Origin of the sequence: Acetobacter oeni, from assembly GCF_011516825.1 — a bacterium.
Lineage (GTDB): Bacteria > Pseudomonadota > Alphaproteobacteria > Acetobacterales > Acetobacteraceae > Acetobacter > Acetobacter oeni.
Window position 1 is genome coordinate 1 of the sequence record NZ_WOTA01000023.1, and the last position, 57671, is coordinate 57671.

The following is a 57671-nucleotide window of genomic DNA, read 5'->3' on the forward strand; positions in this document are numbered from 1 at the left end:
GGTCTCGGAGCGAAGCTCGTCCGCGACCTGCTTCAGCTGGTCGGTCGACAGATTCCGTAAATCAGACGGGTAGTCTACCCGGTCCAGTAACGGAAAACGTCCCCGAGAGGGAATACCCTGCTGCATCGTTCCACCAGGTGTTGATGAAACCGCCTTGCCATGAGCCATTGATGTTCACATCCGTCTGGTTTCGCCCGAAAGACGTGCAGAACCGGGAATTCAGGTTATGCGGCGTCGGAATTTGTGCAGAACCAGGCAGCGAAAGAAGGCCTTCTGCTTATTCCTTAATAGGCGAATAAAAAAACAGGTCAGAAACCGGCTGTCCTGTTGGTCGTCTTTTCTCTGTTCTGACAAGCGCAGTTTTTCGATTGGCCTGTTTGTGTGTTATTAATGCAACATATCCTGAATCAGGTCTTGAGTGTCTGAAGGGGGTTATCCTATAGCCGACGCATTCAGCGATCGTGGTGCCGTATATTCGCACGCTGGCCATGTGTTGCCCGCAGGCCTGAGCCACGAGACGGTTTCTATTCTTTATCACGGACATGGCCATATATATGTCCGCAACATGACAGGCAGTCGGCGGTTATGCCGGTTTAGGAGCAGAGCGTAATGGCGGTACCTTTGATGCAGGCCGTCCGGGTCGGCGCATATGTCGTCAAGCAGCATATTACCGGACGGAAACGTTATCCACTTGTGCTCATGCTCGAGCCATTGTTTCGGTGTAATCTTGCCTGTGCGGGCTGTGGCAAGATTGATTATCCTGCGGCGATCCTCAATCAGCGTCTGAGTTTGCAGGAATGTCTGGACGCGGATGCGGAAGCCGGCGCGCCGGTGATCGCCATTGCCGGCGGTGAGCCTCTTCTTCACAAGGAGATGCCCCAGATCGCCCGTGAGCTGATTGCCCGCAGGAAATACGTTTATCTATGCACGAACGCTCTTCTTCTCGAAAAGAAGATGGACGATTACGAGCCGAGTCCTTTCTTTTCCTGGGATGTGCATCTCGACGGCGACAAGGACATGCACGACGCGTCCGTCTGTCAGGACGGCGTTTATGAGCGTGCTGTTGCCGCGATCAAAAAGGCGAAAGCGCGGGGATTCCGGATTTCGATCAACTGCACCCTGTTTGACGGCGCCGATCCGAAGCGTGTCGCTTCGTTCTTCGACGAAGTCATGGCGATGGGCGTTGATGGCATCATGACCGCGCCGGGCTATGCCTACGAGCGCGCTCCGGATCAGGAGCACTTCCTGAACCGCCAGAAAACCAAACAGCTTTTCCGTGATATTTTCCGTCTCGGGAAAGGGCACAAGTGGCGCTTTACGCAGTCGCCGCTGTTCCTGAACTTCCTGGCCGGCAACGAGACCTATCACTGCACGCCATGGGGCAAGCCGCTGCGCAATGTCTTTGGCTGGCAGCGTCCGTGCTATCTGCTTGGCGAAGGCTATGCGAAGTCCTTCGATGAGCTGATGAGCGACACGAAGTGGGACGATTACGGCACGGGTAACTACGAAAAATGCGCTGACTGCATGGTTCACTCGGGTTACGAGTCGACGGCGGTTATGGATGCTGTCCGTCGTCCCTGGCACATCGCGAAAGTGGCGATGTTCGGTCCTGAGACCGAGAAGCCGATGGCACCCGAAATCTCCCTCGCGAATCAGCGGCCGGCTCAGTACATCTATGCCGAGCAGGTTGAGGAGCAGATGAAGGAGATCTCGACGCGGAAGAAGCCGGCGAGAATGCCGCGTGTCACGAAGGTCGTCAGTTCATCGGCTGACCAGAATGCGGCGGTTCCGGCGGATGCGGCTGACTGATTTGCGCCGGCTTCGGTAATCCGGCGATACTGCGATAGAGAAGGGGCGGAACCTGCCGGTTCGGCCCCTTTTTTTGTACATTTTCGGGTGTCATGACTCTTTCGATTTTCATTATTCTTCTTCTCGTTGTTCTCAACGGCATCTTCGCAATGGGCGAACTGGCACTTATTTCGGTAAAGCGCCCCCGACTCGTGATTCTGCATGGGCAGGGTGTGCGGGGAGCGGATCGTGCCCTGAAGCTGGCGGATGATCCGCAGAGTTTTCTGCCGACTGTTCAGGTGGGGATGACGCTTGTCTCGATTCTTGAGGGCACTTTTGGCGGCATAAAAATCGAAGCCGCGCTGACGCCGTGGCTGGAGCAGTTTCCTGCTCTGAAGCCGTTTGCTGCCGATATTTCGATGATTGTCGTGGTGGTGGCGATCACCAGTGTGATGCTTGTTCTCGGGGAGCTGGTGCCGAAGCAGCTTGCTTTGCAGTATCCGGAGCGGATTGCGGCGCGGCTGGCGCTGCCGCTGGATCTGCTGGCGACCATTGTGCGGCCGGTTGTGTGGCTGCTCCGGCAGTCTTCCAATCTGATGCTGCGTCTGATGGGTGTGGCGCCGGCTGACAAGCAGATGCTGACAGAGGAGGAGTTGCGGGCCGTTCTGATGGAAGGCGCGCAGACGGGCGTTCTGGAGCATGAGGAACGCACCATGATCGAGCGTCTTCTGCGTCTGGCTGATCGTCCGGTGCGCGCCATCATGACGCCGCGTAATGAGATCAGCTGGATCGAGCGGCATGCCGGGCGGGATATGCTGGTCTCCACTTTGCGCTCGACGACCTATTCGCGGCTTGTCGTTTGTGAGGGGGGTGTCGACAACCCTGTCGGGGTGATTCTGGCGCGCGATATGCTGGACCGGCTTCTCGACGGGATGCCGGTTTCGATAGAGGCGGGTCTTCGTCAGCCTGTTGTTGTGCCGGACACCATTTCCGCGCTCGATATGCTTGAGCGGATGCGGTCTATACCACTTGGTATTGCTCTGGTGGTTGACGAATACGGTTCATTCGAGGGGATCGTCACGGCGTCCGATCTCTTCGAGGCGATTGTCGGTGAGGTGAACGAGCATGGCCAGCATACTGTTCTTGCGGCGAAGGCGGGTGATGTTGTCATTCTGGAAGGCGCGGAGCCGGCTGACGAAGTGAAGGATCGTCTGAGTCTCGGCGAATTGCCGGGCGAAGGGGATTATCACACGCTTGGCGGGTTGATTCTCGCTCTGTTGCGGCGTGTGCCGGCGGTTGGGGACAAGGTGGTCTTTTCCGGCTGGCTGTTCGAGGTGCTGGAAATGGATGGCCGGCGTGTCACGCGGGTTCGGGCAAGCCGGCAGGCCCTGGCTGAGAACTGAGGGTCTGTTTTTTCTCTGGGCTTTGCCCTGAAGCTCACGAGAGGCCGTGGGCCTGAATCGGGGTGCAGGGGTCTGCGGTCCCTGCCGGGTTCCGGGCAGAGCCTGGCTGATGCTTGCCTGCAAAAAAAAATCATATCCTCTGCGGCCAGAGGAATGGGGACCGGAACCGGGGCTGGTTATTCCGCCGCTGCCCGCAAGCCCGCTCCTCCGGCGAGGGGGCAGAGTGGCAGGGCGCCGAGCAGGAAGGCGAGGAGCAGTTCGAGGTCGGGGGCGAATGCGAGGCCGGTTCGCGCTGAATCGACGGCGGCGGCGCCGAAGATCAGGGCGGGCGTGACGAGGGGCAGAACGAGGAGCGGCAACAGGACGCCGCCGCGTCTGGCGCCGAGTACGATGGACGCGGCCATGCCGCCGACGAGGGAGAGAACGAGCGTTCCGGGGATGAGGCCGGCCATCAGGATCGGCAGCGCGGCGCCTGGCAGGCCCAGCATCATGGCCATGGGGATGGCGGCGACGAGGAGCGGGAGGCCGGTTGTGAGCCAGTGTGCCACCATCTTGGCGAGGGCGACCAGGGAGGGGGGCAGGCCGAGCAGCAGGAGCTGGTCGAGCGAGCCGTCCTCCAGTTCGGAGCCGAACAGGCGGTCGAGCGGGAGCAGGGCGGCGAGCAGGGCGCAGACCCAGATGACGCCGGGGGCCATGCGGCGCAGCAGTTCGGGCGACGGGCCGAGGGCCAGTGGAAACAGTGCGGCGGCGAGGATGAAGAACAGCACCGATCCGAGCGTGTCGGCGCCGTGACGCAGGGCCAGGCGCAGGTCCCGCGCCACGATCGCCGCGAACAGGCTGCCGGTGTTCATGGCTGGTCCTCCCATAAGGCCTGGTTTCCGGTCGGGGCGCCTGGCAGGGCGAGCTGACGCGGGTTATCCAGTGGCAGCGGCACATGGGTGGTGGCGATGACTATGCCGCCCGCCTGGCGGTGGCGTGTCAGCGCGGTTCCGAGTCTGCCGACCGAGTGTATGTCCAGGCCGAGGCTTGGTTCATCCAGCAGCCAGAGCGGTGCCCGGGCCATGATGATCCGGGTCAGGGCGGCACGGCGTTTCTGTCCGGCTGACAGGAGCCGGACGGGGACATCCGCGAGATGGGTCAGATCGAAATCCGCGAGGGCGTCTTCCGGCGATTCGCCACGGGAGAAGAGGGCGAGATTCTCGGACAGGGTCAGGCCGGGTTTGAGTGCGTCCTGATGGCCGAGATAGGCAATATGCGCGGCGTGCATGGTCCGGTCGGCGAGGATGTCGGTGCCGTTCCAGAGCAGGTGTCCGGCATCCGGGCGGCGTAATCCGGCCAGGACGCGGAGCAGTGTGGATTTGCCGGCGCCGTTCGGGCCGGTGAGCAGGACGGCGTCTCCGGCGGCGAGGCTGACGGAGATATTGTCCAGAACGAGTCGTTCGCCCCGGAACACGGAGAGGCTTTCTGCGTTCAGGACCGGAGTGTTGTGTGACGCGGCCAAAACCGGAGTGATCCCTTAATTGTGACCGCAAACAACCCGGCTCAGGCGTGTGCTCGCGTTCTCGTGGTCGCCGGTGCGCTTGTGCCCGGACCCTTCGCCGGTATGTTCTAGCGCCGATCAGAGATCAAGCCGGCGACCGGGGCCTGTCCCGGGCAAAGGCGCGCATCGCAGACCGCGATGTGACGTTGCCGGTATCGACATGCCAGCGGGATGCTGTTGTCGCGGAGGAAGTTTACATGAAAGCGGTTGGGCACGATTCGTTAAAAACCGGGCGCGAGCTCAAGGTTGACGGCAAGACCTACCATTATTTCTCGATTCCTGAGGCTGAGAAGACCATTGGCGACGTGAGCCGCCTGCCGGTCAGCCTTAAAGTGCTGCTTGAAAATATTCTGCGGTTCGAGGACGGGCGTTCTTACACTCAGGACGATGCGCGGAAGATCGCGGCGTGGCTGCCCAAGGGCAGCAGCACGAAAGAAGTGCCGTTCAAGCCTTCCCGCATTCTGATGCAGGATTTCACCGGTGTTCCCGGGGTCGTCGATCTCGCCGCGATGCGCGATGGAATCGTCGAGCTGAAGGGGAACCCGGACAAGGTGAACCCGCTGGTGCCGGTCAACCTGGTGATCGATCACTCGGTCATGGTCGATGTGTATGGCACCAAGGACGCGCTGCAGGAAAACATCACCATTGAATTCGACCGTAACGGCGAGCGCTATGCGTTTCTTCGCTGGGGTCAGGAAGCCTTCAAGAACTTCTCGGTTGTTCCGCCTGACACCGGCATCTGCCATCAGGTGAATCTCGAGCACATCGCTCAGGTGGCCTGGACGGCGGAAGTCGCCGGCAAGGAATATGTTTATCCGGACACGCTGTTCGGCACCGATTCCCACACCACGATGGTCAACGGGCTGGGCGTGCTGGGCTGGGGTGTTGGCGGCATTGAGGCTGAGGCGGCCATGCTGGGTCAGCCGATTGCCATGCTGATCCCGGACGTGATCGGCTTCCGTCTGACGGGCAAGCTGCCTGAGGGTGCGACCGCGACCGATCTGGTTCTGACGGTGACGCAGATGCTTCGCAAGAAGGGTGTTGTCGGGAAGTTCGTTGAGTTCTTCGGCCCGGCTCTCGACCATCTTCCGGTTGCCGATCGCGCGACGATTGCCAACATGGCGCCGGAATATGGCGCGACCTGCGGCTTCTTCCCGGTCGATAAGCTGACGCTTGATTATCTGCATGAGACCGGTCGTGACGCGCATCGCCTGAAGCTGGTTGAGGAATACTACAAGGCTCAGGGGATGTTCCGCACCTCCGAGACGGCCGAGCCTGTGTTTACCTCTGTTCTGGAACTCGACCTGGGGACGGTTGTTCCTTCGATTTCCGGTCCGAAGCGGCCTCAGGATCGTGTGGTTCTGACGGATGCGACGACAGCTTTCGAAAAAGAGCTGGTTTCCGGTCTGGGTGTTGCAGCGAACGACATCGATAAAAAAGCGAAGGTCGCTGGCACGAACTACGAGATCGGCCATGGTGACGTGGTGATCGCGGCGATTACGTCCTGCACCAACACTTCCAACCCGGCTGTTCTGATCGCTGCCGGTCTGGTGGCGCGTAAGGCGCGGGCGCTTGGTCTGAAGCCGAAGCCATGGGTGAAGACGTCGCTGGCGCCTGGATCGCAGGTTGTCACGGACTATCTGAACCGCGCGGATCTCACTCAGGATCTGGATGCGCTGGGCTTCAACACCGTTGGGTATGGCTGCACGACCTGCATTGGTAACTCCGGTCCGCTGGCTGACGACATTGTTGACGCGATCGAGAACAACAAGCTGGTGGCGGTTTCGGTGCTTTCGGGCAACCGTAACTTCGAGGGACGTATTTCCCCGAACGTGCGTGCCAACTATCTCGCCAGCCCGCCGCTTGTCGTCGCGTATTCGCTGCTTGGCACGATGCGCAAGGACATCACGAAGGAGCCGCTCGGCACGTCCAGGGACGGCAAGCCGGTTTACCTGAAGGATATCTGGCCGACGAACAAAGAGATTGCCGCGCTCATGGGCTCGTCGATCAACCGCGAAGAGTTCATCAAGCGCTACAAGGACGTGTCGAAGGGCACGAAGGAGTGGCAGGAGCTTAAGGTTGCGACAGGTTCCGAGACCTACAAGTGGGATCCGAAATCGACCTACGTGCAGGACCCTCCGTACTTCAAGCACATGCCGGTTGATCCCGGTAAGGGCGGCGGCAATATCTCCGGCGCGCGCATTCTCGCTGTGCTTGGCGACAACATCACGACCGATCACATCTCTCCGGCCGGTGCGATCAAGAAGGACTCGCCTGCCGGCAAGTATCTGATGGAGCATGGGGTTCAGCCGAAGGACTTCAACTCCTACGGGTCACGTCGTGGTAACGACCGGATCATGGTGCGTGGCACGTTTGCCAACATCCGCATCAAGAACGAGATGCTTCCGGGCACAGAGGGCGGGCTTTCAAAGCATTTCCCCGATGGCAAGGAAGGCTTCATCTACGATGTGGCCATGGAATATAAGAAAGAGCACGTGCCTCTGGCCGTCTTTGGCGGCAAGGAATACGGCATGGGTTCGTCCCGTGACTGGGCGGCTAAGGGCACTCTGCTGCTCGGCGTGAAAGCCGTGATCGCGGAGAGTTTCGAGCGTATTCATCGGTCCAACCTGGTGGGCATGGGCGTTCTGCCGCTGCTCTTCAAGGAAGGCACGACACGCAAGACACTCGGCCTGAAGGGTGATGAAGTCATCGACATCAAGGGGCTTGAGAAGATCACCCCGCGTATGGACGTGACGATGGTCATTCACCGTCCTGATGGAAAGACCGAGGAAGTGCCTCTGCTCTGCCGCATCGATACTCTGGACGAGGTCGAATATTACCGGCATGGTGGTATTCTTCATTATGTCCTTCGTGGGATGCTTAAGGCTGCCTGAGACACATCCGTCATACGACGATCGTGAAATTGCCGGCCCGGTGGAAACCGGGCCGGCTTTTTGCGTTGAGACGGTTCTGCGTGCGGAATCGATCTGTAAATCCTTCGATTCACATAAGGTTCTTCGCAATGTCTCGCTGACGGTTGAGCGGGGAGAGCTTGTGTCGATTATCGGTCCTTCGGGATGCGGAAAATCGACTTTTCTGCGCTGTCTTAATTTCCTGGAAATTCCGGACAGCGGGACGGTAACGATTGCGGATGACAGCATTCGCCGCAACGAGGGTCCGTGGCGTTCCTCCGACGAGGCGCAGGCGCATCAGCTTCGCGCTCATGTCGGGATGGTTTTTCAGTCTTTCAATCTGTTTCCGCATCGCACGGTGCTGGACAATGTGATGCTGGCGCCGCGTGTGGTGAAGCATGTCGCGCCGTCCGTGATTGAATCCGAGGCGAGAGAACTGCTGGCCAAGGTCGGGCTGGAGGCGGCGGCCCTGCGCTATCCGGCGACGCTTTCGGGCGGGCAGCAGCAGCGCGCGGCGATTGCGCGGGCTCTGGCCATGCGGCCGGATGTGATGTTGTACGACGAGCCGACTTCGGCGCTCGATCCGCGAGTGGCGGAAGAGGTGCTTGAGGTCATGCGGGCGCTCGACCGGGAGGGGATGACGCAGATTGTCGTGACGCACGACATGCGGTTTGCGCGGGCGGCTTCCGACCGGATTGTCTTTATGGAAAGCGGCGAGATCATCGAAATCGCCGATCCCGATGAGATGTATCTGAATCCGAAGGATTCCCGGACACGGGAATTTCTGGGAGCGTCGCTGTGAGAAAGCCGGTCTGGCGGGCCGTGCTGCTGGCCGCGTTTGCGCTTTTTATTTTCGGTGCGGCGGCGCGGGCGGACGAGCCGCTGCGGTGGGCGGCTGACGGCACGGCGAATGTCCCGTTTACGTTTCATGATCCGGCCGAAGAGAGCCACATGGTCGGATTTGAATATGACATCATGCAGGAGATCGGGCGGCGGCTGGGGCGCGAGGTGCAGTTCACCCAGAATGACTGGGATGGTCTGATACCGGGTCTTCAGCGTGGTTTTTACGACATGGTTGCCGACGGGATCGAGATGACCCCGGAGCATGTCGAGGCGCTGGATTTCAGCCGGCCTTATTACATGACGACGGAGCGGATTGTCGTCCGGCGGGATCAGGCCGGACTCGATTCGTTCGAGCGGCTTGGCGGTCATACGGTCGGCACGATCAAAGACACGCTTGCCGAGCGGATGCTGCGGACGCGGCCGGACGTGACGCTGCGGTCCTATGACGAGGAGTCCAACGCGTTTTCGGACCTTCGGAACAGCCGGCTGGATGCTGTGCTGCTGGATGGTCCGATTGCGCTTTATTATGGCGAGGCCGACCCTGATTTCCGGATTGTCGGGCCGCCGATCGGTCATCTGGCGTATGGCATTGCCTTCCGGAAGGGGGCGAATCAGGAGCTGCGTCACCGGGTTGACGAGGCGCTTCAGGCGATGATCGCGGATGGCGCTCTGCACCGGATTCTGGCGCGCTGGAATCTCTGGACGCCGGAGATGGCGGACTGGACCGGCGATCGTTCCGTTCCGAACATCGTGCCGACCGAGTGGGAGCACTATCTTGCGTCTACGGCGCCGGCGCGTGGGTGGACCGCGAGATTTTACCGGTATGTGAGTTTTTTGCCGCTGATCGGGCGTGGTGCGCTGCTGACGCTCATGGTATCGGGCTGTGCCATGGTTCTGGCCGTGGGCATGGGGCTGGCTCTGGCTCTGACGCGTCGATACGGGCCGTCCTGGCTCGCGGCGCTGGCCACGCTGTATGTTGAGATCGTGCGCGGGACACCGTTGCTGATTCAGATTCTGTTTATTTTCTACGGTCTTCCGAGTATCGGCATCCGGCTTTCGCCTTTTGTGGCGGGGGTTATCGGGCTTGGCATGAATTATGCGGCTTATGAGGCGGAGAATTATCGGGCCGGGCTGCAATCCGTGGCCCGGGGGCAGATGGAAGCGGCCACCGCGCTGAACATGACCCATTTGCAGGCGCTGCGGTATGTTGTTGTGCCGCAGGCGTTTCGCGTGGTTGTTCCTGTCATGACCAATGATTTTATATCGCTGCTCAAGGATTCTTCGCTTGTCAGTATCATCACGCTGACGGAGCTGAGCCAGACTTATGTGCGGCTGTCATCCACATATTTCGATTATTTCGGGCCGGGTCTGATGGTCGGGGCGGCTTATCTGCTGCTGGGACTGCCTTTTGTCAGGCTTGCGAAGCTGGCTGAGAGACGGCTGGCGGTGAGTGAGCGTCGCGGGGGGCGTCACTGAGCTGAACCTGGTTCAGGGTGTGGGAGGCCAATGCGTTTTTGGTATGGCGGACTCCATTTCCGTCATATTGTGCATAAATAAACTGTTCGTCATCATTGCTCCATACTCCTCTCATGGCGGCACCTGATGGATCTCCTTTCTGCCCTGCATAGTTTCGTTCGCGTGGCGGCGACGGGCTCGTTTTCCGCGGTATCGCGTGAAACGGGGGCGAGCCAGCCGACGATTTCGCGGCATATTGCGCTGCTTGAGGCGCATTACGGGACGACGCTGTTCGCGCGGACCACACGCAGCCTGATGATGACGGAGGACGGGCGCAGTCTTCTTCCTCATGCCTATGAGGTTCTGGAGATCCTTGAGACGGCGGAGACTGTTCTCGGGCGTCGTCGGGCGTCTGTTTCGGGTCTTGTTCGTCTTGGGGTCACAACGGCTTTCGGGCTGTATCTGACGTCACGCATCAACGATCTGCTGAAGCGGCATCCCGATCTGTCTGTCGAGCTGATCATGCGGGATGGGTTTGGCGATCTGGTTGAGGAAGGGCTCGATCTGGCGATCCGGGTCGGGGAAATCGCGGAGGGTTCGCTGATTGCCCGCAAGCTGGGGGCCGTGCATCGCTCGCTGGTGATGTCCGCGAAGTGCTTCACCCCCGGGGGGCCTCTGGAGCATCCGCGGGATCTCGCTGATCAGCCCTGTGTTGTTTATACGTATGGTGGTGGTCGGCAGGACTGGCATTTTTACGGTAATGGCGAGGAAAGCGTTGTTGCGCCGGCGACTGTTTTCCGGGCCAACAGCAGCGAAGCGGCGCTTTATGCGGTGCAGGCGGGGGTCGGGATCGGTCTGTTGCCGGAGTTTCAGGTGCGGGACCTGGTTGCCTCGGGTGAGCTGATCCATATTTTCCCGAACTGGCGTGTTTCGCCGATGCCGCTTTATGCGGTTCACACCGGCCCCAGGACGCTGCCTTTGCGGACGCGGACTGTCCTCGATTTCCTTGTGGAAATTTCGTCGGGGATTCTCAGGTCGGAATAGGCGGCCGGGTTGCGGCCGGATCTGCGGGATCAGGCTGCGGGATCAGGCTGAAAGCACGCGGTGAATGGCGTCTGTGAGGCGTCTGAGTTCATCGTTTGTAATGGTGAAAGCCGGTGTCAGGTAGACGATATTCCGGAATGGTCTGATCCATGCGCCTTCCGCGATGAAGCGTGTGCGCAGGGTGGCGGGATCGTCGATCTTCTCCATTTCGACCACGCCTGTTGCGCCCATCACCCGCACGTCCCGCACGCCGGGAAGTTTGCGACAGGGTTCGAGCTGTTCGCGCAGGGCGGTTTCCAGGGCTGCGACCTGTTCGAGGCGAGGCTCGTTTTCGAAAAGATCCAGTGATGCGTTCGCGCAGGCGCAGGCGAACGGGTTGGCCATGAAGGTCGGACCGTGCATGAGCGCGTGTTCGGGGTTGTCGGACAGAAACGTTTCATAGATGTGGCGCCGCGCGACGGTTGCGGCGAGGGCGACGGTGCCACCGGTCAGGGCTTTTGAGAGGGTGATGATATCAGGCACGATGTCCGCCTGATCGCAGGCGAACATGGAGCCGGTTCGTCCGAAGCCGGTGAAGATTTCGTCCAGGATCAGGAGGAGGCCGTATTTGTCGGCGGCGCGTCGCAGGGTGCGCAGGACATCCGGCGAGTGGAAGAGCATGCCGCCCGCGCCCTGTATGAGCGGTTCGACGACGATGGCGGTGATTGTGTCCGCGTGGGTGGCGAGGAAGGCTTCGAATGCCGCTATGGAAGACGCATCCCGGGGCAGATCGACCACATATTGCGATGGCATGACGCCGGCGAAAAGATGGTGCATGCCTTCTTCCGGGTCGCAGATTGCCATCGTGGCGAGGGTGTCGCCGTGATAACCGCCTTTGAAAGAGAGCAGTCTGGTGCGTCCGGTTTCGCCCCGGTTGATCCGATATTGAATCGCCATTTTGAGTGCGACCTCGACGGCGACGGAACCGGAATCCGTATAGAAGACGTGATCGAGATCGCCGGGCAGGAGGGCTGTCAGGCGGGAGGCGAGACGCAGGGCGGGTTCGTGGACCATGCCGCCGAACATGACATGCGGCATGCGGGCCAGCTGCTGTTCCGCGCAGGCGCGGATGTGCGGGTGGTTGTAGCCGTGGCAGGCGGTCCACCAGGCGGCGACGCCGTCGGTCAGCGTGCGTCCGTCTTCCAGTTCGATCTGGCTGCCCTGCGTTGAACAGGCTGCCAGCGGGGGAGGGGCTATTTTCATCTGGCTGTAGGGGAGCCAGATATGCGGGAGGCCGGATGTGTACCAGTCAGGATCGGGCAAGGTGTGATTCCGTTACAGAAGAAACAGGTCTCTGAGTCCGCACTGACAGGGTCCGGATGGTCTGACGGGGTGGTTCTGAATAATCAGGTGGGTCTTCGTTTATTATACAATGTGTGGCTGTGTTCCTGAAGGCGGGCTGAGTTTTTTTGGCGGTTATGGTGGTTTTGGCGGGGGTATTTTTTCTCAGGGTGTTGCCCTGAAACCCATCAGAGGCCGGGGGCTTTTGGGAACCGGTCTGTTTATCGACTGACCGGGATGCGGCGGTGATTGACCCGCGTGTCTGGCTACGGCACCACGAGGATGCGATGACACGGTTTGATCCTCTTTTCCGGCAGGCGCTCGCGGATCTCGATGCTGAAAGCAGGCGTCGGCGCCTGCGTGCCTTTGTCCCTGCTGGTCCGGCTCTGCTGGAGCGGGCTGACAGACAGCGTCTGATCGACTTTTCTTCAAATGACTATCTGGGTCTTTCCTGTCATCCCGCGCTGATTGAACGGGCTGCCGAATGGGCGGGTCGTTTTGGCGCGGGGTCCGGCGCGTCCCGTCTGGTGACCGGCACGCGTCCGCTGCATGAGCGGGTGGAAGCGAAATTCGCCGCTCTGAAAGGCTGCGAGGCGGCGCTTTTGTTTGCCAGTGGCTGGCAGGCGAATGCGTCGCTGGTGCCGGCGCTGGCGCGGTTGTCCATGGAGCAGGCAGGGGCGATGCCGCTGGTTTTCACGGACCGGCTGAACCATGCCAGTCTGCATCAGGGCTGCGCGGCGGCCGGTGTCCGTCAGATCCGGTTTCGGCACAATGACCTGGGGCATCTTGAGGCGCTTCTTGAGAGTCGGGCCGATGAGCCCGGGTTACGGGTAATTCTGACCGAAAGCGTGTTCAGCATGGATGGTGACCGGGCCGATATTCCCGCGCTCGCGGCTCTTGCGGAACGATATGAGGCCTTTCTTTGTCTGGATGAAGCGCATGCGACAGGTGTGCTTGGGGCTGGCGGGGCCGGGCTGGCGGGTGGGGCGCCCTGGGGTGTTCATCTGGTGATGGGGACGTTCAGCAAGGCGCTGGGGGGCATGGGAGCCTGCATTGCGGGGTCCCGGGCGCTTTGTGACTGGCTGCTCAATACGGCGTCCGGGTTCGTCTTTTCGACGTCCCTGCCGCCTTCGGTGCTGGGGGCGGCGGATGCGGCGCTTGATCTGTTGCCGGAGCTCGGGGCCGAACGGGAGCGAGTGGCGCGGCATGGGGAAAGGTTGCGGACCCTGCTGGCCGAAGCGGGGTTCAGCACCGGCGCGTCATCGACCCAGATTGTTCCGGTCATGATCGGCGGCGCGGAAGAAGCCATGGAGGCGGCGAGGAAACTGGAAGCCGAAGGGTTTCTCACGGCGGCGATCCGTCCGCCGACGGTGCCCAGGGGGGAGAGTCGCCTGCGGGTGACGCTTTCGGCGGCACATGATGAGGAAATGGTTGAACATCTTGTCGATGCGATCATCCGGCAGTGCGGGCCGGGCTGATGCGCGTTCTTCTTATTCATGGCTGGGGATTTGACCGGCGGTTCTGGGAACCGGTGGCGGCACGGCTCCGGTATGAGACCTGCGTTCCTGATGTTGGGTTTTCCGATGGGGCCGCCCGGGGTGTGTTGCCGGACGAGTTTGTGGTGGCGGTGGGTCATTCTCTGGGGCTGCTGTGGTTGCTGGCGCACGGGGTGCTGCCTGCGTCGGCGCTGATCCTGGGGATAAACGGTTTTACCCGTTTTGCCCGTGCGGCTGATTTCCCGGATGGCGTGGCGCCTCGTATTCTGGAGCGCATGGAGGCTGGTCTGGGGCGGGATGCGGGCGCGGTGGTCCGGCAGTTTCATGTTAATTGCGGTCTGAGCGGCGGGCCGGATGAAACGGCGGGGTTGCCGGTGCCGGAGAGTTTGCGACGCGGGCTGCATTTGCTGCGGCATGGCGATGCGCGGGCGCTTCGGGACAGGGTGGCCGGGGTGCTGGCCAGCCGGGACGATGCGATCGTACCGCCTGCGCTGACGGAGGCGTGCTTTTCCGCTGATCGGATAAGCTGGTCGCGGTCGGGGGGGCATCTTTTGCCGCTGACGGAGCCTGATCTGTGTGTGCGGTTTATCTGCGACGCCATGGAGAGACATCGTCATGCGGTCTGATGGCGGACGGAGTGAGCGGTGGCGGATCGGTGAGCGGTTTGATGCGGCGGCTGACTATGATGGGGCGGCTTCAGTTCAGCGGCTGACGGCTGGTCGGCTGATGCGGCATATCGAGCTGGCATTCGGCGGGAAGAAGCCGGGGCGCATTCTGGAGTTCGGCTGCGGGACGGGGGCTCTGACGCTGCTTCTGCGCGAGAGATGGCCGGAAGCGGAGATTATTGCGACTGATATTGCGCCTGCGATGCTGGGTCGCGCCGAGGGTCGGTGCGGGGCTGGCGTTACTTTTGCTCTCATGGATATGGCCGAACCGGACGCTGCTGACGCTGTGCGGGGTATGTTCGATCTGGTTTGCGGCAATCTCGTTCTGCAATGGGCGGCGGACAGGGAAAAGGTTCTTGACGGGCTCGCCGGTTTTCTGGCGGCGGATGGTTTTCTGGCTGTTTCGACGCTGACGGAAGGAAGTTTTGCCGAGTGGCGGCAGGCGCATGAAGCTGTCGGAGCGGAGGCTGGTATCCGCCGGTATCCGGCTTTTCGCGTGCTTGAGGCCGGGTGGCCGGAGGGCGCGGATGAAGGGGGCCTTGCGCGTTGTGCGTCCGGGCGCTGGGTGGCTGAAACGGTTCTGGAGCAGACGGGTGGCGGGCTGAATTTTTTAAGAGGGTTGCAGCGGATTGGCGCGACGGCGCCTCGCGCGGGCAGCAGGCCGCTGGCGCCGGGGGGGCTGCGTCGCGTTCTGTGTCGGTTCGATACCGACGGGGCGGCGATGACGTGGGAAATTGCTTACGGTCTGTTTCGGATGCCGCCCAGGGCCGGGGTCTTTGTGACGGGGACGGATACCGGCGTGGGCAAGACTTTTGTTTCGGCCTGTCTGGTCAGGGCGTGGGAGGCTTTGTACTGGAAACCGCTTCAGACGGGGCTGTGTGAAGAAGACGGGGATACGCCGGAAATCATGCGTCTGACCGGCGCCGGTCCGGGGCGCATCCTGCCACCCGGGGATACGTTTCTGGCGCCGTTATCTCCGGAGGACGCGGCGAGGAAGGAAGGCAGGCGGGTCGATCTTGCACGTCTGGCGCTGCCGGAGGATGACCGGTTCAGGCCGCTTGTGGTGGAGGGGGCCGGGGGTCTTATGGTGCCTGTGACGGAGGCTGACGCGGCGTGCGGAACGCCGGGTGTGATGATGATTGATCTCATGGCCCGTTTCGGGCTGCCTGTTGTGCTTGTGGCGCGCAGCGGGCTGGGCACGCTCAATCATACATTGCTCAGTCTTGGCGCATTAAGAACCCGGGGGATCGCCGTCCTGGGGGTTGTGCTGAACGGACCACTCAACCCGGACAACCGGGCGGCGATCGAGGCGCATGGAAAAGTGCGCGTGCTGGCTGAGTTGCCGTTTGTGGAAAAGGTGACACCGGAAGCGGTGGAGCGGCTTTCGCGTTGTTTTGCCGGGAGGAGAGACTGAAACCGGCGTGGTCTGGTTTTTGCGGTGCGCGTCGTCCTTCTGTCTGCTGCCGGGACAGATGAGGAAACGGGTTCAGGGTGATGATCCGCGAACGGGACATTCAGCCGGATGGTTATCGGCTGCCCTGACGACGGGGCTTCGGGGAATGTGGTGCGGGGCTTTGTCGGGATAACGGGGGGACGGGCAGGACTGCCAGTTTGAGGCCGAGTTCTGCTTCGATTTTGCGCATCGTTTTGCGTTCCGTGGCCGCGCACAGCGTGGCGGCCCAGCCGGGCCGGCCAGCCCGACCTGTGCGGCCGATTCTGTGCAGATAGGTGTCTGGCTGTGTGGGGGGCGCCATGTTGATCACCTGACCGACCTGGCCGATATCGAGGCCTCGGGCGGCAATATCGGTTGCGACCAGGATGGCGGCTGTCCCGGTTTCGAAATCGTGGATGGCGGCGTTTCGGGTTGGCTGCGTGAGGCGCCCGTGCAGGACGACGGCGCTGAGTCTGCGTTTCCGCAGGTGATGTGTGAGCGTGTCGGCTTCTTCGCGAGTGGCGACGAAGATGATCGCGCTGCGGTCGGGGTGTCGTCTGAGCAGGGCCTCGGCGGCCGCCTGTTTTTCTCCCTGTTCGACAAAGAGGATGGCCTGCCGGACGGAGGGCCTGGTGCCTCCGGCAGGTTCGATATGCTGTGGCTTGTGTAAGAAATCCTGCGCGGCTGAGGCGCTTCCGTCTGACAGCGTCGCTGATGCCAGGATGGTCTGACGTTGCTGAGGCAGCAGGGCGTGAATGGCCTGCATTTCGTCCCGGAATTCGGCGGTCATCAGCCGGTCTCCCTCATCCAGGACGAGATGACGGCATGAGGCGAGGTCGATGCGCTCGGCGCGCAGGAGGTCGAGCAGGCGACCGGGTGTGGCAACGATGATCCGGGTGTCGGCGGGGGGCATGCCGTCCTCGGGGTCTGTTTCCGGTTTTTGTGGTTTGCGTCGTGACCGGGTGTCTGCCTGCACTTCATGGGCGCCCCCGTAGACGGCAAAGGGATTCAGGGAGGGAGTGGGCGCGAGATGGCGGCCCATTTCCGCGACCTGCCGGGCCAGTTCCCGTGTTGGCACGATAATGAGGGCTGTCGTATTTTTTTTCCGGCTTACCATTTCCAGAACGGGCAGCAGGTAGCACGCTGTTTTTCCTGTTCCGGTGGGAGCGATGACCCGGGCATCCTGGCCTGACAGGAGGGCTGTTATGGCGACGTTCTGAATGGGGGTCGGGGTCACAAGGCCGGCTTTTGCCGCGCGATCGGCGAGTTTAGCGCTTAGTCCCAGATCGACGAACGGGGAGGGTTTCTGGTTGCCGGACCGGTCGGGAGGTGAAGAAACAGATCCGGGGGACATGCGGCAATTCCTGAACAGAGCGGTGGAAAACTGATGTGACTTTGAGCAAAAGTCGGTCATCTGGATGAACACTGCCGACGCATATGCCAAAACACGGGCGCGGACGCCACGTTTTGTGACGTCCGCTCTGTCTGTGAACCCCGATGTTTTCACAGACGCCTGGTGTTCACCATTCCGGTCTGTCTGGTTTGACTCCTCCGATGAGGGGCGGAGATGCCAGATCAGGCTGTGTCTTACATCTGCTTCCGGTTAAACAATGTTTTTACCGGTAAAAGTCAAAGCTCCTGATTTTCTCAGCCTGAGACATGCGTCAGGCGACTTTGGCCTGATAATGTAGTGGTTCTGCCCGCAGCATTGATTGTCTCCGTGTCTCGATTGCTCTCCAGCTGATCGGATGTCCGACGGCCAGCGGCTCAAGTCCTGCCTGCTCGCGGGCAGTACTGCATGTTCTGAAATGAATATTGTGCTGCATTTTTTGCGATCTGCGATGAATAAAGCTCCGACTTACTCCCAGAATTTTTGCAGCATTTCGGAGAGTCATCTTCTTTTTATCAAGAAGAAAGACAAGTTTTTCGTCCAGGTCAGGTGACCAAGTCAGGGCGCGAGGCATAAATACTCTCTCTTGTTTGCCGTGAATGGGTGAACGGCCTCATTATTCCGATACCTGCTGAAAAGCGAAGCTGAGAATTAACGATTCATTAACGTGACCTCATGTGTTGCAATAATTTTGAGTGGAAAAAAATTTTTTGTATTTGTTATTAAAGAACAGGAATGGCATTCGACATTTCGATAATTGAAAATTTATTATGGAATAAGAAGATTTATTTTATGATATTATGTATATAAAATGACGCTATATAATTAAAAAAAAGACGGACGCAGAGTCTTTCGTAACACGTTTAAATTCTATGTATTGTGCTATTACCTTGAAAAATCAGACTTAATTTTGGGTTTGGCCGAGATGTCCCGATGCTCGGGCGGTTACCTGGAGAAGGTTCCGACATGAATTGAAAAACGTTGTATTATAAAGGCTTCAGTGCGGGTATTACTTCATTATGTGAGGTTTTACCTGATGCGTGTCTGGGTATGGAGTTCGGGTTCCGCGGTCGTTTCAATGCGGGGCGCACGGGAGAATCCGGAACTCTGTGTTTTTTATGCGGCGGCCTGCGAACGGCTGAGATGCCTCAGCCCGCCTGTCCCGCGACGCAGGCCAGCATGATGCCGAGTCCGATATTCCGGTTCGCCCGGAACTGCGCGAGGCAAAGGGCGGGGTCTCCGGGATTGACCGAGGCCGCCTGTTTCAGGAGGATTCCGACGCAAAGCAATGCGACGGGATAAAACCACGGCCCGGTATGAGCGAGCGCCCCGGCGCCGAGCAGAGCGCAGCCGGCCGCGCCGTAGCATAATCCTGTGAAGGCCCGGGCCTGCCCGGCCATGAGGCGTGAGGTGGATTTCACGCCGATGCGGGCATCGTCGTCCATATCCTGGAACCCGTAGATCGTATCGAAGCCGAGCTGCCAGAGGATCGTCGCGAGATAGAGGGCGGCCTGGGCCAGGTCGCAGCGGTCCGTGACTGCCGCGTAACCCATCGGGGCTCCGAAGCCGAAGGTGAATCCCATGACCAGTTGCGGCCACCAGGTGTACCGTTTGGCGAGCGGGTAGAGGCCGACAAGGATCAGGGAGGAGGCGCCAAGCAGTTGTGTGAGCGGGTTCAGCTGAAGCAGGATCAGGAGGCCGGCGAAGAGAAGGGCGACGAGAAAAAAGGCGGCGTGGCGCATACGCAGGGCGCCCGATGCGAGGGGTCTGCCGGCTGTGCGGGCGACCTGCCGGTCTATGTCGCGGTCCCACATATCGTTGACGACGCATCCGGCGGATCGCATCACGATGCTGCCGATCCCGAAGAGGGCCAGAAGGCGCAGACGTTCGCCGGGCGGGATGGCGCCGCCTGCGTCTGGCAGGAGGATTCCCCAGGCGCCGGGAAGGAAGAGGAGCCAGGTGCCGACGGGCCGGTCCAGGCGGGCAAGAAGAGCGTACGGGCGTATTGATGGCGGGAGACGGGCGATCCATCCCGTGGTGCGAATGTCGGTATGGGGGGTGACAGGGCTCGGCACCGCGCTCTCTCCGGCTTGTAGTATAGAAGATGCGGATCGGTTGACGATTCGTATCGGCAGGCTTGACCGGCGGGCTGATCCCGCCGAAATGCGACCGATTGATGGGGACTGGATCTGTCGTGGTCAATGGGCGACGGATTTCGGGCGCAATGAAAGCTGTGGGCGGGGGGATAAAGCTGATGTCGACACTGCACACGCTGCCGCGTCTGTTTGTCTCTCCCGGGGGGGTGGAAGACCGGTCATGCGTTCTGGAGGCCGGGGCAGTCTGTCCGATGTCTCCGGAGCAGGCGCGGTATCTGGGGACGGTCATGCGGCGCAAAGAGGGCGACGAGGTTCGTCTTTTCAATGAGCGCGATGGAGAGTGGCTGGCCCGGATTGCCGGTCTGCGCCGCGATCAGGGTGCGTTCTCGCCTGAGCGGAGGCTGCGTTCTCCCGAGACGGAAGAGGGGCCGGTGCTGGCCTTTGCGCTGCTCAAACGGGATGCGACGGATCTGGTCATCCGTATGGGAACGGAGCTGGGTGTCCGGCGGTTTATTCCGCTCATTACGGAACGGACTGTCGGGCAGCGTGTGAATGGCAGTCGTCTCGAATCGATTGCGACCGAGGCGGCGGAGCAGTGCGAGCGACTGAGCGTGCCGGACATTGCGGAGCCTGTCCGGTTTATGGAGTTCCTGGGGGCGTGGCCGGAGAACAATCGTCTGTTTGCCGCTGTTGAAAGACTTTGTGAGCGGGAATCTGCCGATAAAATCACACAGAAAAGCAAAGATGTGTTTTCTGAAGCCTGCATCGGGGACGGGATTCTCATCGGTCCTGAAGGCGGGTTCGGTGCCGCGGAACTTGACGCCATGCTTGCCCGCCCCTTTGTTACGCCCATAACACTGGGCAACAGGATTCTGCGTGCCGGAACGGCTGTTGCCGCTGCGCTCGCTCTGTTCGATTCCCGGATCCGAAACGCCTGAGGCGCGGTGGCCGGTCGGAGTGGGCATTTCCACCCCGACCGGCCATTGTTTGCCCTGACTGGAAGCTGTTGCGCCGATGTCAAATCCCGCTGACGAGGATGTTCGCCCCGTTGTGTCCACAAAGGAGCTCGTGGACGTACTGGCGGCGGGCTGCAAACCCCGGGACGCCTGGCGGATCGGCACGGAGCATGAAAAGTTTGGGTTCGTTCGTCCTGAGTCGGCCCGGCCCGGGCGTCCGGCTTTTTCCGCGCCGGCCTATGCGCCTGACGGCATTGAAGCGCTGCTTCTGGCGATGGAGGCGCAGGGCGACTGGACGGCTATTTTCGACGGCAAACCGATTATTGGCCTGAAAGGGCAGGGCGACAACCAGGGTGGGGCGATCTCCCTGGAGCCCGCGGGTCAGTTCGAGTTGTCGGGCGCGCCTCTGGCGACGCTTCATGAGACGGCCGATGAATTTTCGCGGCATTTCAGGGCGTTGCGCGGGCCGGCCAGGAAGCTTGGGCTGGGCTTTGCGCCGCTTGGATTTCATCCGCTGGCCACGCGCGCGGAGCTGCCGTGGATGCCGAAAAGTCGCTATGCGATTATGCGGAACTACATGCCGAAAGTCGGTTCGCTCGGGCTTGATATGATGCAGCGGACCTGCACGGTGCAGGTCAATCTCGATTTTGCGTCTGAAACGGACATGGCGCGGAAGATGAAGGTTTCGCTGGCGTTGCAGCCGGTCGCGACGGCGTTGTTTGCCAATTCTCCTTTTTATGAGGGCAGGCCGAATGGCTGGCTGTCCAATCGCGCGCGGATATGGACCGATACGGACAACGCCCGGTCAGGGATGCCTGAGATCTGCTTCCGGGATGATTTCGGTTTCGCGTCCTATGTCGAATGGGCGCTTGATGTTCCGATGTATTTTATCGTGCGCGATGGAAAGTTGATTGATGTGGCCGGGCGTTCGTTCCGGGCCTGGCTGGCTGGCGAGCGGCAGGACGGTCTTGACGGGTTTACGCCGACGATCGGAGATTTCGAGGACCATCTGACGACCGTGTTTCCGGATGTGAGGCTTAAGACGTTCCTCGAAATGCGTGGGGCGGATGCGGGTTCACCGGAGATGATGCTGGCGCAGTCGGCGCTGTGGACCGGGCTTTTGTACGATGATGCCGCCCTGTCCGCCGCTGAGGCTCTGGTGCGTGAGCATGATTATGAAAGTTACCGGACGTTGCGGGGCGATGTTCCCGCACGGGGGCTTGAAACGCCGTTTGGCGCGGGGACGGTACGGGACGTGGCAGCGCGTATGGTAGCGATCGCTGCCGATGGTTTGCGTGGCAGGGATCTGCGTGATGCTGACGGGCGCGATGAGACGGTCTGTCTCGCGCCTCTTTTTGCCATTGCCGCCGGGGGGGCGACCCAGGCTGAACACTGGCTTGCCCGATATGAGGGGCCGTGGGCCGGGGATACATCGCGGATTCTGTCTGAAGCGGAAGTCTGAGCGGCGTGAGACTTCCGCCATCGCCGGCTTCTGACCGCGATGACGGTCGTGCCGGCATTGTTTATGCGGTCCGGCCGGATGTTTTCGCAGAATGTCTGTAAATCCGGCTTTCCCGGAAGAGGGCGACGGGCGCGAGGCTCCTCCCGTCCGGTTGCGGCTGATGGAGACATCCGATCTCCATATGTTTGTTTATGCGTGGGATTATTACCGGGCGTGTGAAGATAACACGGTAGGGCTTGCCCGCGTTGCCAGTCTGATCCGCGCGGCTCGCGCGGAATCGGAGAACAGTCTGCTTTTTGACAATGGCGATATTGTTCAGGGGAATCCTCTGGGCGACTATATTGCGCTTCCGGGGCATCTGAAAGCAGAGGATGGCCACCGGATGTTCCGGGCCATGAACCGGCTGGGCTATGACGCCGCCACGCTGGGCAACCATGAGTTTAATTACGGCCTGTCCTTTCTTGAAGAGGCGTTGCGGAGCGCTGATTTTCCGTTCGTCTGCGCGAATGCTGAATATGTCGACGGAACGCCTCTGGTGCCGCGGGAGATCGTTCTTGAGCGGGAGGTAACGGATAAAGCCGGGCAGGTTCATCAACTCAGAATTGGCGTTATTGGCTTTTTGCCGCCGCAGATTGTCATCTGGGATGCAATGCATCTGGCGGGGCGGGTGACGACGACTGACATTGTTGAAGCCGCGCGGCGGTATGTGCCGGCGTTACGCGCGCGCTGTGATGTGCTGGTCGCTCTCTGTCATTCCGGGATCTCGTCGGCGCCGCGTCAGGGCGGAGATGAGAACGCGGCGTTATATCTGGCGGAGGAGCCAGGCATTGATGTGGTGTTTGCGGGTCATGCCCATCGTGTCTTTCCGGGGCCGGATTATGACGGGCTGGCCGGTGTCGATGCGCAGGCCGGCAGGCTGGCGGGCAAGCCTGCGGTCATGCCGGGGTTCTGGGGCAGCCATCTCGGCGTGATTGACCTCGAATTACGGATCGGAGTTTCCGGCTGGTATGTGGCGGACTCTCAGTGTGAGGTCCGGCCCGTTTATAAGCGTGAGTCGGGTGCGGTCGTTCCGCTTGCGCGGGATGATGCGTTGATTGTCGAGACGGCCTTGTCCGAGCATGAGGCGACGATTGCCTGGATGGCGCGGCAGGCTGGTGAAACAGAGCTGCCACTGAATACATACTTTACTTTCCTGCAGCCGGACCCGTGCCTGGCTCTGATCAATGCCGCGCAGCTCTGGTATGTACGACCGCTTCTGGCGGGGACGGATGCCGGGTCCCTGCCGCTGCTGTCGGCGGCCACGCCGTTTAAGGCGGGCGGGCTGTCTTCGGATGCGTTCGTCGATATTCCCGCCGGACCCCTGACGATGAGGGATCTGGCGAACATATATACTTTCACGAATACCATCTGTGTTCTGCGCTGTAGCGGCGCCGAGGTGAAGGAATGGCTTGAAAAATCGGCGGTGGTTTTCAATCGGATCGTGCCTGGTGTGACAGTGCCGCAGAGGCTGCTTGCATCCGATGTGCCGGCTTATAATTTTGATGTCATCGCCGGTGTGACCTATGCGATCGATGTCACGCAGCCGGCCCGTTATACAGCCGCGGGTATGCTGGTTTGTCCCGACGCGCACAGGATCAGGGATCTCCGTTTCGACGGCGTGCCTGTTGATCCGGATCAGTCGTTTGCGATGGTTACGAATAATTACCGGGCAGGCGGGGGCGGGCATTTTGCCGGCACGGGCAGTGACCATGTCGTGCTCACCGGGCCTGATGGAAACCGGGATGCGGTTATCCGTTATGTGACGCATCAGGGAAGCATCAGTCCTTCGCTCGAAACGGTATGGCGCTTTGCCTGCCCGTCTGAACCTGTCACGGTCTTTGTTGAACTGCCGCCAGCGGCGGCGGTGCTGGCCGGCCGGAATGAGATGTTACAGCGGGAGGACGGAGGGGAAGACGGATTCGACCGTTACACTTTTGTCCTTTCGTAAAGTGCTGTTTGATCCGGTTAAATAAAATTTCCCCTCGTATCATAAAAAAACCGTTATTCTGGTTTCTGATCTGTGTTTGTGAAGGAAATTGCCGGTTCCCGGTGTCGGGCCGCTGATCAGAAAAGGGGATGTTCCATGTGGGTATCCAGTCTGAAAATTCGGGACCGGAAGCGGTTATCTGTTACTTGTGCCAGTCGGTAGCAGGGTTGCATATGGTCAGATGGTGCAATCTCCATCTGGCAACATTCAGCCGGAAGTGCCGGATTATTCCCGTGAAGGCTCCGATTGCGATGATTATTCCACCGCGATTGTTTCCTCTTATGCCCTGAAAGCAGTCTTCGCGCTCGGTCTGACCGGTGTTTTTCTGTCCCGGCAAATTCTTTCGGGCAGTCTGGTCGCTCCGTTCTGGTGGTGGGGGACTGCCGTTTTCTGTGTTGTTCTGGCGACGATATGTGTCCGTTCCACGAAAATCCGGCGCAGGGATGGTTATCTGATTGCTGTTGTGTGCGGCATGGCCTTTCTGCAGCGCTGCACGTTCGCGCAGGCTCATGTCGGTGCGGAGGCTGAACTCTGTTATATTTCAGGCTGGATGATGGTGCTGGCTTTGCTTTGCCGGACATCGCTCAGTTTTCGTTTTTCGTTTTTTTTGCTGCTACTGACAGCGATCGGACCGGAATGGCTGCATCCTGAAGGCGGAATGCGGGTCGCGCTGTTGCTGACGGGGATGCTGTCTGTCGCTGCTTTTGTGCTGCGGAGCGCATTACAGAAAAAAACCGGGGCGCTTTACGATAAAATCCGTTATCTTCAGGTTCTGTCTTCAACGGACGAACTGACCGGCATCATGAATCGCCGTGCGTTTCCGGAGCGTGTGGAAATGTTCCGGCGGGAGGTGGATGCGCCTTTACGCTATCTTCTGTTACTTGATCTCGATAATTTCAAGCAGGTGAATGACCGTCACGGGCATCAGGCCGGGGACAGGGTGCTGACGGCGGTTGCCGCTGCGATTCTCGCGGTGCCGGGTGTTGTTGCGCTGGGGCGTCTTGGCGGGGAAGAGTTTGGTGCGGTGCTGGAAGTCGGGCGGGATGTCATCGGTTGCCGGGCGAATGCCGTTCTTGAGGCTGTTGCAGCCTGTTCGTGGGAGGGACAACTGGTCTCCGCGAGCGCGGGGGGTGTTAAGCTGGCCATGGGCCGCACTGTGGAGCTGAGTCTCGCCTGTGCCGACGCTGCGATGTATCGTTCGAAAATGAGCGGCAAGGGCAGATTTACACTCTTTTCGCCTGAGACGACTGTGGTTTTCAGGGCGGAGGACGGGACCAGCCAGACGCCGGATAAACCTGTTCTGGCATAAGGCGCTTTCTCCGGTTTCGGCCTCCGGTTTCGGCGGTCCGCAACGGGCGTATGCTTGACGACAGCGATTTCCACCCGCATTGCTGCCTGCATTATGCGTGTTGCCGCCATTCTTCTCGCCGCCGGACAGGGCAGCCGTTATGCGGCTTCCACCGGCCATACGATCGCCAAGCAGTTTGTGACGCTTGCCGGACGTCCTGTCATTCGCCATGCAGCGGAGGCCTTGCTGCCTCATATTGCGCTGTTGCAGCCGGTTGGCGATCCGGGTCTCCTGCGGGAAGCGCTGGACGGACTGGCCACGCTGCCGCCGGTTGAAGGCGGAGCGGAGCGGCAGGATAGTGTGCGTGCTGGTCTTGAAGCGCTGGATGCTCTTCCTGAAGATCAGAAACCTGACCTTGTGCTGGTTCACGACGGGGCGCGTCCGTATGTTCCGGGGCGGCTGATCGAGGATGTGGTTGCGGCTCTGGCGTTGCATCCGGGCGCCATTCCGGCGGTGCCGGTGGCCGATACGCTCAAGCGTGGCGAGAATGGTGTTATTACGGGAACGGTGTCACGGGACAGGCTGTTTCGCGCGCAGACGCCTCAGGGCTTCCGTTTTGCCCTGCTGCGTGATCTGCATCGGTCCGCAGCGGCGCAGAGCGGTTCCACAGCGACTGATGATGCGCTTCTGCTTGAGAGCTCGGGCTTCAGCGTGGCGCTTGTTCCTGGTTCCGAAGACAATATCAAGCTGACTTATGAGGAGGATCTGGTGCGCCTGGAACGCCTGATTGGCCCGACCCTGCTGCCCCGCACCGGCTTCGGCTATGATGTTCATGCTTTTGCTGAAAATCGCCCGTTGATTATCTGTGGCATTACGATCCCTCACACGCGGGGACTGGCGGGTCATTCCGATGCCGATGTTGGCATCCATGCGCTGTGTGACGCCATTTACGGTGCGCTGGCGGAAGGGGATATCGGGCGTCATTTTCCGCCGAACCAGAACGAATGGAAAGATGCGGACAGTGCCCGCTTTCTTGTTCATGCGGGTGAGCTTGTTCGGAGCAAGGGCGGGATGCTGGTGAATGCCGATATCACGCTGATCTGTGAGCGCCCGAAAATCGGCCCTCATGCGACGGCCATGCGTGAAAGACTGGCTTCTCTGCTCCAGGTCGATATCGGCCGGATCTCGGTGAAGGCCACGACGTCCGAACGTCTTGGCTTTACCGGTCGTGAAGAAGGCATAGCCTGTGCCGCGACGGCTACGGTTCTGGTTCCGTAGTATTCGGGCCGTGGTATTTTTATCCGGTTTCGAGGGGTGACCGGTGGCTTTCCCGTCTGTTCCGGGAAAGCTGATCTGTCCGGCCGGTCGGGAAGAGTCCGGTGTCTGTCAGAATGATGAGCAGCCCCGGACAACATTGAGTCCGACGGCCTGCTGGGCGAATTTTTGCATATATCCGGTCCGGATCGAGGTGATTTTCTCCGCAAGGTCGGGTGTCCCTTCCGTCACGATCCACACCAGTCGCGATGGCTCTGTTCCGATCCGTCCGGTGGTTCGGTCCTGCCACTGGCCCAGACTGTTCTGCACGGTCAGGCCGGCGGGGAAGCGCGGGGTAATCACGTCGCGCAGAAAAGAGCGCCATTCGGACTCTGTGATGACTCCGCCGTTCGGGCGGGTCATGCCGAACATCAGGGTCAGCTGAATACTGGCGGTGGCATGCAGTTTGTCGCAGATGTCCGGCGGGGCTGCGGCATCGGAGAGCACGGGAGCCGGTGTGGCCGGCCTGTTATCCGCGGCCGGTGCCTGGCAGGCGACCGGGAGCAGCGCGAGCAGCGCGACGGTGTATCTTTGCATTCTTCTCACTTTGCGTGCGCCGGGGGCAGGTGGCCCTGAAGGCCCTGTCTGAGTGCTTCGGCGTCGGGCGAATCAGCCGGGATCAGTCCTTCTCTGAGGAACAGGTCGATCAGCACGAGATTGACGTTGAATTTGAACTCATTCGTGTCGCGCACCAGTCGGAAGACTTCGGCGATGGGGAGGATGAGAAATTCCTCGACTTCACCATCTGCCGGTTCCGGGGTGAAGCTGTCGGGCAGGACGAGATCGTAGCAGATCAGGAGGTCACGTCGGAGACCTTCCGGACGATCGAGCGTGTAGCGGATCGTGCCTGTCTGGCGGGCCTGTTGCATCATATCGGCCGGCAGGCTGGCTTCTTCGGCGGCTTCCTTGCGTATGGCGGCATCCGGGGTTAGTCCGGCGGACACGCCGCCCGCGACGAGATGATCGAGTTTGCCCGGATCGAGGCGTTTGTTTTTTGCGCGGCGTCCGACCCAGAGATGCAGGCCGTCCTCTTTGCGGACGAGTCCGTTGAGATGGACGCCGACGGCGAGAAGCCCGAAGAGGGGCAGGGCACCGCGATCGATGCGCGCGACCGGAGCGGCGCCTTCGGCGGGGATGACGTCGAACAGTTCATGATGAGAGCGATACAGACCGTCTTCGGCAAGACGCTGCCCCAGAGCTTCCAGTTGTGCGGGGTCGGCCAGTGAGAAGCCCTTGCCGTCGGCCAGGCCCGCTTTTTCGAGAACGGGGGCGATGCGGGGGTCGATAAAGCCCGCGAGTTGTCCGGCAAGTCTGAAGGGGGCGCGTGTTTCGAGAGGGCGGGCTGTGTTGCATGCGATAATGTGGCGCATGAAACCGCTGTCTTTTCTGCTCATTACTACTGTCCCAGGCCGCGTGAGAGAGCGGGGTTTTGTCGCAAAAAGTGCCGCGACGATCTTCTGAAGCAGCGGGCACGGGTGACCGGAGGCCTGATGCTGCTGCATTTTTCCTACGGGGAGACCCGGACGCTGACAATGCCGGGCGGGTAAGTCTCCGGTTTTGTGAGGGGTTGCAAAAAGGGGGGAAGCTGCCACATCGGGCGGATGAGTCCTCCATCGAATACGTCGCCCCGCCCGGCTAAGCCCGCCGGACTCACTCTTTCGCGTCTGCTGCCTTATCTGTGGCCCCGTAACGATCCGGGGCTGCGCTTTCGTGTCGTTCTTGTGCTGGCGCTTATGGTGCTGGCCAAGGTTGTGACGATCAGCGTTCCGTGGCTGTACAGTCGGATTATCGATCATCTCTCGCATCCGGCTTCCGTGGCGACGGTGCCGGTGCTGCTGATTGTCGGCTACGGTCTTGTCCGGATTCTGTCTTCCGCGTTCAACGAGCTTCGGGATGCCGTGTTTGCTCCGGTGCGATTTCGGGTAGCGCGCGATGCGGCGATGCGCAGTTTTATGCATATGCATCAGCTGTCGCTGCGCTTTCACATGGATCGCCGGACGGGTGGTGTGACGCGCGCTATTGAGCGAGGCACGGAGGCTGTGGAAACGCTGCTCCGGATGAGTCTGATCATCTTTCCGACTCTGCTTGAAGCTTTCATGGTGATCGGCCTGATATGGGTGATGTTCGACTGGCGTTATGCCGGGCTGATTCTGCTGGCCGTCATCGCTTATGTCGGATTTACTTTTGCATTTACATCCTGGCGGATTGGTATTCGTCGCCGGATGAATGACATTAACAGTGAGGCGACGGGGAAAGCGCTCGACAGTCTGCTGAACTATGAGACGGTCAAATACTTTGGCAATGAGAGCCATGAAGCCACGCGCTATGGCGATGCCCAGACACGCTATGCGGATGCGGCCACGCAGACCCAGTATACGCTCGGACTGCTGAATTTCGGGCAGGCGGCGATCATCGGGACTGCTCTGATGGTCATCATGCTGATGGCAGGTTCTGATGTTGCGGGCGGGCGGCTGAGCGTGGGGCAGTTCGTGCTGGTGAACACGTATCTGCTTCAGCTTTATGCGCCGCTGAATTTTCTGGGTTCTATTTACTCATCCATTCGCAATGCGCTGGTCGATCTGGAGCATATGTTCGGGTTGCTGGAGGAAACGGTCGAGGTTGCCGATCCTGCTGCTCCGCTGCCGATTGCCGCGCGGCTGCATGATGCGCCGCCGGTGAGTATTGAGTTCCGGGATGTTCATTTCGGTTACCGGCGCGATCGCGAGATCCTGCACGGGGTGAGTTTTCAGACCCGGCCCGGTCATCTGGTGGCCATTGTCGGATCGACCGGGGCGGGGAAATCGACCATCAGCCGGCTGTTGTTCCGGTTTTATGATGTCTGGTCGGGTCATGTGATGATCGACGGGCATGATGTCCGGGATTATCGTCAGGACGATTTGCGGGCGGCTATTGGCGTGGTGCCGCAGGATACCGTTCTGTTCAATGATACAATCGGTTACAATATTGCTTACGGGCATCTGGATGCGACACCGGACGATATTGAGCGTGCGGCCCGGCTGGCCCGGATACATGATTTTATCATATCGCTGCCGGAGGGGTATAACACGCGTGTAGGTGAGCGGGGGCTGAAGCTTTCGGGGGGTGAGAAACAGCGTGTTGCGATTGCCCGGACGATCCTGAAGGATCCGAGGCTGCTGATTCTGGATGAGGCGACGAGTGCGCTCGATACGCACACGGAGCGCGAGATTCAGTCGGCTTTGAGGGCTGTTTCCGCTGAACGTACCACGGTCGTGATCGCGCACCGTCTTTCCACGGTGGTCGATGCGGACGAAATACTGGTACTGGCCGATGGTCTTGTGCGGGAGCGAGGCCGGCATGCTGAGCTTATCGCGCAGGGCGGTCTCTATGCCGCCATGTGGGCGGCGCAGGACACGGGAACCGATCCGCAGCAGGAAGCGGGCAGGGAAGAGGAGACGTTTCTCGTCTGAGCTGCGGAGTTGCAAACAGGGCGTGCGGTATGGAGCCGGCGCTGTCAGGAGATAGACGGTTATGACTGAGAACAAGGCAGGCGAAGGACAGGCTCCGGTTTCCGGGGCCGGGACCGAGCAGGTTTCGGAAGAGTTGACCAAATGCGCGATGGTGGTGGAGCACGCCATCGAGCATCTTCTGGAAGAGAATCACGCACCTCTTGCCGTGGCGTCCGCGCTGCTGGGCGGGTCGCTTGGTCTTCTGGCGCGCACGATGGATCGCGATACGATTCTGAAGATTCTGGACAGTGCTGTTCAGAGCGTCCGGTCCGGTGAATTGCAGCAGGCCGAGACGGCGCGTCGTGGCGGCAGTGCCTGACACCCGTCCGGACAGGTGCTGCGGGGCGAATGACGGTATGAGGAAGGGGGCGCCGGCACATTCATGCCGGGGAGCCGCCATAGTTTGCTTGACTGCGGGAGCGGCCTCCGTCATAAGCCGCGCCTGATTATGAAGGATGAACGCCGGGCATTGCCTCGGCCCCTGTTCTTTTCTGACCGAGGAAATAACCATGTCCCGCCGTTGCGAGATCACTGGCAAAGGTGTCCTGACGGGCAACAACGTCAGCCACGCCAATAACAAGAGCCGCCGTCGTTTTCTGCCGAATCTGCAGGAAGTCTCTGTCCTTTCCGAGATTCTGGGCGCGTCCGTGCCGATGCGGGTAAGCACCCGCGGGCTGCGTACGATTGAGCACAACGGTGGTCTTGATTCTTTTCTGCTCGATACGCCGAATCGTAACCTGACGGTCGAGGCTCTGGTTATCAAGCGTCGTATTAAGCGTGCGCAGGCAAAGAAGCAGGCTGCCGTCGCCGCCTGATCTTTTTGTGAAGATAATGTCTCAGAGCGGGCATTCTCTTCGCTTTTTTACCGCCCCCATTTGCAGGGCTGTGTAAAGGCAGTTTTGCGATAGTCCGACCCCGGATCGGGGCGGATATATCCCGAGACAGGGGCGCGGGGAGAGTTCTCTCCTGTCGCGCCCCGTATGCTTTTTGCTCTGTCTGTTTTCTGGCCCAGCCGTTTCCCGGAGAATTCCCGTGTCCGCCCAGTCCGAACTCTCGAAAATCCGCAATATCGGGATCACCGCGCATATCGACGCGGGCAAGACCACAACCACTGAGCGCATTCTGTATTATACGGGTGTGTCGCATAAGATCGGCGAGGTCCACGAGGGAAACACGACGACCGATTACATGGCGCAGGAGCGCGAGCGTGGCATTACGATCACCTCCGCGGCTGTGACCTGCGAGTGGAAAGATCATCGTATCAACATCATTGATACGCCAGGCCACATTGACTTCAACATTGAAGTGAACCGTTCGCTGCGCGTGCTTGACGGTGCGATCTTCATTATTGAAGGCGTTGCCGGCGTGCAGCCTCAGTCAGAGACCAACTGGCGCCTGGCTGATCGCTACAATGTTCCGCGCATCATCTTTATCAACAAGCTGGATCGCACGGGCGCGGATTTTTACCGTGCCTTCGATACGCTGAAAGAGAAGCTGGATATTGTCGCAATTCCGCTTCAGCTTCCGATCGGTGCCGAGGAGAATTTCCTGGGTGTTGTCGATCTGGTTGAGATGAAGGCAATTATCTGGGAAGGCGGCGAGCTCGGCGCTAAATTTCATGACGAGGAAATTCCGGCTGATCTGAAAGAGAAAGCGGCCGAGGCTCGTCAGGATCTGCTCGATACGGCTCTTGCTGTCGATAATGACGCGATGGAAGAGTATTTCGAGAAGGGTGACGTTTCGGTTGAAACTCTGAAGAAGTGCATCAAGAAGGGTGCGCTGACCGGTGAGTTCCGTCCGGTTCTTTGTGGTACGGCCTTCAAGAACAAGGGTGTGCAGCCGCTGCTGGACGCGGTGATCGACTATCTGCCGGCTCCGGACGATGTTGAGGGTATCCGTTGTGCGCCGCCGGAAGACGCCGACGATGATCTCGACGAGAAAAAACTGCCGATTATTCCGGTTGACCCGAATGGCAAGTTTGCCGGCCTCGCGTTCAAGATCATCAACGACAAGTACGGAACGCTGACGTTCGTGCGTGTTTATCGCGGTGTTCTGAAGACGGGCGACACTGTTCTGAACACGACGAAAGGCCACAAAGAGCGTATCGGGCGCATCTATCAGATGCATGCTGATAAGCGCGAGGAGCTTTCTGAGGTTCACGCCGGTGATATCGCGGCCTTTGTTGGTCTGAAGGACAGCCAGACGGGTGACACGCTGGCTGATCCGGCTGATCCTGTCGTTCTGGAGCGTATGAGCTTCCCGATTCCGGTTATCGATCTCTCGGTTGAGCCTAAGACCAAGGACGGCGTCGAGAAGATGACGCTGGCTCTGCAGAAGCTGGCCGGTGAAGATCCTTCGCTGCGCCTGAAGACTGATCAGGAGACGGGACAGACCATTCTTTCCGGAATGGGCGAGCTTCATCTTGATATCATCATTGACCGTCTGCGCCGTGAATATGGTGTGGATGCCAATGTCGGCGCGCCGCAGGTGGCTTATCGTGAGACGATCAGCAAGCCTCATACCGAGACCTATACGCACAAAAAGCAGTCGGGTGGTTCCGGGCAGTTCGCCGAAGTGAAAATCGAGTTCGCGCCACAGGAGCGGAACGAAGGTATTGCCTTTGAAAACAAGGTTGTGGGTGGTTCCGTTCCCAAGGAATACATCCCGGCCGTTGAAAAAGGTATCCGGGTTCAGTCCACCAGTGGCGTGCTTGCGGGTTTCCCCACCGTCGATTTCAAGTTCACTCTGCTTGACGGCAAGTATCATGACGTTGACTCGTCGGCTCTGGCATTCGAAATCGCCGCCAAGGCCTGCTTTCGTGAAGGCATGAAGCTGGCTGGTCCGGTCATTCTTGAGCCGATCATGGACGTTGAGGTCACAACGCCGAATGATCATGTCGGTGATGTGGTTGGTGATCTGAACCGTCGTCGTGGTATGATTCAGAGTCAGGAGACAGCGGGTTCGACGGTTATGGTCCGCGCTCAGGTGCCGCTGAAGGAAATGTTCGGATATATTTCGCATCTCCGTTCGATGACAAAAGGTCGTGCGTCGTTCACGATGCAGTTCCATCATTACGATCCGGTGCCGCGCAATGTCGCGGAAGAGATCATGGCGAAATCTGCCTGATTTCCACGTCCGTGTTCAGAAAAAGCCGGCCCCGCAAGGGCCGGCTTTTTTGTTTTGAGGGAGACTGTTTATTTCCCGTTGATGGCAATGGTTCTGCGGACGGGGGATGGTTCTGACAGTCGATGAAAGCAGAGCATTCGAGATGGTCATTGGGAGAAGCGGGTAAAATTTCTGTTACTCGCTTTAAGCGATCCGGATGCGTGTGCAGGAGGGAAGAGTCCCCGCGACCTGAGTAATGCCAGGATATATGCGGTCTTCAGGCATCGCCTGAGCACATGATGCGGTCAGGAGTGAGGCCGGAGTGTCTACATAATGAGATATTGCATCGGCCGGACTGAAGCCCTTCGTTCAGGCGTACGTCTGAGCACACACGTTATTTATTTAGTAGCAGATTCTAAAAAATCCCGGTTACTTTGTGTTGGATTTCGCCGGATGAGTAGATCCACCAGTTTTCCAGCGTCATAGAAAAAATAATTAATTGCATCATTATTGAGACATATATGCCCGTTTCGGTATTGCGTCGCAATATGTTTGCAACGTATCGTCATACTACAACTTGGGGTTGCTGGGATGACGAAAATCGATGTTTTGTTACCGGTGTATAATTGCGAAAAATACATTACTTCAGCACTGAAGAGCATTCAGGATCAGACAATCCGTGACATCAGAATTATTGTTGTTGATGATGGATCGGCTGATAATACCGGGCCTCTTGTTCTTGCTGAGTCGCAGAGCGATGCGCGTATTGTTTATCACCGGCAGGATAATGCCGGAATTGTCGTGGCTCTGAATAACGGGCTTGCGTTGTGTGATGCGCCGTTCATTGCACGGATGGATGGCGACGATATTTCCTGTCCGGATCGGTTCGCGAAAGAGCTGGCTTATCTGGAAGCGAACCCGGACTGTGTGGCGGTGAGCGGTCGGGCGCGGCACATCGACCAGAACAGTTCTCCGCTCGGGACAATATCAACCCGCAAAGAATCCCGGAATGCCGATCCCTGCGCAATCCCGGCCGTTGAGCCTTATCTGCTTCACCCCATGCTTATGGCCCGCCGTGAAGCGTTGATTCAGGTCGGTGGGTACAGGGATGTTTACCAGTCTGAGGATTCCGATCTGTACTGGCGCCTCTCGGATATCGGAAGTCTCTATGTGCTGCCGGAAGTCGTTGGTGATTATCGCATTCACACGGATTCCGTTTCGTCTTCCTCTGTCGTCAATGGTCGTCAGCAGGCCATCTGGTCGCAGCTCGCGGCGCTCTCGGAGCAACGCCGCCGCAAAAAAGAAAATGACCTCCGGTTTACAAAGGACTTCGCGAACGACGTCAAAACCCGGCGGGGACTGGCGCAAGCAGTTGCCGTTGCATCTCGCGGCTTATCTCAATCGGAAACAGCATGGTTCGGTTGCGCTGTGTCCGCAAAGCTGCTCGAACTCTCTTACTATCGTCCTTATGAGCCGGACACGCAGGATATTGCGTTTATTCGGCATGCGATTGCATCTGATCCGGACCTGAAATCCCGCAAGAGCTACGGTGTCATTCGCGAGGCTGTTCTGTCCTGTGCTGTCCGGCTCGTCGGAGCGGGCCGCTATAAAGACGCCGTGACACTGACTGGCACGAACAATATTCCAAAACTGATCGGGCGCTCTGTTTTCAGACATATTTTGCCTAAAGGGCTGGCAGAAAAAATTAAACAGCTTGTAAAAGCAAAGAAACACATTCTCTGAAAAAGTCGCTTCGCTGCTTATCGGTGAGATTTACTTCAACACTCTTTTCGCAAGGTGTCTTCGGAAAGCCAGGCGTGAGATCATCCTGGTAACTCCGGATATATCAGAGCAGGAAACCCAACTTATTATCTGGCGTGTGCAGACAGATCGTACGCTGAAACAAAAATTCTTTGAGCCAGTTGATCTCAGGAGATGAGCGAGGAGGACATTTCGCTGAGTCTCCGGAGTTCCGGTTTCTTTGCATGAAAAAGCAATCCATCGCTTTCCGGAGGATCGACGCGGCGTGGATGCGGTCCTGATCCGCCGTCGCATTCGGGCTTCCGATATACCAGGCAAATGACAAACTTCCTGCGTTCGACACAGATGTTGTGTTTGTCGCCGGTGGCGTAACGTCGGTTGCCGGATAAATCCTGCCAGTGCCATCAACTCACACTTCGCGCTGTGACGGAGACCAGTGGAAATATCCTTCCCGTCATCAATGGCGGTGATATTCCTGAAGACGTTATTGCTGAACGTGTCCGGATAAAATGCGGTGCGTATCCAACGTTACGAACATTTTGTTCGCATTGTGCGGCATGAGAAATGGCGGATTTTTGCGGATTGTGGTGCCGGGTGAGGGATTTGAACCCCCGACCTTCGGTTTACAAAACCGCTGCACTACCACTGTGCTAACCCGGCGGATATGCCTGAAAAAGCATATACGGACCTGCTAATGATCCGCCCGTGTTTTGCCTGCCCTCAGGAGGCTGGTCAAGATCAATCTTCCCGGTGTTGCCGATCTCAAATTCAGCCATCGTATTGTCTGCGACCTGATGGCGAGCGCCGGGCGTGCAAAAAAACTGACCGAGCCGGCGGATACGGGAAACTCTCCCTCGACGAAGAGCGGTAAGAGTGTTTCGCCCCGAAAAAAGAGTCATCCGCTTGTCCGGCTGATTCTGATCCTTGTTCTGGTCCTCGTGATCATCGGGGGCGTGGTTTACTGGTTTCTGCATCGGTTTGAAGTCGAGACAGGCGATGCGTTTACGCGGGGACGTGCGATTACCATTGTGCCTCATGTTTCCGGATATGTGACCGAACTGCTGGTGGACGATAACCAGTTCATAAAGGCCGGTCAGTTGCTGGCGCGGATTGATCCCCGGGACTGGCAGGCGAATCGTGATAAGGCGGCAGCCGCGGAGAATCAGGCGGAAGCTTCCGTTGCTGCCAATCAGATGATGCTTCAGGTCGCTGAGAAGAACTTCCCTGGTCGTCTCCTTGCCGCTCAGGGGCAGCTTGCCGCCGCGAAAGCGCAGGAGTTTCGCGCGGAGGCGGATTATAAGCGACAACATTCCGTTATGCGCGCAGCGACTTCGCAGCAGGATATTGATTATTCCCGGGCCTCGCTTGATGCGGCGCGTGCTCAGGTGACGGAAGCTCAGGCGCAGGTGGAGATTGCCGCGCCGGTTGTTCCGAATGTTTCTAACGCGAAGGCCATGGTTTCCGGTCAGAAGGCGCAGCTTGCCAGCACTAAGGCGGCTCTGGCTCTGGCGGATCTCAATCTGCAGTGGACAGAAATTCGCACTCCGCATGATGGGTGGATTTCTCAGAGTAATGTTGAGGCCGGGCATTATGTTTCTACCGGGCAGAGTCTGTTTTCGATCGTTGAGCCCGAGGTGTGGGTGATAGCGAATTATAAAGAGACGCAGATTACCAGTATGCGACCGGGGCCGCTCGTCGATATTGAGGTCTATGCTTATCCGGCCCATGAACTGCATGGTCATATTTCTGATACCGATTGTTGGCCGGCTGATGACTGTCATCTCCGTACGGATGGTCATTGCGACAGGTTTTACTCTCATGGGGCTGGCATTATTCTGGTCGGCGCACCTGGTGCCTTATCTCGACTCTTGTGTTTTTCTGCATGAGTCAGACGGCCTGCGTGGCTTTCCTGTTCGTTCCGCTTTCGACGGCTGCCTGTTCGACGCTTTCAAGAGATATGAATGCCGATGCCCCGGCTCTCTTTTCGATGGTCCGGAATTTTCTCGGGTCGCTGAGTATTTCCGGAGAGGCGGCAGGCTCATCAGTCGGATATGGTTCACTGGATGACGCCGTTTCATCAGCCGTATAATGATGACTATCTTGCCCGGGGGCGGCAGTTTGCGCTTGATCATAATCAGGCGCAGGCGGCTGATGCGCTGGCGCAGCGCCATCTGCTCGTTGATTTTAGCCAGCAGGTGGCTATGCTGGCTTGCAATGAAGCGTTCATGATTTTCGGGATTGCGGCTCTTTGTGTCGTGCCTTTCTGTTTTCTTCTTTCGCCGATCAAGGGTGACGGGAAGGTTGCGGTCGCCCACTGATAAGGTCTGAGTATGCACGCTCCTTCCTCTCCTTTTCCCTCGTTGCCGAATGCGGAGCGGCCCCGGTTTGCGAGCACGGGACCATCCGGGCACCGCGGAAGGATGAGGGAGCGGGTTCTGTCTCTGGGCGCGCCAGCCCTGGCTGATTATGAACTCATTGAGATGCTGCTGTTTCTGGGCATTACGAGATGCGACACAAAGCCGCTTGCAAAGTCACTGATCAATCGGTTTGGCTCTTTCGCCGGGGTTCTTAATGCGCCGGCTGAGGTTCTTCGGTCCGAGCGTCTTAATGATGAGACGATAACGGCACTGAAATTACCGGTTCTGGTGGCGCAGCGACTGGCGGAAGCAGATGCGCGGACGCGGCCACTGCTGAGCAACTGGGATGCTCTTCTGACTTATTTTGATACTGCGCTGCATGGCGCGGTTCCGGGTCAGTTGCGGATTCTTTTTCTTGATAATCGTAACCGGCTTATTGGTGACGAGGCTGTGTCACCTGAGAACGGAGTGACGGCGAAGGGGGGTGGCCCCGGCGGTGAAGCGGCGGGCATTCTGCGTCGCGCTCTGGCGCTGCATGCGACGGCGCTGATCGGGATACGGATCTGTGGCGGTGGTCATGCACTCCGAAAGTCGGCCGCTTCCGATGAGGCGCTCGCCCTGGAGCTTGTTCGCGCCGGTGCTCTGCTGTCGATCGCCGTGCACGACATGATAGCGCTTCAGGGTGGTGAGTGGGTCAGCCTGAAGCAGCTTGGAAAGTTCTGACCGGGCCGGTGTGAGTCTTACGGTTTTGCATGCATGGTGTCGGTCAGGACACCCATTTGTGGTCGTTCGGTGCCATCTTTTTTCGGCTCGAGCGTGTACATATATTCTCCCCAGATCGGACCGCCGGACCAGTAGGTCCACCCGAACCAGTTAGCAGGGCGGGAATAGAGATAGGTCATGGCGCGTCGCAGATCAGCAAGACATTGCGGGCTGCGTCCGGCGCCGAATTCGCCGAGCAGGCCTTTTGCATGATGAGCTTCCAGCCAGTCGGTGAACGGCGCGAGGCGTCCTTCGACCTGATCTTCCGGCACACAGTCGGGGGAGGTGCCGGATGAATCACGATCGAAATACTGGTGGGCCTCGAAAATCAGAGCATTTCGCGGATCGTGCAGGCGTGCCAGCGCGTCACCATTGACCTGTGGGAAATTATGCGCGCCGTCCCAGCCGATACCGGAGACTGAGATCCGGTTTCTGGCGCCTGTTTTGCGGATGACGTCGATGGCCTGTTGCTGCAGTTGCGCCCATTCATCGGCGGATTTCTGCTGTGGTTCATTCATCAGGCCGAAGATTACAGATGGCGAGGAGCCGAACTGATGTGCCAGCCTGCTCCACAGATCGATAAAGGCCGCGGGGGGGACAGCGTCGGACCCGATAAGCTGGCCGCGATATTTTCCGTAATTATGGATATCGATGATGGTCATGCCGCCGGCTGCTTTCGCGGCCGCGACAAAATCCTTTACGTGTCCGAGATAGGCCTGATCGAGTTCGCCGGACAGTTCGGGTTGCAGGCGTTCCCATGACAGAGGAAGCCGGTAGAGCTTCATGCCCTTAGCTTTATAATAATCGAGTTCCTGCTGTCTGGGGAACACATAGTCCCAGCCGAACCGGCCGGGAAGTTTACCTGATGCAAAACCCGGTCCGGCCAGGTTGACTCCGGGTAAAACGGCAGCTCCGGCCGGTGACGCCATGACGGGCAGCGCCAGGACCAGGGTTGCGATTGCAGCAAGAGGATTAATGTTACCAGGCATGAGTATCTTCGCTGACATGGAGTGCGGGAAAAGGATTATCTCATCGTTGTTCCTGACGGAACCGATCGTCTGTCGGGAGCGGGTTTGGAGTCAACCGGTGATGTGCTGTTCCTGGAATATCCGCATGCACATTCCTGCAGGGATGCGGATATAACGCGGGATATGCCGGATTGTTTCTGCTCTCCCCCATTGATCGCACAGGCAGGAACCGCGATGATCGTCGTACTTTGCCTTAGCAGGCGACAGGCTGCTATCCGTGTGAGGCGGCCATAAGGGAAAAGCTCTCAGCATATGCCTAATTTTCTTGTTTTGTCGGTGCATGATTTCCGTTCCCGCCGGAAGGCAAGCGTGCATTTTATCGCGGCGGAACTGGCAAAAAGAGGGGCCGTGCGGTTTTTTTCGACCGGTCTCAGCCGCTTGTCGGAGCACCGGGGAGATACACGCGCTGATCTTGGCGCGCATGCCAACCGTGTTGAGGTGGCGGATGGCGTCGAATGTTATCTCCAGCGCGGCTTGTGGCATCCTTTCATACTGAGGAAGCCGGCGCTTCGCCCGCTGGAAGAAGCGATGTTCCGGTTCTATCGCAAGAGGATGCCGTCCGTCCTGCGCCGGTGGATCCGTGAAGCGGATGTCGTGTTTATCGAATCGGGCATGGCGGCTATTTATATTGCTGATGTCCGCCGGCTTAATCCGCGCGCCCGTATTGTCTATCTTGCATCCGACGATCTGTCCGTTGTGGGTGCGGCCGGGACGATCATACGGGATTTTGCCCGTAACTTCGATAAAATCGACCTTGTCCGTCTGCCTTCACGATTGCTGCTTGAGGGGATGCCGCACGGGCGCAACGCTATTTTTGCGCCGCACGGGGTTGACCGGTCTCTGATGGACAGGCCGCGTGCGTCGCCGTTTGGTGACCGGCAGGCCTGTGTATCCGTTGGTTCGATGCTGTTCGATGCGTCGTTCTTCAATCTGGCGGCGCCACGGTTTCCCGACCTTGAATTTCACGTCATTGGCGCCGGGCGGGCGGCGGAAGCACTCGATACGCGCCCGAATATTATCGTGCATGACGAGATGCCTTTTGCGGATACCCTGGCCTATGTGCAGAATGCCGCATTCGGGGTCGCGCCCTATCGGGATGCGAACACTCCGCGTTATCTTCTCGATACATCGCTGAAACTCAAACAGTTTGCGTTTTTCGGTAAGCCGGCAGTTTGCCCGGAGTTTGCTCTGGACGGCACGGTCGGGCGGTTTGGTTATCGGCCTGGCGACGGGAAATCTGTCGAGGCGGCGATCAGGGCGGCGCTTGACTGTCGGGAAGCAATTTCGATCGATCTGCCGGAATGGAGCGAGATTGTGGACAGGCTCCTGACACCGGAGCGTTTTCCGGAGTTTCGTCTCGCGCCCAGGACGGAGGGCAACACTGTCGCGGTATATCGCACGGAAATTCTGCCGCTTTCCGAGACTTTTGTCCGTGATCAGGCACTGGCGCTACGTCGCTGGCATCCTGTGCTCATCGGAGAGCGGGAGATCGGAAAGCTGCCGCTGTACGGGCTTGAAGTGCATGCGTGCAGCAAGGGGCCGGTTTCTTTTTTTCAGAAAGTTCGTGGGGCCATTAACAGGAGACTCGATCTGCCGTCGCCGGGCATTATGCGGATTGCCTGTTCCGTTGCTCCCCGTCTGATCCATGCTCATTTTGGTTTCGATGGTGTTGACGCGTGGCCGATTGCCCGAAGGCTTGGCGTGCCGCTGCTGGTGACGCTTCACGGATCGGATGTCACCACACGCATGGACTGGTTCGCGGCCGGGCAGGCCGGACGACGCTGGAAGCGCTATCCGACGAAACTGCTGAAACTGGCCCGGCAGAAAAATGTGAGTTTTGTGGCTGTTTCCGGGCCGATCAGGGATGCCGCCATTCGTATCGGTCTTCCTGCGAGCCGGATTTCGATCTGTCATATCGGGATCGATGTCAGCCGGTTTCAGCCATCGGAGCCGTCGCCCGGGCAGCGTGCGCCCATGATTCTCTTTGTCGGTCGTCTGGTCGAGAAGAAGGGAGCGGTGTTCCTTCTCGAGGCTTTCGAGCGTGTCAGGAAAGCGGTTCCCGGTGCCAGGCTGGTGATCGCGGGAGACGGGCCTGAGCGGGCGGAGCTTGAGCGCCGTTCCGGTCAGGCTGATGACGTTACATATATTGGCGCGGCCAGCCGCGATACAATTCAGGCGCTCATGAGCGAGACACGTGTTTTCTGTCTGCCCAGCATTGTTGCCAGAAGCGGCGATATGGAGGGGCTGCCCATAGTCCTTCTGGAAGCGCAGGCAAGCGGCGTGCCTGTGGTGACCTCCGCGAGTGGAGGTACGACGGAAGGGATAATTGACGGAGAGACCGGATTTGCCTTTGCGGAGAAGGATGTGGATGCGCTTGCCCGCAGCCTTATTGCGATTTTAGAGGATGATGCTCTGGCGGACCGGTTTGGTACCGCCGCGCGAAAGTATGTTGAACGCGCTCATGACATACGTCTGTGTACAAATCGGCTTGAAACTGTTTACGATCATGTGATTGGTCAATGAAACGGTTACTCCGGGGCTGTTTCGCTGGTGGCCTGTGCAGTATCCGGATGGGGGACTGATTTCAGGTCCGAAAGTTTGCAGGTGGCGGAAACGGACGTGGTGAAAGACTGTCCGCGCATCACATTCGGATGAGAGAACTTGCAATGCAGGCATTTTATCTCTCATAGTCTCAGGAACGTTCTCAGGGCGGGGTGCAATTCCCCACCGGCGGTAGATCGGTCGTCATGTCCGAAAGCCCGCGAGCGGCCTTCCTGAACGGGAAGGCTTAGCTGATCCGGTGTAATTCCGGAGCCGACGGTATAGTCCGGATGGAAGAGAACACTGGTATGGCCCGGATTCTGCGTAGCGGAGAATCTGTAACTGTATCCTGTGGCTTGCCCTGAATCGACGTGTTTTTGTGTCGAGGTGATGGGCAACTTCATGGCTGAAAGCTCTCATGACAGTCCGGTTGGCAAGGCATTTCGTGCCGCGATAGACGAGGCGTGCCGTTTTGTCGGTGCGACGGCGCCTAATCCGTCGGTCGGCTGTGCTTTGCTTGATGAAAGCGGACATATTCTGGCTGTGGCGGCGCATCATCGCGCGGGTCAGCTGCATGCCGAGGCTCTTGCGTTGCGGCAATGCTCCGGACGGGGGCTGACCCATCGTATTCATTCGGCGGTTGTGACGCTTGAGCCCTGTAATCACACCGGCCGGACACCGCCCTGTACTGAAGCTTTACTTGCGACGCCGGTTAAATCGGTCTGGATCGGGTGTGCGGACCCTGACCCGAATGTGGCCGGCGGGGGCGCGGAGCGTCTGAAAGCGGCGGGACGCGACGTTTTCCGGATAAGTGAATTCGCAGATGTGGTACCGGACGCGCAGAGGATCGCGAAAGACTGTCGGGCGCTGATCGCTCCGTTTCGGATGCGGTGTCGTGAAGGAAAAGCGTGGATCACCGTCAAGCAGGCGGTGGATGGGCGTGGTTCCATGATTCCTCCTGTCGGGCAGAAGACATTTACGTCGGTGGCCTCGCTTGAGCTGGCGCATCGGCTTCGGCGCGGGACGGACGCGATTATCACCGGCACGGGCACAATCCGGGCTGATTTGCCAGGGTTCGATGTGCGGCATGTGGAGGATCATCCGGCACGGCGGCGGTTGCTGATGATCTGCGGGCGGAGCGGCGATCTTCCGGAAAGCTGGCTTGAGAAAGCGGCGCTTCGTTTTGACGTGATGTGGTGCGCGTCCGTTGAGGAAGCGCCTCGTCTGCTGGCGGAGAAGGGGGCGTTGTGGGCTCTGGTCGAGGCGGGGCCGTCTCTTGTGCGGGCGATGGATGAGCGGGAATTATGGGATGACTGGCTTCGTATTGAGGTGCTGCCCGAAGGAGGCGAGCGCGTGAGTGTGCGGGAGCGGCATGCGGTGAGTCCGTTATCGCTGATTCCGGGGATCGGTCATGAACCGGCGCGACCTGCGCTGAGCAGTCATCTCGTTGAGCGGGTGTGAGAAGAGATATGTTTTCGGGAATTATTGAAAGTCTTGGTGAGGTGGCTTCCGTTGAGGCCGGGAACGCGTCGTGTGTTCTTGAAGTGGATACGGGCATGACGGATGTGGTGCCTGGCGAGAGCATTGCTGTGAACGGGGTCTGTCTCACCGCGACCGATATTGGTGAAAACGGGCGTATTCGCTTTTTTGTCAGTTCGGAAACGCTGGATAGGACGGCTCTGGGGCGTCTGGGGCGCGCGGGGCGGATCAATCTTGAGCGCGCGGTGACGCCGCAGACGCGGCTGTCGGGTCATATGGTGCAGGGGCATGTAGATGGCATTGCGCGGCTTGTGTCTGTCGAGGACGTTGGCGATGCTAGAAAAGTTGTCTTTTCCGTGCCGGCCGCGCTGCGGCGCTACATGGTTGAGAAAGGGTCCGTCACGCTGGACGGGATCAGCCTGACGCTCAATGAGGTCGGGTCTCCGGTCATGGACCCGACAGGGGCAGAGCGTTTTGAAATCGAGGTGATGATTATCCCGCACACATGGGATCATACGACCCTTGGCACACTGGTGCCGGGCGATCCGGTGAATGTCGAAGTCGACGTCATAGCAAAATATGTGGAGAGCGTATGTCAGTATCGGTGAAAGACGCGGTGCCTGCTGCGCTTGCGCGCGCGGTTGACGCAATCCGGGCTGGCCGGATGGTGATTATGGTCGACGACGAAGATCGTGAAAATGAAGGCGATCTTGTTATGGCTGCGGAATTCATGACGCCTGAGGCCATGAATTTCATGGTGACTCATGGTCGTGGTCTGGTGTGTCTGCCACTGACTTCCGATCGGATCGGTCAGCTGGGGCTGCCGATGATGACGAAGGTCAATACGGCGCCCCGGAGTACGGCTTTTACCGTTTCGATCGAGGCGAAGGAGGGCGTGACGACGGGCATTTCAGCGTATGACCGGGCTCAGACAGTACTTGCCGCGGTGAAGCCGGATGCGACGCCGTCCGATCTTGTTTCGCCGGGACATATTTTCCCGCTGCGTGCGGCGCCAGGTGGGGTGCTTGAGCGGAATGGTCATACAGAAGGTTCGATTGATCTTGCGTTGCTTGCGGGGTGTCGGCCTGCGGCTGTGATCTGCGAGATTCTGAGTTCTGACGGGACGATGGCCCGGCGTCCTGAACTGGAAGCGTTTGGCGAGGAGCATGGCTTGCCGGTTATCTCGATTGCCGCGTTGTCCGGGTGGATCAGCCGGCATGGCACGCACGCTGTTGTCCCGACGGATATTGATTCTTCGTCGGAGTTGCCTCCGGTTCTGCTGGATGCCGTGAACGGCGCGCAGGCGGCGGTTACGGCGGAAGTCGCTGAGGCTGCGTTGCCGACCGGGTTTGGAGGTGACGACCTCGTTATTCACGCTTTCCGGGATGGCGATGGTGTCGAGCATGTGGCGCTGGTTAAGGGAAATCCGGCGGCGGAGGGGGCTGTTCCTCTTGTCCGGCTGCATTCGGAGTGTCTGACGGGAGATGCGCTCGGGTCGTTGCGGTGTGACTGTGGTTCACAGCTTCAGACGGCGTTGCGGAAAATCGGTCAGGCTGAGACCGGCGTGCTGATTTATCTGCGGGGACATGAGGGGCGCGGGATTGGTCTTGGCAACAAGATACGCGCCTATGCTCTTCAGGATCAGGGGCTTGATACGATTGATGCCAATCACAGGCTGGGTTTCGCGACGGATGCGCGGGACTGGTCATCCGCGGCATCGATTCTGCGGGATCTCGGGATCAGCAGGCTGGATCTCATGACGAACAATCCTGAGAAAGTTCGCGCGCTCGGAGAGCGGGGCTTTACTGTGCGTCAGCGCATTGGTTTGGATATTCCCTCAAATCCGTTCAATCGGGCTTATCTGGATGCCAAGCGGCGGCGGATGGGTCATTCATTGCGGGCGGATTCCGTGCGCGCGGCTGAGTAGAGAGATCGTTTTTTTGTAATAGTTCTGCTTATGCTATCGGTTTTTTTTTGAAAGGATGACTATGAGTACCCGTTCTCCGGCTTCCGTGCCTGATCTGCGTCTCTCGCCTGCGCCTCGTCTCGCGCTGGTCGTCAGCCGGTTTAATGAGGACATTACAGGCGGCCTGCGTCAGGGTTCGGTCGAATGGCTGTCCGAGCATGGTATCCGCATCGCTGAAGACGATGTTTTCCCTGCGCCTGGAGCATTTGAACTTCCTTTGCTGGCACAGACGCTTGCGCGCAGTGGTCGCTATGAAGGCGTGATCTGTCTGGGGTGTGTCATTAAAGGCGATACGGCGCATTTCGAGTTTATCAGCCTTGGCGCAACCATTGGCATTATGCAGGCGTCTCTGGAGACGGAGACTCCGGTTGCGTTTGGCATACTGACGACCTACACGGAGTCGCAGGCTGTTGAGCGCTCACGGAGCGATGCGCACAACAAGGGGCGGGAAGCGGCGGCTGCGTGCGTTGAATCGATCGCGCTGCTTCGTCGGATTAAGGGCTGAGCTGCGTCTGACCGGGATCTTTCCATTTTCTCTTTTTTGCCGTTTTGCTGAACGCAATGGACCGTTGATTATTCGGATGCGATAATCCCGGGCAGGGAGTGTGATGCGGCATGAAACGACTGACCGTCCTTGCAGCCTGCTTCGGCATCGGTCTGACTATATGGATGCTGGCCCGGTTCGGGTTTGGCTCGATTCTTGCGCTGATTACCGCCGGTGGCTGGGGCATTCTGTTCGCGGTTCTGTTTCATAGTCTGCAGGTTTTTCTGTCGGCCTGTTCCTGGTGGATAATCGGGGGCAGGTGCGGGCTCAATGGCGCCGTTTTGTATCTGTGGGATTATGTCATTCTTCGCTGCGTGCGGGAGGGGGTGAATAACCTTCTTCCCGTTGCTCAGGTGGGTGGTGAGGTGGTCTCGGCGCGTCTTCTTGGACATCGTGGTCTTGGGATGCGGCGGGCCGCCGCGGCGACGATCTGTGATCTGACGGTTGAATTGCTGAGCCAGGTTGCTTTTACGATTGTCGGGCTGGTGTTGTTACTCTGTCTTGTCCGGCGTTCTGCGACCACGGATGATCTTGTGGAAAGCGGTGCTGGTGTTCTGATGATCGGCATAGCGATTTTTGGCAGCCAGTGGTTTGGAGCGATTTCTCTCTTTGAGAAGCTTCTGGTGAAAATAGCCGGACATCTGGGCTGGACCGGTGTGGATGGTATTCGTGGGCTGCATGAGGAGATCATGTCGCTTTATAAAAAATCCTCACGGACGATGGTGGCCTGGGTGGCGCAGTTCGCGGGCTGGTCGATCGGTGCGTTTGAAGTCTGCATTATTCTGCACTTTCTCGGGCATGATCGTTCGGTTGCGACGGGGTATGTGATTGAAAGTGTCGGGCAGATTGCAAAATCGGCGGCTTTTGCCGTGCCTGGAGGGCTGGGGGTTTCAGAGGGGGGATATGTTCTGGTCGGGAGTCTGTTTGGATTGCCGCCGACGGTTTCCATCGCGCTGTCTCTGATCAAGCGGCTCAGAGAAATTGCCTGGGGTGTGCCTTCGCTTTTTATGTGGCAGTGGCTTGAAACGCGGTGGCGCCGGGAGTCTGAAGCGGCGCCTGTATCGGGTGTGCATCAGCAGTAAGAGCGCGTAAGGCTGATCAGAATATCTCCTGTTCCGATGAAAGAACAATTATGGTGCGGCATTATGAGACGCTGACGGTTGAAAGCGTCAGAGTATTTCTGGAGCAGCATGATACTCTGGTAAATCGTCTGGGCAGCCGGTCGGAGACGTGGACAGTTCGGGAGGTCAGCGACGGCAACCTGAATCTCGTCTTTCTCGTGCAGGGACCGGAGGGTTCGGTATGCGTGAAGCAGTCGTTGCCGCATGTCCGGGTCGATCCGCAATGGCGGATGCCACTGGACCGGACGGCTTTTGAAGCGGAATGGCTCCGCCGGGTGGAACTGACCGCGCCGGGATGTGTGCCGGTGTTTCTGTTGTTTGATCCGGTCATGTTTGTTCTGGTCATGGAATGTCTTGAGGGTTTTGTGACGTTTCGTCAGGCGCTGGGCGAGGGGGCGGATGCTGTCGGTCCCTCGCGAATGATCGGCGGATTTGTCGCCCGGACGGCGTTCTTCTCATCTCTTCCGGGCAGGACGCTGGAAGAGATCATGCCGAATGTTTCGTTTTTTGCGAATAATACCACGTTGATGCGGATTACGTTCGATCTTGTTCTGTCGGACCCTTTTTATTCTCATCACCGGAACCACTGGTTGAAAGAACTGGATCAGGAGGTTGCTGTACTTCAGAGCGACGAGGCGATCGCGCGGGCCATGATCCGGTTGCAGCAGCGTTTTCTGACCTGTCCGCAGGCGCTTCTGCATGGAGATCTGCATAGCGGATCGGTGATGGTGCGGAACGGGGATGTTCGTGTTATTGACGGCGAGTTTTCTCTTTACGGGCCGATCGGTTTCGATTGCGGGCTTTACCTTGCCAATCTTGTGCTGGCCTGGGCGGCGGCGCGTTCGGGCGGGCGGCGGGCGCATCTTGCTGAGGCCATGGATGTATTCTGGTCCGGGTTCAGGAAGGATTTTCTTTCGCTCTGGCAGACTCATGCTTCAGGCGGCGATCTGTTTTCCGAAGTGACGTTTTCTGTTTACCCGTCTCTGCTTGAGGCGGAGCGTGAGCGATATATCGACGGTATTTTTCATGACATGACGGAATTTGCGGCGGCTGAGATCGTGCGTCGTCTCATCGGTTATGCGCAGGTGGCTGATTTTGACTGGCTGACGGGGACGGTGGAAAGAGCGGACCGGCAGCGGGAGGCGCTTGTTTTTGCGGGGCATTTGCTGCGTGAGGCGCCGGGATCGATGGCGGAATTTGTCGGGAGGCTGACGGGCTGAAGAGGCGCCGGGAGCATCTTTCGAGGCTTTGCCTGGGTCCGACACGAACCGCAGGCACCTTCACCCCGATTTGTGGTGATGAATAAGGTTTTCAAAGGCCTCCGGCCTTTTGCGGGTTTCTGGGCAAAGCCCTGAGAAAAGCAGCAACCCTTACTGCGAACAGAGTCCTTCGAAACCGTCTGGTTCAGGCGGTTTCCCTTTTGTGCGGGAGCGGGGTCTTATTTGCTGTTCTTTATGGTGCTTACAGCATTTGTATCGAAGGCGGGCCGGGTTTTACCCAAGGTAAGCAAGGTGTAGGCGGCGATGTCGGACAGGTCGCCGTCGCTGTAGCCGGCGCCGAACCGGGGCATGCTGATCTGGCCCTGATCGGTCGTAAGCTGAGATCCTTCGAGGATGACCTGGATAAGATTATGACCGTCGGGGTCTTTCAGGGTACTGGCGCCGCTGATGGTTGCGAAATCGATCTGTCGTCCGGCTCCGGTTGTGAGATGGCATCCGGAGCAGGCACCGGCGAACAGGCTGGCGCCTCTGGCGAGGGCGGCCTGTGTCGGGCCTGCTGAATGATCCTGTGATTCAGCAGACGGTTGTGGCGCGAGGCTGCGCAGATAGGTAATCATGGCGGCGCGGTCTGACTGTGTCATGAAGCGCAGACTGTAGCTGATGACTTCGGCCATGGGGCCGGCTGCCGTGCCGTGTCCGTTGGCGTGACCGGTTGTGAGATACGCGTTCAGGGCTTCGTCGGACCAGGAGCCGAGGCCGGATTTCAGATCGGATGAAAGATTATAGGCGGTCCAGCCTGCTGTGATGGCGCCGGCATAGGCGTGGCTGTGCGAGGTGCCCATGGTGAGATTGCGGGGAGAGTGACATTCGGCGCAGTGACCGGGGCCTTCGACGAGGGTCCGGCCACGGTTCCATTGCGGGGTGTGGCTCGGGTCGTCGGGATAGGATGAGGACGGGCCGTTGAAGAGATTCCAGCCGATCATGATGGCGCGGATGCTGAACGGGAAACGGATTGCGTTGGCGGGTGGCTTTCGGGCGACCGGCTTTATGGTTGTGAGATAAGCGCGGATGGCGCGGATCTCGTCCGGAGTCATCCGGGCGTAATCCTGATAGGGCATTGCCGGGTAAAGATGTTTCCAGCCCGGGGAGATTCCTGCCCGGACGGCGCGGACGAACTCATCGTCGGACCATGCACCGATGCCGCTTGCGGGGTCCGGGGTGATGTTGGATGCGTAGAGCGTGCCCATGCCGGGGATTTCGAAGGGACGGCCGCCAGCGAAGGGCATGCCGCCAGGCGCTGTGTGACAGGCCTCGCAGTCCGCGAGGCGGGCGAGATATTGCCCGCGGGCAATAGTGGCGGGGTCTGGATGGTCGGGCGATGCGGCTGTGGCGGGCTGACAGGCGGCGAGCGTCAGGCAGGTGACGGCGAGGCCGGTTATCGCAGTGGTGATGAGGCGTTTTGCCAGAGGGAGCACGATCATGCGCCCTTCAGCGCCGGAAGGAGAGGAAGTGTTCTCAGGCGATGGCCCGAGGCGGCGGCAATGGCGTTGGCCAGCGCGGGCGCGGCGGCGGCGGTTCCGGTTTCACCGATGCCGCCGGGTTCTTCCGTGCTCTGGACGATGTGGATTTCGATGGGAGGCGCTTCGTTCATCCGCATGATGCGCCACAGGTTGAAGTTGTTTTCCTGGACGCGGCCTTTACTGAGGGTGATTTCGTTGAAGAGAGTTGTGCCGAGGCCGAAGATCATGCCGCCTTCGATCTGCGCCCGGATCTGGTCCGGATTGACGGGCTGGCCGCAATCCACTGCGACGGTGACGCGGGTGATGCGGACCTCCTTCGGTTCGGTCATGTCCACTTCGATGATCGTTCCGAGATAGGAGCCGAACAGGAACTGTACGGCGACGCCGCGTCCATGACCTTTCGGGAGAGGTGTGGTCCAGCCGGATTTTTCGGCGGCGAGGTCCAGCACGGTTCGGGCGCGGGGCTGGTCTCGGATGAGTTCCCGGCGATAGGCCACCGGATCGGCGCCTGCTCTGAGAGCGAGTTCGTCGATGAAGCTTTCGACGACGAAGAGGCCGCGGGTACCTCCGACGCCGCGCCACCAGGCGGTGACGACGCCGGGGGCTTCCCGGCGGACGTAGTCGAGGCGGGAAGCCGGAAATGTGTAGGGCGTGATGCTGATAGCAGCGGCGAGGTCTTCGTCGAAACCGTTGGGGGAGAGGCCCGCCGGCTCCCACCGGGCGACGACGGCTGGGCCGACGACACGGAATTCCATGCTTTCGATCCGGCCCTGCGTGTTGAGGCCGGCGCGGAGGCGGTCGACATAGGCGGGGCGGAAGCGGTCGAGTGTGAGGTCTTCTTCCCGGCTCCAGACGATTTTCAGTGGGTAAGGCACCTGTTTCGCGAACTGCGCGGCCTGGGTGACGTATTCATACTCCAGACGGCGGCCGAAACCGCCGCCGATATACTGGCAATGGAGCCGGACTTTGTCTTTGGGCAGGTCGGCTATGTCGGCGACGCTGTCTCGTGCCCACATGGGCACCTGGGTGCCGACCCAGACATCCGCGCTGTCGGGGCGGATATGGATAGTGCAGTTGATTGGTTCCATTGGAGCGTGCGCGAGCAGGGGCTGCTGATAGGTGGCTTCGTAGCGGGAGGCGGCGCGGGTCATGGCAGCTGCGGCGTCGCCTTTGCTTTTGGCGATGATGGGTTTCGGCTCTGCCAGCGCGGCATGAAGCTCACTATAGATCCGATGTGTGTCGATGGAGGCGTTCGGACCTTCGTTCCAGGTGATGGCGAGGGCTTCCAGTCCTTTTTTCGCGGCCCAGTAATGGTCGGCGACGACGCAGACGGCATTTTTGATGGTCAGGACGGCATGGACGCCGGGGGTGCGGAGGGCGGCGTCACGGTCCATGTCTCCGGGGGTGCCTCCCATGACGGGACAGGCGGCGACGGTGGCGTGTTTCATATCCGGAACGCGGATGTCGATGCCGAAGAGGGGGCGGCCCTCGACTTTGGCGCGGCTGTCGACGCGATGTCGGGAGCGGCCGATCAGGGTCCAGTCTTTTGCCGGTTTCAGCGGGATGGTTTTGGGCACAGGCAGAGTTGCGGCGTCGGTTGCGAGCTCGGCGTAGGCGAAGCTGTCTCCCGAAGGTGTGTGAAGGACACGGCCCTGGCGGGTGGTGCAGTCTGAGATCGGGCAGTTCCAGCGGCTGGCGGCGGCCTGGGTCAGGAGCAGGCGGGCGGCGGCACCGGCCTGACGCAGGGTGGTCCATTCGAAAATGGTTGAGGTGGAACCTCCGGTGGCCTGGGTGCCCATATCGGCCGCGACATAGGCGTCGTCCGGCGGGGCGGCTTCGAGGGCAACCTGATCGGGGTCGACGTTGAGTTCTTCGGCGATCAGGGTGACGGCGCCGGTGTAGATTCCCTGGCCCATTTCGACGTTGGGCAGGATGAGGGTGATGCCACTGTCTCCCGGGATGGTGGACGGCGCGATGCGGATATAGGCGTTGGGCGTGAAGGCGGGGTCGGTGTTTTCGACGAGCGGCCCCTGGTAAAATTCGGAGGGGCGACTGAAGGCGCGGCGTTTCGGGAGAAGTCCGGCGACGATCAGGCCTGTGGCACCGGCCAGGAAATGCCGGCGGGAGGGCGTGGCGGGTGTGTTCACGCGCTGAGTCCGGCGGCGTTATGGATGGCCTGTCGGATACGTAGGTAGGTTCCGCAGCGGCAGATATTGCCGGACATGGCGGCGTCGATATCGGTGTCTGTCGGATGCGGATTGTCCCGCAGCAGGGCAATGGCGCTCATGATCTGGCCGGGCTGGCAGTAGCCGCACTGCACGACGTCGATATCCATCCATGCCTTTTGCACAGCCTGCGCCAGAGGATCGTTTCCGATGCCTTCGATCGTGGTGACCGGCCGGCCGTTCAGCAGTCCGACGGGCAGGGAGCAGGCGCGGACGGCTTTGCCATCGAGATGGACGGTGCAGGCGCCACATTCGGCGATGCCACAGCCGAATTTTGTGCCGGTCAGGCCGAGGACATCGCGCAGGACCCAGAGCAGGGGCGTGTCCGGTGTGACATCGGCCTGGTAGTCCGTGTTGTTGACACGCACGGTCAGCATGACATGCCTTCGCGGATGTTCTGTGGTCTCAGGGTGTTGTTTCGGGAGGCTGGTAACTGCGATCCCCCCCCGGGCGGGAGAGAGACGGGGCAGCCTTCATTCCGATGAAAAATCATGTCTGAATAACTAGCGCGTCCGGCGTCAGGTTTCGATATCAAAACAGAAAATTTTTTACTATATATGGTGAGATATAAATCGAGTGTTATCGTGGTTTGTTCAGCCCGCTGGCGGCGCGGATTTCGCCGACATGGATTCCGTTCCAGTTCCGTAGTTCTTTGCGGGTGAGTGACTGCAAAATCGGGCTTGCGGCCAGTTCGGTTCCGCCGAAGCATTGCAGCAGACTGGCCATGGCGGCCTCGGCGCCGCGCAGGGCGCCATCGTGGCATTTGATGGCGATGCCGAGGCCGGACTGCGGCAGGCTGGCGATCAGGACGCCTTCTGCGCCGATTTTGGTGAAGGCTTTCGTGCCGAGTTCCTGCATGACGAGCGTGTCGAAGCCGCCGGTACCGCTGACCATGAACGGGGCGGCTGCAACAGCTTTGCGCAGGCGATCGGCGCTGGCACTGCGGTCGGCGGAAAGTGTTTTGCCTGTACCGAAGCGGGCGAAAGCCAGAGCCAGGGCACGAAGCGGGATGGCGTAAGTCGGGATGGAGCAGCCATCGGTGCCGCGATTGGCGTCCGTGTGAGGCACGCCGGTCATCTCGGCGAGGGTTTGGGTGACACGCCGCATGACGGGGTGATCCGGAGCGATGTATCCCGTCGGATCGAGGTGTTCGGCGCAGGCGGTGCATATGAAGCCGGCATGTTTGCCTGAGCAGTTGTTATGAAGCGCGCGGGGTTCGATGCCTGAAGCGGCGAGGGCGCGGGTCGCTGCGGCATTTGTGGGCCAGTGGACGCCGCATTCCAGTGAGGTTTCGTCGCGACCGGTGTGTTCAAGCATCCGGCGAGCGGCGGCGGTGTGTTCCGGCTCGCCGCCATGGGAGGCGCAGGCGAGGGCGAGTTCCTGATCGCTGAGACCGTAATGGTCGGCGGCACCGGATTCGACGAGGGGAAGCGCCTGGAGGGCTTTGGTGGTGGAGCGTGGGTAGACCGGTGTTTCGGTATCGCCCAGGGAGAGCACGACGCGGCCGGTGTCGTCGACGATGGCGACGGAGCCGTAATGGAGCGATTCCACGCGCCCGCCGCGCAGGACTTCGGCGAGCGGGATATCGGCTTCGGTTGATGAGAGTGTGTCAGTCATCCTGTCGGTCTCCTGCCAGCAGATAATGTCTTTTGCCCGGCTGTTGCGGGGCATCCGGGTCTGGCTCGATGGCCTCTCTGACAATGCTGCGCCGGAGACGGAAAATGACGGGTTCGCCGCCGTCCGGATCATCCTGGCTGTCTTCGTCGAATCGGGCGAGCCAGGAGGTGACGGCGCCGGCTTCACGCAGGGTCGGCGGGTCATCCGGGTCCGGGGTCAGGCCGTTCTCCAGGACAGTGCGGGCGATGGCATCGTCGTCGGTGCAATAATACAGCCAGTGATCGATGGTATTGCTGCCGGCTGCCGCGATGAACTGTCGGATGCGGACCGGAGAAAGGGTGAAACGCACAGATTCGGAAGCGCGCTGCGGGGCGGGTGGTGGCGTGGGACGCGGAGGCGAAACGGAGAACAGGTCGGGCTGGTCTGCCGGCTGAGTGGACGTATTGCTGCGTGGTGATCGGCCGGAAGGATGAGGTCTGTCGTCGGGGTGCGGTTCGGCCACGGGCAGGTCAAACCGGCCCTGTGCGGGGCTGGGGCGCCGGGCCATTAGCGGGAGGTCCGCCTGCTTTCTTCGTTGTGGTCCGTTTTTGACTGTGTGGCGGCGCAGGTGGCGCAGAGGCCTTCGATTTCGATGGTGGACTGGCGGACTTTGAAGCCGACGTTGCGGGAGGCTTCGAGAATCGCCGAGAGGATGGTGGGTTCTTCCAGTTCCGTGACGTGCGAGCAGGCATTGCAGATCAGGAACTGGGTGGCGTGGACGCCGTCGCCTTCGCGGGTGTGATCATGGTCGAGCGCGTGGGTGCAGGGCACAAAGGAGGAAAGGCGTTCAATCTTATGGATCAGACCGGTATCGAGGAGGAAATCGAGTGTCCGGTAGACGGTTGGCGGGGCGGCGCCTGGCTGACTGGTTTGCAGGCGCTCGAGCAGATCGTAAGCGCCGAGGGGCTGATCCGAAGAGAGCATAATGCCGAGAATCTGGCGGCGCAGGGCGGTCAGCTTGAGATTTTTCGCGGCACAGAGGCGGTCTGCCCGATTGAGGAGCATCTCCGTGCGGTCGGAAAAACGGTCCGGGGCGAGAGTGGGCGTCTTTGTCATGCGGAGCGGATGGTAAGGCATGTCGGGGTCGCTGCCCATCCCCGCAGAACGCAAGCGTGTTTTGAGTTGATATAATATAACATTCTCTCTACAGGCTCAGGCCCATGCGGCTGACCTTGTTTCTGCTTTCTTCTCTGTTTTTTTGTGCTGTTCTGCTGGTCCCGGCGCGGGCGGGCGGTGTCGTGTCTGTTGTTGCTGCCGAGAATGTCTGGGGCGATGTGGCGGTGCAGCTTGGCGGGAAGAATGTGGCGGTGAGCAGCATCATCAGTGCGCCGGAGGCTGATCCGCATCTGTTCGAGCCGACGCCGGCGACGGCCAGGGCCATCGCGGAGGCATCCGTGGCCATTGCCAACGGGGCCGGGTTCGATCCGTGGATGGACAGGCTGGTTGCGGCACGAGGGGTTGGTGTGGCGTTTCTTCGCGTGTCGGATGTGGCAGGCTGGCATGACGGCGAGAACCAGCATCTCTGGTTCGACCCTGACGCGGTGGCGAAAATGGCGACGGCTTTCGTGGCGGCGCTGCATGGTGCGGGGGCTGGAAGCGACGCTGACGGGCGTCTGGCCGGGCTGGACCGGGATGTGGCGGCGCTGAAAGAGCGGATTGCGGGAATGCGTCGCCGGTTTGGCGGGGCGCGGATTTCGGCGACGGAACCATTGCTGGGGCATCTGACGTCGGAGCTTGGACTGGTGACGGAGAATGACGCCTTCCAGCTTGCGGTGATGAACGATGTCGAGCCGGGGCCGGCGGAGGTGGCGCGGTTTGAGGGTGATCTGCGTGGCGGCCGGCTGCGGCTTCTCATCTATAATGAGCAGACGGTGACGCCGTCCGCGTCCCGGCTTCTGGGGATCGCGCATCAGGTCGGGGTCCCCTGTGTCGCGGTGACGGAGACGTTGCCTCCGGCGATGCACTGGCAGGGCTGGATGACGCGGATTCTTGATTTGATTGAGCAGGCGCTGGAGCAGCCGGATCGGGTGGCGGGGGCGCGGTGATGGAGTGTGAGGCTGCAGTCAGCTGTCACGATGTGACGCTTGCTATCGGCGGGCGTACGGTGCTGTCGGACGTCTGTCTGTCTGTTGAGGCCGGGAGCTTTGTGGGGCTGTTCGGGCCGAACGGGGCGGGGAAAACGACGTTTCTCCGGGCTTTGCTGGGACTTGTGCCGGTTCTGAGCGGGGAGATGACCCTGTTCGGCGCGTCGGTGACGCGGGGGAACCGCGGTGTCGGCTATATGCCGCAGAGCCGGACGCCGAACGGGGGTATGCTGACCGGTCGGGATCTGCTGGCGTCCGGGCTTTCCGGCGAGAAATGGGGGCTTCCGCGGGTTTCGCGGGAGGGGTCTGCGGAGGTTGAGGCGGCGCTGGAGGCGGTGGATGCAGCATCGCTGGGCGGACGCCGGCTTGGGTCGCTGTCCGGGGGGGAGCGGCAACGGCTGCTGATCGCGCAGACTTTGCTCGGATCGCCGCGTCTGTTGTTGCTGGATGAGCCGCTGGCCAGTCTGGACCCGGTGCGGATGCGGGAGGTGGCGCTTCTGTTGCGGGAGGTGGCGCGGAAGCGGGGGATGACGGTGATCTGCTCGGCGCATGATATCAGTCCGCTGATGGGGGTGATGGACACGGTGCTGTGTCTGGTACGTGGTCGGGCGCGGATCGGGCCGGTGGATGAGGTGGTGACGGGGCCGGTGCTGTCGGAGCTGTATGGCGCGCAGGTAGAGGTGTGTCATGCGCCTTCGGGCCGGGTGCTGGTGAGCGCGGACGGACTCTGATGCTGGCTTACGATTTCATGCGGATGGCTTTTGCGGCCTCGGCCTGCGTGGCGTTGCTGGCGGGCCCGGTGGGATGGTTTCTGGCGTTGAGGGGGCAGAGTTTCGCCGGGCATGCGCTGTCTCATATCGCGTTTGCCGGAGCGGCGGGGGCGGCGCTGCTGGGTGTGTCGCCACTGGCGGGGCTGCTGGGGGCGGCTGTTCTGGCGGGCGGGGCGATGGGGCTGACCGGGCGCGAGACGGGAGAGCGGGATGTGGCGATCGGGCTGGTGCTGTCGCTGGCCATGGGGTTTGGGGTGCTGTTTCTGCATCTGATGACGCGTTCGACGTCGACGGCGATGGCTTTGCTGTTTGGCAATGTGCTGGGGGTGAGCGCGGGGATGCTGGCCTCGCTGGCCGGGGCGGCGGTTGGGGGGCTGGCGGCGCTCGGGGCGCTGTCGCGACCGTTGCTGTTTGCGAGTCTGCAACCGGAACTGGCGGAGGCGCGGGGTGTCCGGCTGCGGCTGGTCTCGACGCTGTTTCTGATGCTGGTGGGGGCGGCGACGGCGGAGTGCGCCCAGATTACGGGGGTGTTGCTGGTGTTTACACTGATGGTTGGTCCCGGGGCGGCGGCGCAGCGGCTCGGTCTGGCGCCGCTGGCGGGGATGGTCTGCGCCGCGGTTCTGGCGCTCGGCGAGGCCTGGGGCGGACTGGCGCTCTCATGGTGGACGGACTGGCCGGTGTCATTCTGGATTGCGGTTCTGAGCGTGGTGGTGTTTTTTCTGGCGGGGCTGCGCCGGTTGTGAGAGTTGGGTTCTGGTTTGTGGCTCGGGGAATGGCGGCTGGTTGCCTGTCCCGCGAAAACCGGGTGAGAATGGTCTGTGGTTCCTGGCGGCTGTTTGGGAGGGAGTGGGTGGTGAGACGCAAATTGTTGTGGCGTGGATATGGCGCGGCGCTTCTGGTCTGTCTGATGGCCGGGCCGGCTCTGGCTCAGCCTGGTGGCGGAGGAGGTGGTGGCGGTGGCGGAGATGATGGCGGTGGTGGCGGGGATGGGGACGGGGATGAGAAATCCGGTCCTGACATGAACGCGATGGCGTCGAAGTTCAACGCGACGCGGGTGCATAAGGATTTCAGTTATATCCGTTACCGGCCGGCCGGGGATCGGGTTCAGGTGCAGCCTGATCTGGACCGGCTGCTGTTCTGGACGAAGGATGGCAAGCCCGACGGGTACGCGCAGCGTCGGGGCGACAGCGTGATTTATTATGATTCGGCGGGGCATGCTTCGCGGGTGCAGCATCTGGAACCGGGTGAAGGCGACTGAGTTTTTTTCCATAAGGGTGGGGATGCCGGAGCCGCGGATGTTTTATTGGTCTGTGGCGTTTGGGTGACGGTTATTGTGTTTCAGTGTCAGGTTGTGACGTTCGGTCTGTGAGCGGGCTTCTGTGATGAGGGGCATGGTGACTCCGGGGTTGCGGGACTGAAAGACTGTCCGGGTTAAATCGGGTGAATAAATGTGTCCCTGCGCGCAGGCGGGGATTTTTTATTTCAGGTTCTGTTGTTTTTATATTTGTAATGGTGCGGGGACGTGTCGGTTCGGGAGCGGAAAGTCCGTAGTTTTATGGACTTATTTGTTTTGATCGCGGTCTGATTTGTTTCGGTGTGAAATTGGGGGGATGG

48 protein-coding genes, 1 tRNA gene and 1 riboswitch are annotated in these 57671 nt (G+C 59.8%); of the genes, 33 read left to right on the plus strand and 16 right to left on the minus strand.

The window, feature by feature from the left end:
- The first annotated feature begins 609 nt into the window (after positions 1 to 609).
- Together hpnH and GOB90_RS13870 are read left to right on the plus strand one after the other, a co-directional pair.
- Positions 610 to 1809 (plus strand): adenosyl-hopene transferase HpnH, encoded by a 1200-nt coding sequence (hpnH, locus tag GOB90_RS13865; RefSeq protein WP_146889530.1) that lies wholly within the window; start codon positions 610 to 612, stop codon positions 1807 to 1809.
- Between the two features lie 92 nt (positions 1810 to 1901).
- Positions 1902 to 3191 carry a hemolysin family protein gene (locus GOB90_RS13870; protein ID WP_146889533.1) on the plus strand — a complete coding sequence of 430 codons (1290 nt, stop codon included), beginning with the start codon at positions 1902 to 1904 and terminating at the stop codon, positions 3189 to 3191.
- Positions 3192 to 3367: 176 nt separating this feature from the next.
- Here the strand turns inward: GOB90_RS13870 and ccmB are convergent, their stop codons facing one another.
- Both ccmB and ccmA read right to left on the minus strand, forming a co-directional pair.
- Positions 3368 to 4057 (minus strand): heme exporter protein CcmB, encoded by a 690-nt coding sequence (ccmB, locus tag GOB90_RS13875; RefSeq protein ID WP_242012041.1) that lies wholly within the window; start codon positions 4055 to 4057, stop codon positions 3368 to 3370.
- A complete protein-coding gene (gene ccmA, locus GOB90_RS13880; RefSeq protein WP_146889536.1) occupies positions 4039 to 4692 on the minus strand; it encodes a heme ABC exporter ATP-binding protein CcmA in 654 nt (217 codons plus the stop codon). Before ccmA ends, ccmB begins: the two co-directional genes overlap by 19 nt.
- 236 nt (positions 4693 to 4928) lie before the next feature.
- Between ccmA and acnA the strand changes: the two genes are divergently transcribed.
- From acnA to GOB90_RS13900, 4 genes are all read left to right on the plus strand, one after another.
- Positions 4929 to 7625 carry an aconitate hydratase AcnA gene (gene acnA, locus GOB90_RS13885; protein ID WP_146889539.1) on the plus strand — a complete coding sequence of 899 codons (2697 nt, stop codon included), beginning with the start codon at positions 4929 to 4931 and terminating at the stop codon, positions 7623 to 7625.
- 28 nt (positions 7626 to 7653) lie between these two features.
- Complete coding sequence (locus GOB90_RS13890; RefSeq protein WP_146889662.1) at positions 7654 to 8445, plus strand: amino acid ABC transporter ATP-binding protein; 792 nt, start codon at positions 7654 to 7656, stop codon at positions 8443 to 8445.
- Positions 8442 to 9962 carry an ABC transporter substrate-binding protein/permease gene (locus GOB90_RS13895; RefSeq protein WP_173572103.1) on the plus strand — a complete coding sequence of 507 codons (1521 nt, stop codon included), beginning with the start codon at positions 8442 to 8444 and terminating at the stop codon, positions 9960 to 9962. Before GOB90_RS13890 ends, GOB90_RS13895 begins: the two co-directional genes overlap by 4 nt.
- Before the next feature lie 126 nt (positions 9963 to 10088).
- The gene (locus GOB90_RS13900) at positions 10089 to 10985 is read left to right on the plus strand and encodes a LysR family transcriptional regulator (protein WP_146889542.1); all 897 of its coding nucleotides are present in this window, start codon (positions 10089 to 10091) and stop codon (positions 10983 to 10985) included.
- Positions 10986 to 11027: 42 nt separating this feature from the next.
- On the opposite strand, the gene GOB90_RS13905 is transcribed toward GOB90_RS13900, so the two are convergent.
- Positions 11028 to 12287, minus strand: coding sequence for an adenosylmethionine--8-amino-7-oxononanoate transaminase (locus tag GOB90_RS13905; protein WP_146889545.1), 1260 nt, complete (start codon positions 12285 to 12287; stop codon positions 11028 to 11030).
- Positions 12288 to 12592: 305 nt separating this feature from the next.
- Between GOB90_RS13905 and GOB90_RS13910 the strand changes: the two genes are divergently transcribed.
- The 3 genes from GOB90_RS13910 to bioD are packed head-to-tail and all read left to right on the plus strand — an operon-like array spanning position 12593 to position 15880.
- Positions 12593 to 13783, plus strand: a complete 1191-nt coding sequence (locus tag GOB90_RS13910) for an aminotransferase class I/II-fold pyridoxal phosphate-dependent enzyme (protein WP_146889665.1) — start codon at positions 12593 to 12595, stop codon at positions 13781 to 13783.
- A complete protein-coding gene (locus GOB90_RS13915) occupies positions 13783 to 14427 on the plus strand; it encodes an alpha/beta fold hydrolase (RefSeq protein ID WP_146889548.1) in 645 nt (214 codons plus the stop codon). The genes GOB90_RS13910 and GOB90_RS13915 overlap by 1 nt, the downstream gene beginning before the upstream one ends.
- Positions 14417 to 15880: a dethiobiotin synthase gene (gene bioD, locus GOB90_RS13920; protein WP_146889551.1), complete on the plus strand. Its 1464-nt coding sequence runs from the start codon at positions 14417 to 14419 to the stop codon at positions 15878 to 15880. The genes GOB90_RS13915 and bioD overlap by 11 nt, the downstream gene beginning before the upstream one ends.
- 112 nt (positions 15881 to 15992) lie before the next feature.
- Here the strand turns inward: bioD and GOB90_RS13925 are convergent, their stop codons facing one another.
- The 3 genes from GOB90_RS13925 to ubiA all read right to left on the minus strand — a co-directional run bounded on the left by GOB90_RS13925 (position 15993) and on the right by ubiA (position 19363).
- On the minus strand, positions 15993 to 17252 hold the full coding sequence (locus GOB90_RS13925) for a DEAD/DEAH box helicase (protein WP_146889554.1): 1260 nt from the start codon (positions 17250 to 17252) through the stop codon (positions 15993 to 15995).
- A 310-nt stretch (positions 17253 to 17562) separates the two neighbouring features.
- Positions 17563 to 17862, minus strand: coding sequence for a hypothetical protein (locus tag GOB90_RS13930; RefSeq protein ID WP_146889557.1), 300 nt, complete (start codon positions 17860 to 17862; stop codon positions 17563 to 17565).
- A gap of 574 nt (positions 17863 to 18436) precedes the next feature.
- A complete protein-coding gene (gene ubiA / locus GOB90_RS13935; RefSeq protein ID WP_146889560.1) occupies positions 18437 to 19363 on the minus strand; it encodes a 4-hydroxybenzoate octaprenyltransferase in 927 nt (308 codons plus the stop codon).
- 179 nt (positions 19364 to 19542) lie between these two features.
- Between ubiA and GOB90_RS13940 the strand changes: the two genes are divergently transcribed.
- The 5 genes from GOB90_RS13940 to GOB90_RS13960 all read left to right on the plus strand — a co-directional run bounded on the left by GOB90_RS13940 (position 19543) and on the right by GOB90_RS13960 (position 26394).
- The gene (locus GOB90_RS13940) at positions 19543 to 20322 is read left to right on the plus strand and encodes a 16S rRNA (uracil(1498)-N(3))-methyltransferase (protein WP_146889563.1); all 780 of its coding nucleotides are present in this window, start codon (positions 19543 to 19545) and stop codon (positions 20320 to 20322) included.
- Positions 20323 to 20398: 76 nt separating this feature from the next.
- Positions 20399 to 21802, plus strand: a complete 1404-nt coding sequence (locus GOB90_RS13945) for a glutamate--cysteine ligase (protein ID WP_146889566.1) — start codon at positions 20399 to 20401, stop codon at positions 21800 to 21802.
- 91 nt (positions 21803 to 21893) lie between these two features.
- Positions 21894 to 23789, plus strand: a complete 1896-nt coding sequence (locus tag GOB90_RS13950) for a bifunctional 2',3'-cyclic-nucleotide 2'-phosphodiesterase/3'-nucleotidase (protein WP_146889569.1) — start codon at positions 21894 to 21896, stop codon at positions 23787 to 23789.
- 220 nt (positions 23790 to 24009) lie between these two features.
- A complete protein-coding gene (locus GOB90_RS13955) occupies positions 24010 to 25137 on the plus strand; it encodes a GGDEF domain-containing protein (protein WP_146889571.1) in 1128 nt (375 codons plus the stop codon).
- 93 nt (positions 25138 to 25230) lie between these two features.
- A complete protein-coding gene (locus tag GOB90_RS13960; RefSeq protein WP_146889669.1) occupies positions 25231 to 26394 on the plus strand; it encodes a bifunctional 2-C-methyl-D-erythritol 4-phosphate cytidylyltransferase/2-C-methyl-D-erythritol 2,4-cyclodiphosphate synthase in 1164 nt (387 codons plus the stop codon).
- Positions 26395 to 26502: 108 nt separating this feature from the next.
- Here GOB90_RS13960 and GOB90_RS13965 read toward each other — a convergent pair whose 3' ends face one another.
- Complete coding sequence (locus tag GOB90_RS13965; RefSeq protein WP_146889573.1) at positions 26503 to 26967, minus strand: DUF3574 domain-containing protein; 465 nt, start codon at positions 26965 to 26967, stop codon at positions 26503 to 26505.
- Between the two features lie 5 nt (positions 26968 to 26972).
- On the minus strand, positions 26973 to 27824 hold the full coding sequence (locus GOB90_RS13970; RefSeq protein WP_146889576.1) for an NUDIX hydrolase: 852 nt from the start codon (positions 27822 to 27824) through the stop codon (positions 26973 to 26975).
- A gap of 207 nt (positions 27825 to 28031) precedes the next feature.
- Between GOB90_RS13970 and GOB90_RS13975 the strand changes: the two genes are divergently transcribed.
- The 5 genes from GOB90_RS13975 (at position 28032) to GOB90_RS13995 (ending at position 34766) form a co-directional block, all read left to right on the plus strand.
- Entirely contained in the window at positions 28032 to 29879 is a 1848-nt protein-coding gene (locus tag GOB90_RS13975) for an ABCB family ABC transporter ATP-binding protein/permease (RefSeq protein ID WP_146889579.1), read from the plus strand.
- Between the two features lie 61 nt (positions 29880 to 29940).
- Positions 29941 to 30237, plus strand: a complete 297-nt coding sequence (locus GOB90_RS13980) for a hypothetical protein (RefSeq protein WP_146889582.1) — start codon at positions 29941 to 29943, stop codon at positions 30235 to 30237.
- 190 nt (positions 30238 to 30427) lie between these two features.
- Positions 30428 to 30733, plus strand: a complete 306-nt coding sequence (rpmB, locus tag GOB90_RS13985) for a 50S ribosomal protein L28 (protein WP_146889585.1) — start codon at positions 30428 to 30430, stop codon at positions 30731 to 30733.
- A 217-nt stretch (positions 30734 to 30950) separates the two neighbouring features.
- Positions 30951 to 33044, plus strand: a complete 2094-nt coding sequence (fusA, locus tag GOB90_RS13990; protein ID WP_146889588.1) for an elongation factor G — start codon at positions 30951 to 30953, stop codon at positions 33042 to 33044.
- A 570-nt stretch (positions 33045 to 33614) separates the two neighbouring features.
- Positions 33615 to 34766 (plus strand): glycosyltransferase family 2 protein, encoded by a 1152-nt coding sequence (locus GOB90_RS13995; protein ID WP_146889591.1) that lies wholly within the window; start codon positions 33615 to 33617, stop codon positions 34764 to 34766.
- Between the two features lie 603 nt (positions 34767 to 35369).
- On the opposite strand, the gene GOB90_RS14000 is transcribed toward GOB90_RS13995, so the two are convergent.
- Positions 35370 to 35444 (minus strand) — tRNA-Thr (locus tag GOB90_RS14000).
- A gap of 50 nt (positions 35445 to 35494) precedes the next feature.
- Between GOB90_RS14000 and GOB90_RS14005 the strand changes: the two genes are divergently transcribed.
- The 3 genes from GOB90_RS14005 (at position 35495) to GOB90_RS14015 (ending at position 37864) form a co-directional block, all read left to right on the plus strand.
- Positions 35495 to 36670, plus strand: a complete 1176-nt coding sequence (locus GOB90_RS14005) for an HlyD family secretion protein (RefSeq protein WP_242012043.1) — start codon at positions 35495 to 35497, stop codon at positions 36668 to 36670.
- A gap of 177 nt (positions 36671 to 36847) precedes the next feature.
- A complete protein-coding gene (locus GOB90_RS14010) occupies positions 36848 to 37102 on the plus strand; it encodes a hypothetical protein (protein ID WP_146889594.1) in 255 nt (84 codons plus the stop codon).
- A gap of 12 nt (positions 37103 to 37114) precedes the next feature.
- Positions 37115 to 37864 carry a JAB domain-containing protein gene (locus GOB90_RS14015; protein ID WP_146889597.1) on the plus strand — a complete coding sequence of 250 codons (750 nt, stop codon included), beginning with the start codon at positions 37115 to 37117 and terminating at the stop codon, positions 37862 to 37864.
- A 17-nt stretch (positions 37865 to 37881) separates the two neighbouring features.
- Here the strand turns inward: GOB90_RS14015 and GOB90_RS14020 are convergent, their stop codons facing one another.
- Positions 37882 to 38892, minus strand: coding sequence for a glycoside hydrolase family 5 protein (locus GOB90_RS14020; protein ID WP_242012044.1), 1011 nt, complete (start codon positions 38890 to 38892; stop codon positions 37882 to 37884).
- A 291-nt stretch (positions 38893 to 39183) separates the two neighbouring features.
- Between GOB90_RS14020 and GOB90_RS14025 the strand changes: the two genes are divergently transcribed.
- From GOB90_RS14025 to mtnK, 7 genes are all read left to right on the plus strand, one after another.
- Positions 39184 to 41454 (plus strand): GumK N-terminal domain-containing glycosyltransferase, encoded by a 2271-nt coding sequence (locus GOB90_RS14025; protein ID WP_146889600.1) that lies wholly within the window; start codon positions 39184 to 39186, stop codon positions 41452 to 41454.
- Between the two features lie 173 nt (positions 41455 to 41627).
- Positions 41628 to 41778: riboswitch (FMN riboswitch) on the plus strand.
- Positions 41779 to 41862: 84 nt separating this feature from the next.
- Positions 41863 to 42933, plus strand: a complete 1071-nt coding sequence (gene ribD / locus GOB90_RS14030) for a bifunctional diaminohydroxyphosphoribosylaminopyrimidine deaminase/5-amino-6-(5-phosphoribosylamino)uracil reductase RibD (RefSeq protein ID WP_373322072.1) — start codon at positions 41863 to 41865, stop codon at positions 42931 to 42933.
- A gap of 8 nt (positions 42934 to 42941) precedes the next feature.
- Positions 42942 to 43559, plus strand: coding sequence for a riboflavin synthase (locus GOB90_RS14035; RefSeq protein WP_146889606.1), 618 nt, complete (start codon positions 42942 to 42944; stop codon positions 43557 to 43559).
- Complete coding sequence (gene ribB, locus GOB90_RS14040; protein ID WP_173572105.1) at positions 43544 to 44878, plus strand: 3,4-dihydroxy-2-butanone-4-phosphate synthase; 1335 nt, start codon at positions 43544 to 43546, stop codon at positions 44876 to 44878. Before GOB90_RS14035 ends, ribB begins: the two co-directional genes overlap by 16 nt.
- 61 nt (positions 44879 to 44939) lie before the next feature.
- Positions 44940 to 45422, plus strand: coding sequence for a 6,7-dimethyl-8-ribityllumazine synthase (gene ribH, locus GOB90_RS14045; protein WP_146889609.1), 483 nt, complete (start codon positions 44940 to 44942; stop codon positions 45420 to 45422).
- Positions 45423 to 45532: 110 nt separating this feature from the next.
- Positions 45533 to 46543 carry a flippase-like domain-containing protein gene (locus GOB90_RS14050; RefSeq protein ID WP_146889613.1) on the plus strand — a complete coding sequence of 337 codons (1011 nt, stop codon included), beginning with the start codon at positions 45533 to 45535 and terminating at the stop codon, positions 46541 to 46543.
- A gap of 50 nt (positions 46544 to 46593) precedes the next feature.
- On the plus strand, positions 46594 to 47802 hold the full coding sequence (gene mtnK / locus GOB90_RS14055) for an S-methyl-5-thioribose kinase (protein ID WP_146889616.1): 1209 nt from the start codon (positions 46594 to 46596) through the stop codon (positions 47800 to 47802).
- A gap of 218 nt (positions 47803 to 48020) precedes the next feature.
- Here the strand turns inward: mtnK and GOB90_RS14060 are convergent, their stop codons facing one another.
- From GOB90_RS14060 to GOB90_RS14085, 6 genes are all read right to left on the minus strand, one after another.
- A complete protein-coding gene (locus GOB90_RS14060; protein WP_146889621.1) occupies positions 48021 to 49283 on the minus strand; it encodes a c-type cytochrome in 1263 nt (420 codons plus the stop codon).
- Positions 49280 to 51469, minus strand: coding sequence for a xanthine dehydrogenase family protein molybdopterin-binding subunit (locus tag GOB90_RS14065; protein ID WP_146889624.1), 2190 nt, complete (start codon positions 51467 to 51469; stop codon positions 49280 to 49282). Before GOB90_RS14065 ends, GOB90_RS14060 begins: the two co-directional genes overlap by 4 nt.
- Complete coding sequence (locus tag GOB90_RS14070; RefSeq protein WP_146889627.1) at positions 51466 to 51924, minus strand: (2Fe-2S)-binding protein; 459 nt, start codon at positions 51922 to 51924, stop codon at positions 51466 to 51468. The genes GOB90_RS14065 and GOB90_RS14070 overlap by 4 nt, the downstream gene beginning before the upstream one ends.
- 202 nt (positions 51925 to 52126) lie before the next feature.
- The gene (locus GOB90_RS14075; RefSeq protein WP_146889629.1) at positions 52127 to 53164 is read right to left on the minus strand and encodes an asparaginase; all 1038 of its coding nucleotides are present in this window, start codon (positions 53162 to 53164) and stop codon (positions 52127 to 52129) included.
- Positions 53157 to 53711, minus strand: coding sequence for a hypothetical protein (locus GOB90_RS14080; RefSeq protein ID WP_146889632.1), 555 nt, complete (start codon positions 53709 to 53711; stop codon positions 53157 to 53159). Before GOB90_RS14080 ends, GOB90_RS14075 begins: the two co-directional genes overlap by 8 nt.
- Positions 53711 to 54259 (minus strand): transcriptional repressor, encoded by a 549-nt coding sequence (locus GOB90_RS14085; RefSeq protein WP_146889636.1) that lies wholly within the window; start codon positions 54257 to 54259, stop codon positions 53711 to 53713. Before GOB90_RS14085 ends, GOB90_RS14080 begins: the two co-directional genes overlap by 1 nt.
- Positions 54260 to 54363: 104 nt before the next feature.
- On the opposite strand from GOB90_RS14085, the gene GOB90_RS14090 reads away from it, so the two are divergent.
- From GOB90_RS14090 to GOB90_RS14105, 4 genes are all read left to right on the plus strand, one after another.
- Positions 54364 to 55248, plus strand: coding sequence for a metal ABC transporter solute-binding protein, Zn/Mn family (locus tag GOB90_RS14090; protein WP_146889639.1), 885 nt, complete (start codon positions 54364 to 54366; stop codon positions 55246 to 55248).
- The gene (locus GOB90_RS14095; protein ID WP_146889642.1) at positions 55248 to 56018 is read left to right on the plus strand and encodes a metal ABC transporter ATP-binding protein; all 771 of its coding nucleotides are present in this window, start codon (positions 55248 to 55250) and stop codon (positions 56016 to 56018) included. The genes GOB90_RS14090 and GOB90_RS14095 overlap by 1 nt, the downstream gene beginning before the upstream one ends.
- The gene (locus GOB90_RS14100; RefSeq protein WP_146889646.1) at positions 56018 to 56800 is read left to right on the plus strand and encodes a metal ABC transporter permease; all 783 of its coding nucleotides are present in this window, start codon (positions 56018 to 56020) and stop codon (positions 56798 to 56800) included. The genes GOB90_RS14095 and GOB90_RS14100 overlap by 1 nt, the downstream gene beginning before the upstream one ends.
- A 110-nt stretch (positions 56801 to 56910) precedes the next feature.
- Complete coding sequence (locus GOB90_RS14105; RefSeq protein ID WP_183187348.1) at positions 56911 to 57315, plus strand: hypothetical protein; 405 nt, start codon at positions 56911 to 56913, stop codon at positions 57313 to 57315.
- The last annotated feature ends 356 nt before the right edge of the window (positions 57316 to 57671 follow it).

Bases quoted from the DNA above. Each gene is read 5' to 3' on its own strand.
- GOB90_RS14060 (WP_146889621.1), bottom strand. From the start codon at position 49,283: ATGATCGTGCTCCCTCTGGCAAAACGCCTCATCACCACTGCGATAACC.
- ribH (WP_146889609.1), top strand. From the start codon at position 44,940: ATGAGTACCCGTTCTCCGGCTTCCGTGCCTGATCTGCGTCTCTCGCCT.
- GOB90_RS14050 (WP_146889613.1), top strand. From the start codon at position 45,533: ATGAAACGACTGACCGTCCTTGCAGCCTGCTTCGGCATCGGTCTGACT.
- GOB90_RS13925 (WP_146889554.1), bottom strand. From the start codon at position 17,252: ATGTCCCCCGGATCTGTTTCTTCACCTCCCGACCGGTCCGGCAACCAG.
- GOB90_RS13965 (WP_146889573.1), bottom strand. From the start codon at position 26,967: ATGCAAAGATACACCGTCGCGCTGCTCGCGCTGCTCCCGGTCGCCTGC.
- GOB90_RS14070 (WP_146889627.1), bottom strand. From the start codon at position 51,924: ATGCTGACCGTGCGTGTCAACAACACGGACTACCAGGCCGATGTCACA.
- acnA (WP_146889539.1), top strand. From the start codon at position 4,929: ATGAAAGCGGTTGGGCACGATTCGTTAAAAACCGGGCGCGAGCTCAAG.
- ccmB (WP_242012041.1), bottom strand. From the start codon at position 4,057: ATGGGAGGACCAGCCATGAACACCGGCAGCCTGTTCGCGGCGATCGTG.
- GOB90_RS14015 (WP_146889597.1), top strand. From the start codon at position 37,115: ATGCACGCTCCTTCCTCTCCTTTTCCCTCGTTGCCGAATGCGGAGCGG.
- GOB90_RS14095 (WP_146889642.1), top strand. From the start codon at position 55,248: ATGGAGTGTGAGGCTGCAGTCAGCTGTCACGATGTGACGCTTGCTATC.
- GOB90_RS14035 (WP_146889606.1), top strand. From the start codon at position 42,942: ATGTTTTCGGGAATTATTGAAAGTCTTGGTGAGGTGGCTTCCGTTGAG.
- GOB90_RS14085 (WP_146889636.1), bottom strand. From the start codon at position 54,259: ATGACAAAGACGCCCACTCTCGCCCCGGACCGTTTTTCCGACCGCACG.
- GOB90_RS14075 (WP_146889629.1), bottom strand. From the start codon at position 53,164: ATGACTGACACACTCTCATCAACCGAAGCCGATATCCCGCTCGCCGAA.
- GOB90_RS13945 (WP_146889566.1), top strand. From the start codon at position 20,399: ATGTCAAATCCCGCTGACGAGGATGTTCGCCCCGTTGTGTCCACAAAG.
- GOB90_RS13950 (WP_146889569.1), top strand. From the start codon at position 21,894: ATGTCTGTAAATCCGGCTTTCCCGGAAGAGGGCGACGGGCGCGAGGCT.
- GOB90_RS14100 (WP_146889646.1), top strand. From the start codon at position 56,018: ATGCTGGCTTACGATTTCATGCGGATGGCTTTTGCGGCCTCGGCCTGC.
- GOB90_RS13900 (WP_146889542.1), top strand. From the start codon at position 10,089: ATGGATCTCCTTTCTGCCCTGCATAGTTTCGTTCGCGTGGCGGCGACG.
- ribD (WP_373322072.1), top strand. From the start codon at position 41,863: ATGGGCAACTTCATGGCTGAAAGCTCTCATGACAGTCCGGTTGGCAAG.
- GOB90_RS13915 (WP_146889548.1), top strand. From the start codon at position 13,783: ATGCGCGTTCTTCTTATTCATGGCTGGGGATTTGACCGGCGGTTCTGG.
- GOB90_RS13910 (WP_146889665.1), top strand. From the start codon at position 12,593: ATGACACGGTTTGATCCTCTTTTCCGGCAGGCGCTCGCGGATCTCGAT.
- bioD (WP_146889551.1), top strand. From the start codon at position 14,417: ATGCGGTCTGATGGCGGACGGAGTGAGCGGTGGCGGATCGGTGAGCGG.
- rpmB (WP_146889585.1), top strand. From the start codon at position 30,428: ATGTCCCGCCGTTGCGAGATCACTGGCAAAGGTGTCCTGACGGGCAAC.
- GOB90_RS14090 (WP_146889639.1), top strand. From the start codon at position 54,364: ATGCGGCTGACCTTGTTTCTGCTTTCTTCTCTGTTTTTTTGTGCTGTT.
- ribB (WP_173572105.1), top strand. From the start codon at position 43,544: ATGTCAGTATCGGTGAAAGACGCGGTGCCTGCTGCGCTTGCGCGCGCG.
- GOB90_RS13940 (WP_146889563.1), top strand. From the start codon at position 19,543: ATGTCGACACTGCACACGCTGCCGCGTCTGTTTGTCTCTCCCGGGGGG.
- hpnH (WP_146889530.1), top strand. From the start codon at position 610: ATGGCGGTACCTTTGATGCAGGCCGTCCGGGTCGGCGCATATGTCGTC.
- mtnK (WP_146889616.1), top strand. From the start codon at position 46,594: ATGGTGCGGCATTATGAGACGCTGACGGTTGAAAGCGTCAGAGTATTT.
- GOB90_RS13975 (WP_146889579.1), top strand. From the start codon at position 28,032: ATGAGTCCTCCATCGAATACGTCGCCCCGCCCGGCTAAGCCCGCCGGA.
- GOB90_RS14080 (WP_146889632.1), bottom strand. From the start codon at position 53,711: ATGGCCCGGCGCCCCAGCCCCGCACAGGGCCGGTTTGACCTGCCCGTG.
- GOB90_RS13930 (WP_146889557.1), bottom strand. From the start codon at position 17,862: ATGCCTCGCGCCCTGACTTGGTCACCTGACCTGGACGAAAAACTTGTC.
- GOB90_RS14010 (WP_146889594.1), top strand. From the start codon at position 36,848: ATGACGCCGTTTCATCAGCCGTATAATGATGACTATCTTGCCCGGGGG.
- GOB90_RS13995 (WP_146889591.1), top strand. From the start codon at position 33,615: ATGACGAAAATCGATGTTTTGTTACCGGTGTATAATTGCGAAAAATAC.
- GOB90_RS13970 (WP_146889576.1), bottom strand. From the start codon at position 27,824: ATGAGCAGAAAAGACAGCGGTTTCATGCGCCACATTATCGCATGCAAC.
- GOB90_RS13960 (WP_146889669.1), top strand. From the start codon at position 25,231: ATGCGTGTTGCCGCCATTCTTCTCGCCGCCGGACAGGGCAGCCGTTAT.
- GOB90_RS13980 (WP_146889582.1), top strand. From the start codon at position 29,941: ATGACTGAGAACAAGGCAGGCGAAGGACAGGCTCCGGTTTCCGGGGCC.
- GOB90_RS14020 (WP_242012044.1), bottom strand. From the start codon at position 38,892: ATGCCTGGTAACATTAATCCTCTTGCTGCAATCGCAACCCTGGTCCTG.
- GOB90_RS13870 (WP_146889533.1), top strand. From the start codon at position 1,902: ATGACTCTTTCGATTTTCATTATTCTTCTTCTCGTTGTTCTCAACGGC.
- GOB90_RS13955 (WP_146889571.1), top strand. From the start codon at position 24,010: ATGGTGCAATCTCCATCTGGCAACATTCAGCCGGAAGTGCCGGATTAT.
- GOB90_RS14025 (WP_146889600.1), top strand. From the start codon at position 39,184: ATGCCTAATTTTCTTGTTTTGTCGGTGCATGATTTCCGTTCCCGCCGG.